Source organism: Microbacterium sp. OR21 (genome assembly GCF_047306785.1).
Taxonomy (GTDB): Bacteria; Actinomycetota; Actinomycetes; order Actinomycetales; family Microbacteriaceae; genus Microbacterium; species Microbacterium esteraromaticum_E.
In genome coordinates this window covers 564,393-620,487 of the sequence record NZ_JAZEXJ010000001.1, presented here as the reverse complement: position 1 = coordinate 620,487, position 56,095 = coordinate 564,393, and the positions used below count along the sequence as shown (strand labels likewise).

53 protein-coding genes and 1 pseudogene (2 of these 54 only partly in view) are annotated in these 56,095 nt (G+C 70.4%); 27 read left to right on the top strand and 27 right to left on the bottom strand.

Going from position 1 to position 56,095, the window contains the following annotated elements; all coding sequences use genetic code 11:
- Positions 1–566, bottom strand: the beginning of a protein-coding gene (glp, locus tag V2S04_RS02920) for a gephyrin-like molybdotransferase Glp (protein ID WP_413637012.1). Its footprint begins 658 nt before the window's first position; only the first 566 of its 1,224 coding nucleotides appear in the window; the start codon lies at positions 564–566; its stop codon lies beyond the left edge, outside the window.
- Positions 567–594: 28 nt separating this feature from the next.
- On the bottom strand, positions 595–1,692 hold the full coding sequence (locus tag V2S04_RS02915; RefSeq protein ID WP_413637011.1) for a ThiF family adenylyltransferase: 1,098 nt from the start codon (positions 1,690–1,692) through the stop codon (positions 595–597).
- 134 nt (positions 1,693–1,826) lie between these two features.
- Here V2S04_RS02915 and V2S04_RS02910 point away from each other — a divergent pair, with 134 nt between their 5' ends.
- Genes V2S04_RS02910 through V2S04_RS02895 form a run of 4 tightly spaced genes read left to right on the top strand, consistent with a single transcriptional unit; the run spans position 1,827 to position 4,532 of the window.
- Positions 1,827–2,228 carry a TOBE domain-containing protein gene (locus V2S04_RS02910; protein ID WP_413637010.1) on the top strand — a complete coding sequence of 134 codons (402 nt, stop codon included), beginning with the start codon at positions 1,827–1,829 and terminating at the stop codon, positions 2,226–2,228.
- On the top strand, positions 2,225–3,019 hold the full coding sequence (gene modA / locus V2S04_RS02905; protein WP_413637009.1) for a molybdate ABC transporter substrate-binding protein: 795 nt from the start codon (positions 2,225–2,227) through the stop codon (positions 3,017–3,019). The genes V2S04_RS02910 and modA overlap by 4 nt, the downstream gene beginning before the upstream one ends.
- Positions 3,016–3,825, top strand: a complete 810-nt coding sequence (locus V2S04_RS02900; protein ID WP_413637008.1) for an ABC transporter permease — start codon at positions 3,016–3,018, stop codon at positions 3,823–3,825. Before modA ends, V2S04_RS02900 begins: the two co-directional genes overlap by 4 nt.
- Positions 3,822–4,532: an ATP-binding cassette domain-containing protein gene (locus V2S04_RS02895; RefSeq protein WP_413637007.1), complete on the top strand. Its 711-nt coding sequence runs from the start codon at positions 3,822–3,824 to the stop codon at positions 4,530–4,532. Before V2S04_RS02900 ends, V2S04_RS02895 begins: the two co-directional genes overlap by 4 nt.
- A 161-nt stretch (positions 4,533–4,693) precedes the next feature.
- Here V2S04_RS02895 and narI read toward each other — a convergent pair whose 3' ends face one another.
- Genes narI through V2S04_RS02875 form a run of 4 tightly spaced genes read right to left on the bottom strand, consistent with a single transcriptional unit; the run spans position 4,694 to position 11,539 of the window.
- Positions 4,694–5,452, bottom strand: a complete 759-nt coding sequence (gene narI / locus V2S04_RS02890) for a respiratory nitrate reductase subunit gamma (RefSeq protein WP_413637006.1) — start codon at positions 5,450–5,452, stop codon at positions 4,694–4,696.
- Between the two features lie 2 nt (positions 5,453–5,454).
- The gene (gene narJ, locus V2S04_RS02885; RefSeq protein WP_413637005.1) at positions 5,455–6,144 is read right to left on the bottom strand and encodes a nitrate reductase molybdenum cofactor assembly chaperone; all 690 of its coding nucleotides are present in this window, start codon (positions 6,142–6,144) and stop codon (positions 5,455–5,457) included.
- Positions 6,141–7,820, bottom strand: a complete 1,680-nt coding sequence (narH, locus tag V2S04_RS02880) for a nitrate reductase subunit beta (RefSeq protein ID WP_413637004.1) — start codon at positions 7,818–7,820, stop codon at positions 6,141–6,143. Before narH ends, narJ begins: the two co-directional genes overlap by 4 nt.
- Positions 7,817–11,539 carry a nitrate reductase subunit alpha gene (locus tag V2S04_RS02875; protein WP_413637003.1) on the bottom strand — a complete coding sequence of 1,241 codons (3,723 nt, stop codon included), beginning with the start codon at positions 11,537–11,539 and terminating at the stop codon, positions 7,817–7,819. The genes narH and V2S04_RS02875 overlap by 4 nt, the downstream gene beginning before the upstream one ends.
- 191 nt (positions 11,540–11,730) lie before the next feature.
- On the opposite strand from V2S04_RS02875, the gene V2S04_RS02870 reads away from it, so the two are divergent.
- Positions 11,731–12,954, top strand: coding sequence for an MFS transporter (locus V2S04_RS02870; protein WP_413637002.1), 1,224 nt, complete (start codon positions 11,731–11,733; stop codon positions 12,952–12,954).
- A 13-nt stretch (positions 12,955–12,967) separates the two neighbouring features.
- Here V2S04_RS02870 and V2S04_RS02865 read toward each other — a convergent pair whose 3' ends face one another.
- The gene (locus tag V2S04_RS02865; RefSeq protein WP_413637001.1) at positions 12,968–14,032 is read right to left on the bottom strand and encodes a cytochrome P450; all 1,065 of its coding nucleotides are present in this window, start codon (positions 14,030–14,032) and stop codon (positions 12,968–12,970) included.
- Positions 14,033–14,177: 145 nt separating this feature from the next.
- Here V2S04_RS02865 and radA point away from each other — a divergent pair, with 145 nt between their 5' ends.
- A complete protein-coding gene (gene radA, locus V2S04_RS02860; RefSeq protein WP_413637000.1) occupies positions 14,178–15,545 on the top strand; it encodes a DNA repair protein RadA in 1,368 nt (455 codons plus the stop codon).
- A 6-nt stretch (positions 15,546–15,551) separates the two neighbouring features.
- Here the strand turns inward: radA and V2S04_RS02855 are convergent, their stop codons facing one another.
- From V2S04_RS02855 to V2S04_RS02845, 3 genes are all read right to left on the bottom strand, one after another.
- Positions 15,552–15,962, bottom strand: a complete 411-nt coding sequence (locus V2S04_RS02855) for a dehydrogenase (protein WP_413636999.1) — start codon at positions 15,960–15,962, stop codon at positions 15,552–15,554.
- Between the two features lie 227 nt (positions 15,963–16,189).
- Entirely contained in the window at positions 16,190–16,837 is a 648-nt protein-coding gene (locus V2S04_RS02850; protein WP_413636998.1) for a hypothetical protein, read from the bottom strand.
- A 9-nt stretch (positions 16,838–16,846) separates the two neighbouring features.
- A complete protein-coding gene (locus V2S04_RS02845; RefSeq protein ID WP_413636997.1) occupies positions 16,847–17,350 on the bottom strand; it encodes an amino-acid N-acetyltransferase in 504 nt (167 codons plus the stop codon).
- Between the two features lie 102 nt (positions 17,351–17,452).
- Here V2S04_RS02845 and V2S04_RS02840 point away from each other — a divergent pair, with 102 nt between their 5' ends.
- Complete coding sequence (locus tag V2S04_RS02840) at positions 17,453–17,977, top strand: MarR family winged helix-turn-helix transcriptional regulator (protein WP_413636996.1); 525 nt, start codon at positions 17,453–17,455, stop codon at positions 17,975–17,977.
- Positions 17,974–18,774, top strand: a complete 801-nt coding sequence (locus tag V2S04_RS02835) for an SDR family oxidoreductase (RefSeq protein WP_413636995.1) — start codon at positions 17,974–17,976, stop codon at positions 18,772–18,774. The genes V2S04_RS02840 and V2S04_RS02835 overlap by 4 nt, the downstream gene beginning before the upstream one ends.
- Before the next feature lie 59 nt (positions 18,775–18,833).
- Here V2S04_RS02835 and V2S04_RS02830 read toward each other — a convergent pair whose 3' ends face one another.
- Positions 18,834–21,353, bottom strand: a complete 2,520-nt coding sequence (locus V2S04_RS02830) for an ATP-dependent Clp protease ATP-binding subunit (RefSeq protein WP_413636994.1) — start codon at positions 21,351–21,353, stop codon at positions 18,834–18,836.
- 217 nt (positions 21,354–21,570) lie between these two features.
- Between V2S04_RS02830 and V2S04_RS02825 the strand changes: the two genes are divergently transcribed.
- Genes V2S04_RS02825 through V2S04_RS02815 form a run of 3 tightly spaced genes read left to right on the top strand, consistent with a single transcriptional unit; the run spans position 21,571 to position 23,176 of the window.
- Positions 21,571–22,194, top strand: coding sequence for a hypothetical protein (locus V2S04_RS02825; protein ID WP_413636993.1), 624 nt, complete (start codon positions 21,571–21,573; stop codon positions 22,192–22,194).
- Entirely contained in the window at positions 22,194–22,940 is a 747-nt protein-coding gene (locus V2S04_RS02820; protein ID WP_413636992.1) for a hypothetical protein, read from the top strand. Before V2S04_RS02825 ends, V2S04_RS02820 begins: the two co-directional genes overlap by 1 nt.
- Positions 22,937–23,176: a helix-turn-helix transcriptional regulator gene (locus tag V2S04_RS02815; protein WP_340086089.1), complete on the top strand. Its 240-nt coding sequence runs from the start codon at positions 22,937–22,939 to the stop codon at positions 23,174–23,176. The genes V2S04_RS02820 and V2S04_RS02815 overlap by 4 nt, the downstream gene beginning before the upstream one ends.
- Before the next feature lie 27 nt (positions 23,177–23,203).
- Here V2S04_RS02815 and V2S04_RS02810 read toward each other — a convergent pair whose 3' ends face one another.
- Positions 23,204–23,806: a hypothetical protein gene (locus tag V2S04_RS02810; protein ID WP_413636991.1), complete on the bottom strand. Its 603-nt coding sequence runs from the start codon at positions 23,804–23,806 to the stop codon at positions 23,204–23,206.
- A 124-nt stretch (positions 23,807–23,930) separates the two neighbouring features.
- Here V2S04_RS02810 and V2S04_RS02805 point away from each other — a divergent pair, with 124 nt between their 5' ends.
- Positions 23,931–25,358, top strand: a complete 1,428-nt coding sequence (locus tag V2S04_RS02805) for a dicarboxylate/amino acid:cation symporter (protein WP_413636990.1) — start codon at positions 23,931–23,933, stop codon at positions 25,356–25,358.
- 82 nt (positions 25,359–25,440) lie between these two features.
- Here V2S04_RS02805 and V2S04_RS02800 read toward each other — a convergent pair whose 3' ends face one another.
- On the bottom strand, positions 25,441–25,731 hold the full coding sequence (locus V2S04_RS02800) for a MerR family transcriptional regulator (protein ID WP_413636989.1): 291 nt from the start codon (positions 25,729–25,731) through the stop codon (positions 25,441–25,443).
- 126 nt (positions 25,732–25,857) lie between these two features.
- On the opposite strand from V2S04_RS02800, the gene V2S04_RS02795 reads away from it, so the two are divergent.
- Both V2S04_RS02795 and V2S04_RS02790 read left to right on the top strand, forming a co-directional pair.
- A complete protein-coding gene (locus tag V2S04_RS02795; RefSeq protein ID WP_099196854.1) occupies positions 25,858–26,280 on the top strand; it encodes an Hsp20/alpha crystallin family protein in 423 nt (140 codons plus the stop codon).
- A gap of 77 nt (positions 26,281–26,357) precedes the next feature.
- On the top strand, positions 26,358–26,567 hold the full coding sequence (locus tag V2S04_RS02790; RefSeq protein WP_340086077.1) for a DUF2795 domain-containing protein: 210 nt from the start codon (positions 26,358–26,360) through the stop codon (positions 26,565–26,567).
- Between the two features lie 21 nt (positions 26,568–26,588).
- Here the strand turns inward: V2S04_RS02790 and V2S04_RS02785 are convergent, their stop codons facing one another.
- A complete protein-coding gene (locus tag V2S04_RS02785; protein ID WP_413636988.1) occupies positions 26,589–28,280 on the bottom strand; it encodes a cation:proton antiporter in 1,692 nt (563 codons plus the stop codon).
- A 101-nt stretch (positions 28,281–28,381) separates the two neighbouring features.
- Here V2S04_RS02785 and V2S04_RS02780 point away from each other — a divergent pair, with 101 nt between their 5' ends.
- Entirely contained in the window at positions 28,382–29,416 is a 1,035-nt protein-coding gene (locus tag V2S04_RS02780) for an LLM class flavin-dependent oxidoreductase (protein WP_413637279.1), read from the top strand.
- Between the two features lie 547 nt (positions 29,417–29,963).
- Positions 29,964–30,557: an endonuclease domain-containing protein gene (locus V2S04_RS02775; protein ID WP_413636987.1), complete on the top strand. Its 594-nt coding sequence runs from the start codon at positions 29,964–29,966 to the stop codon at positions 30,555–30,557.
- Positions 30,558–30,788: 231 nt separating this feature from the next.
- Here the strand turns inward: V2S04_RS02775 and pheA are convergent, their stop codons facing one another.
- Entirely contained in the window at positions 30,789–31,730 is a 942-nt protein-coding gene (pheA, locus tag V2S04_RS02770) for a prephenate dehydratase (RefSeq protein ID WP_099196126.1), read from the bottom strand.
- A gap of 124 nt (positions 31,731–31,854) precedes the next feature.
- Here pheA and pgm point away from each other — a divergent pair, with 124 nt between their 5' ends.
- On the top strand, positions 31,855–33,498 hold the full coding sequence (gene pgm, locus V2S04_RS02765; RefSeq protein ID WP_413636986.1) for a phosphoglucomutase (alpha-D-glucose-1,6-bisphosphate-dependent): 1,644 nt from the start codon (positions 31,855–31,857) through the stop codon (positions 33,496–33,498).
- Between the two features lie 3 nt (positions 33,499–33,501).
- On the opposite strand, the gene V2S04_RS02760 is transcribed toward pgm, so the two are convergent.
- From V2S04_RS02760 to V2S04_RS02725, 8 genes are all read right to left on the bottom strand, one after another.
- Positions 33,502–34,524: a LacI family DNA-binding transcriptional regulator gene (locus tag V2S04_RS02760; RefSeq protein ID WP_413636985.1), complete on the bottom strand. Its 1,023-nt coding sequence runs from the start codon at positions 34,522–34,524 to the stop codon at positions 33,502–33,504.
- A 74-nt stretch (positions 34,525–34,598) separates the two neighbouring features.
- Complete coding sequence (locus V2S04_RS02755) at positions 34,599–35,354, bottom strand: sugar phosphate isomerase/epimerase family protein (protein ID WP_413636984.1); 756 nt, start codon at positions 35,352–35,354, stop codon at positions 34,599–34,601.
- Positions 35,355–35,376: 22 nt separating this feature from the next.
- Complete coding sequence (locus tag V2S04_RS02750) at positions 35,377–36,237, bottom strand: sugar phosphate isomerase/epimerase family protein (protein ID WP_413636983.1); 861 nt, start codon at positions 36,235–36,237, stop codon at positions 35,377–35,379.
- Between the two features lie 92 nt (positions 36,238–36,329).
- On the bottom strand, positions 36,330–37,523 hold the full coding sequence (locus V2S04_RS02745; protein WP_413636982.1) for a dihydrodipicolinate synthase family protein: 1,194 nt from the start codon (positions 37,521–37,523) through the stop codon (positions 36,330–36,332).
- Positions 37,523–38,677, bottom strand: coding sequence for a Gfo/Idh/MocA family protein (locus V2S04_RS02740; protein WP_413636981.1), 1,155 nt, complete (start codon positions 38,675–38,677; stop codon positions 37,523–37,525). The genes V2S04_RS02745 and V2S04_RS02740 overlap by 1 nt, the downstream gene beginning before the upstream one ends.
- An 80-nt stretch (positions 38,678–38,757) precedes the next feature.
- A complete protein-coding gene (locus V2S04_RS02735; RefSeq protein ID WP_413636980.1) occupies positions 38,758–39,225 on the bottom strand; it encodes a MarR family winged helix-turn-helix transcriptional regulator in 468 nt (155 codons plus the stop codon).
- A gap of 123 nt (positions 39,226–39,348) precedes the next feature.
- A complete protein-coding gene (locus V2S04_RS02730) occupies positions 39,349–39,786 on the bottom strand; it encodes a MarR family winged helix-turn-helix transcriptional regulator (protein WP_099196132.1) in 438 nt (145 codons plus the stop codon).
- A 1-nt stretch (position 39,787) separates the two neighbouring features.
- Positions 39,788–41,455 carry an MDR family MFS transporter gene (locus V2S04_RS02725; protein WP_413636979.1) on the bottom strand — a complete coding sequence of 556 codons (1,668 nt, stop codon included), beginning with the start codon at positions 41,453–41,455 and terminating at the stop codon, positions 39,788–39,790.
- A gap of 185 nt (positions 41,456–41,640) precedes the next feature.
- Here V2S04_RS02725 and V2S04_RS02720 point away from each other — a divergent pair, with 185 nt between their 5' ends.
- From V2S04_RS02720 to V2S04_RS02710, 3 genes are all read left to right on the top strand, one after another.
- Entirely contained in the window at positions 41,641–42,648 is a 1,008-nt protein-coding gene (locus tag V2S04_RS02720) for a hydroxyacid dehydrogenase (RefSeq protein WP_413636978.1), read from the top strand.
- Positions 42,645–44,591 (top strand): DUF2264 domain-containing protein, encoded by a 1,947-nt coding sequence (locus V2S04_RS02715; protein WP_413636977.1) that lies wholly within the window; start codon positions 42,645–42,647, stop codon positions 44,589–44,591. The genes V2S04_RS02720 and V2S04_RS02715 overlap by 4 nt, the downstream gene beginning before the upstream one ends.
- A 186-nt stretch (positions 44,592–44,777) precedes the next feature.
- Positions 44,778–45,608, top strand: coding sequence for a formylglycine-generating enzyme family protein (locus tag V2S04_RS02710; protein ID WP_413637278.1), 831 nt, complete (start codon positions 44,778–44,780; stop codon positions 45,606–45,608).
- Between the two features lie 7 nt (positions 45,609–45,615).
- On the opposite strand, the gene V2S04_RS02705 is transcribed toward V2S04_RS02710, so the two are convergent.
- Positions 45,616–45,969, bottom strand: a complete 354-nt coding sequence (locus V2S04_RS02705; protein WP_413636976.1) for a DUF202 domain-containing protein — start codon at positions 45,967–45,969, stop codon at positions 45,616–45,618.
- 7 nt (positions 45,970–45,976) lie between these two features.
- On the bottom strand, positions 45,977–46,345 hold the full coding sequence (locus V2S04_RS02700) for a YidH family protein (RefSeq protein ID WP_413636975.1): 369 nt from the start codon (positions 46,343–46,345) through the stop codon (positions 45,977–45,979).
- Positions 46,346–46,407: 62 nt separating this feature from the next.
- Between V2S04_RS02700 and V2S04_RS02695 the strand changes: the two genes are divergently transcribed.
- A complete protein-coding gene (locus tag V2S04_RS02695) occupies positions 46,408–47,430 on the top strand; it encodes a zinc-dependent alcohol dehydrogenase family protein (protein ID WP_413636974.1) in 1,023 nt (340 codons plus the stop codon).
- A 25-nt stretch (positions 47,431–47,455) separates the two neighbouring features.
- Here the strand turns inward: V2S04_RS02695 and V2S04_RS02690 are convergent, their stop codons facing one another.
- A complete protein-coding gene (locus V2S04_RS02690; protein WP_413636973.1) occupies positions 47,456–48,430 on the bottom strand; it encodes a LacI family DNA-binding transcriptional regulator in 975 nt (324 codons plus the stop codon).
- 73 nt (positions 48,431–48,503) lie between these two features.
- Between V2S04_RS02690 and galT the strand changes: the two genes are divergently transcribed.
- From galT to V2S04_RS02670, 4 genes are read left to right on the top strand one after another with little or no spacing between them, the layout of a single operon-like run.
- The gene (gene galT / locus V2S04_RS02685) at positions 48,504–49,688 is read left to right on the top strand and encodes a galactose-1-phosphate uridylyltransferase (RefSeq protein WP_413636972.1); all 1,185 of its coding nucleotides are present in this window, start codon (positions 48,504–48,506) and stop codon (positions 49,686–49,688) included.
- Positions 49,685–50,866, top strand: coding sequence for a galactokinase (galK, locus tag V2S04_RS02680; RefSeq protein ID WP_413636971.1), 1,182 nt, complete (start codon positions 49,685–49,687; stop codon positions 50,864–50,866). Before galT ends, galK begins: the two co-directional genes overlap by 4 nt.
- Positions 50,867–50,924: 58 nt before the next feature.
- Positions 50,925–51,902: a UDP-glucose 4-epimerase GalE gene (gene galE / locus V2S04_RS02675; RefSeq protein WP_340086053.1), complete on the top strand. Its 978-nt coding sequence runs from the start codon at positions 50,925–50,927 to the stop codon at positions 51,900–51,902.
- A 57-nt stretch (positions 51,903–51,959) separates the two neighbouring features.
- A complete protein-coding gene (locus V2S04_RS02670) occupies positions 51,960–52,469 on the top strand; it encodes an N-acetyltransferase family protein (protein WP_413636970.1) in 510 nt (169 codons plus the stop codon).
- A 1-nt stretch (position 52,470) separates the two neighbouring features.
- Here V2S04_RS02670 and V2S04_RS02665 read toward each other — a convergent pair.
- Positions 52,471–53,091, bottom strand: a pseudogene (locus tag V2S04_RS02665) (aldehyde dehydrogenase family protein); the annotation flags it as partial.
- Between the two features lie 34 nt (positions 53,092–53,125).
- Here V2S04_RS02665 and V2S04_RS02660 point away from each other — a divergent pair.
- Together V2S04_RS02660 and V2S04_RS02655 are read left to right on the top strand one after the other, a co-directional pair.
- Complete coding sequence (locus V2S04_RS02660) at positions 53,126–54,577, top strand: carboxylesterase/lipase family protein (protein ID WP_413636969.1); 1,452 nt, start codon at positions 53,126–53,128, stop codon at positions 54,575–54,577.
- A gap of 87 nt (positions 54,578–54,664) precedes the next feature.
- A protein-coding gene (locus tag V2S04_RS02655) for a polysaccharide lyase 8 family protein (RefSeq protein ID WP_413636968.1) crosses the window boundary here: on the top strand, positions 54,665–56,095 show its 5' portion. It continues 984 nt past the right edge of the window; only the first 1,431 of its 2,415 coding nucleotides appear in the window; it begins with the start codon at positions 54,665–54,667; the stop codon falls past the right edge of the window.

Here is a 56,095-nt window from a genome sequence, read left to right as displayed (position 1 = left end):
CCGGTCGAGACGATCGCGATCCGCGGTCGCGGTGCGACCTCGACGCGGCAGATGCCCGCGGATGCCAGTGCCGACAGCTGCCGCGGGCCGAGCAGCGCACCGGCGGACAGCACCACCGCCCCGGCCGTCGTGTCGACGCCGGCGCGGCGGATGTGCGCGCCGGGCGCCTTGGGGGCATGCCGGACGATCGCCGTGTCGAGCGAGTCGCCCAGCCCGCCGGCGGTGTCTTCGAACGGCACGATGGTGTCGGCGTCGGCGGGCACCGGCGACCCGGTCATGATGCGGGCGGCCTCGCCCGCGGCGAGGCCGGGATCGGCCGCGCTGCCGGCCGGGATGTCGCCGACCACGCGCAGCGTCACCGGATGCTCGAGGCTCGCGCCCTCGACATCCGCCCACCGCACGGCGAAGCCGTCCATCGCGGAGTTGTCGAACGCGGGCACCGCGCTCACCGCACGGGCATCGGATGCCAGAGTCAGCCCCCTCGCCTCATCGAGCGCCACGGTGATGGGCGGCCGCTGCCGCACCTCGGCGAGCACGATCTCGAGCTGCTGTTCCACAGTCCTCATGCGTCCTCCTCACTCCCACCGGGGGCGGTCATCGGGCGGGCTCCTGTGCGTTCCAGGCGTCCATTCCGCCGGAGAGCACGACGGCGTCGGCTCCGGCGGCGCGCAGCGCCTCGGCGGCGCGGCGCGCGCGGGCGCCGACCTGGCAGATCACCACCATGCGATCCGCGCCGAGCGCTGCCGGGTCGGCGAGCACCTGCGCGAGCGGGAGGTGCTGCGCGCCGGAGATCATGCCCGACGCGACCTCGGCATCCTCCCGCACGTCGAGCAGCCGCGCTCCTGCGGCGACCTCCGCGGCGACCTCCGCCACCGAGACGTGCGGCACCACGGGCTGATCGACCGGCCGCGGGGGCGCCGTCGCGCGGGCCGAGCGCAGCGGAACCTCGGCGGTCTTCGCCCGCAGCGCGTCGATGACGAGCACGCGGCCTAGCAGCGGATCGCCGATGCCGGTGATGAGTTTGATGGCCTCCATCGCGAGGATCGACCCGGCCTGCAGGCACAGCGCCCCGAACACGCCGACGGCGGCACAGGTGGGCAGCTCGCCCACGCTGCCCTCCGGGTACAGATCGCTGAGCACCACGGCATCCGACCCCTCCGGCGGAGCCGACCAGAACACGGTGATCTGCGCGGCGAACTCCTGGATCACTCCCCACACGAGCGGAATGCCCAGTCGCTCGGCCGCCGCGGCGACCTCGAGACGGGTCTCGAAGGTGTCCGTACCGTCGATCACCAGGTCGGCGCCGGCGAGCAGGTCTGCGGCGTTCGCGGATGCCAGCCGCACGCGGTGCGCATGCACGACCGTCTCGGGCGACAGGTCGGCCGCGACGCGCACGGCGCTGTCGACCTTCGGCCGCCCGACATCGCTGTGGCGGTGCATGATCTGGCGCTGCAGATTCGACAGCTCGACGTCGTCGTCGTCGATGATCGTGATCTCGCCGACGCCGGCCGCGGCGAGCGCGAGCACGACGGGAGCTCCGAGTCCGCCGGCACCGACGACCGCGACGTGCGCGGCACGCAGGCGGCGCTGGCCGGGCTCGCCGAGGCCGGCGAGCACCTGATGGCGGGCCGTGCGGGCGCTCTCGGCGTCGCTGAGGGCTGCGACGGGCTCGACGAGCGGAGGAAGGGGCATGATCCGAGCGTACGGTCCCGGAGAGCACCGAGCCAGCACCGCGCGCCGTGGAAAGTGGCAACCACATCCGCAGATGCGGAACTTCTCGGACTGTTCATCTGGATCTGCGGAAGCGCGCGCTCTAAGCTCGGGCCATGACCTCGTATCGCATCGCTGAGGCCGCCCGCCTGCTCGGTGTCAGCGATGACACCGTGCGCCGCTGGATCGACCAGGGCACCCTCCCGGTGACCGGCGACTCGCCGGCCCGCATCCCCGGCACGGCTCTGGCCGAGCACGCGCAGCGCCTCGCCGACGCTCCCGGCGACGACGCCGATCTGCTCTCCAGCGCCCGCAATCGCTTCACCGGGCTGGTGACCCGAGTGCAGATCGACGGGGTGATGGCCCAGGTCGACATCCAGGCAGGACCTCACCGGGTCGTCTCGCTGCTCTCCGCCGAGGCAGCGCGCCAGCTCGACCTGCATCCGGGCTCCCTCGCCTCGGCCGTGATCAAGGCGACGAACGTGATCGTCGAGACGCCGAAGGAGTCGGCGCGGTGAGGCGCAGGCACACGGCGATCGCGGCGCTGTTCGGGATGCTCATGCTCTCCGGCTGCGCGGGAGCACCATCCAGCGACAGCCTCGATCCGAACGGGGAGAGCGCTGGTCCCGGCACCGCCCGACCGGGTCTGTCCGGCGAGGTCACCGTCTTCGCCGCGGCATCGCTGCGCACCGCGTTCGACGACATCGCCGAGCTGTTCGAGCAGCAGCATCCGCAGGTCGATGTGAAGCCGATCGTCTACGACGGCTCGAGCACGCTCGTCACCCAGCTGCAGGAGGGCGCGCGAGCCGATGTGCTCGCCACCGCCGACGAGCGCAGCATGCAGCTGCTCGTCGACGCGGGTCTGGCATCGGATGCGCAGTTGTTCGCCACCAACACGCTCGTCGTCGCCGTCCCCGCCGGAAACCCCGGTGGTGTCGACTCGCTCGACGACCTGGCCAATGCGGTCACCGTGCTGTGCGCTCCGGAGGTGCCGTGCGGCGTCGCGTCGACGACGCTGCTCGATGCGGCGGGAGTGCAGGTCACCGCCGCCAGCCTCGAACAGAACGTCACCGCGGTGCTCGAGAAGGTCGCCGCCGGCGAGGCGGATGCGGGTCTGGTCTACGCCACCGACGTCATCGGCGACGCGGCCGTCGACAGCTTCGTTCCCGAGGGCGCGGCCGACGCCGTCAATCGCTATCCGATCGTGGCGCTGGATGACGCCGACGCGGCCGGAATCGCCTTCGCGGAGTTCGTGCGCCGAGCCGAGGGGCAGCGCGTGCTGCACGACCTGGGGTTCGGGGCGCCGTGAGGCGCCACGACCTCGGCACCGGCACGCCGTTCACGCTCGTCGCTCCCGCCGTGCTCGGGGTGGCGCTGCTGATCCTGCCGCTGATCGCCCTGGTCGGCCGCGCCTCCTGGGCGACGCTGTGGCAGGACGTGACCTCGCCGGTCGCGCTCGACGCGCTGCGACTCTCGGTGCTGAGCGGCGTGGCCGCCACCGCGCTGTGCCTCGCACTGGGCCTGCCTCTGGCTCTGCTGATGGCGCGGTCCGGGCCGCGGGTGTCGGCGCTGCTGCGGGCGGTGGTCGCGGTTCCGCTGGTGCTGCCGCCGATGGTCGGCGGGGTCGCGCTGCTGTTCCTGTTCGGGCGCACCAGCCCGGTGGGCCGGTTGCTGTCGGATGCCTTCGACCTGACGCTGCCGTTCACGCCGGCGGCGGTGGTGCTCGCGCAGGCGTTCGTCGCCCTGCCGTTCCTCGTGCTGGCGGTGGAGGGCGCGATCCGCAGCGTCGGCGGCCGCTACGAGCGCACCGCGGCGACTCTCGGGGCCCGCCCCTGGCGCGTGCTGTGGCGGGTGACGCTGCCGTTGGCGACGCCGGGAATCGTCGTCGGGGTGATCCTGTGCTTCGCCCGGGCGATCGGCGAGTTCGGGGCGACGGCGCTGTTCGCCGGCAACGCTCCCGGTGTGACGCAGACGATGCCGCTGGCGATCTACACGGCGTTCAACGGTGCGGGCACCGGGCGTGAGACGGCGGTCGCGCTGTCGATCCTGCTGCTCGCGACCGCCGTGGTGGTGCTGCTGCTGGTGCGCGCCTGGCGGCCGGGGGCGTTGAAGTGACCGGCGCGCTCGACGCGCACGTGGTCGTCGACCACGCCGGCCTGGATGTGCGACTGTCGCTCGCGCCGGGCAGCGTGCTGGCGGTGATGGGTCCGAGTGGAGCGGGCAAGACGACCCTGCTGGATGCTCTGGCCGGACTCACCCGTCTGGATGCCGGACACGTGTCGATCGACGGCGGGGTGCTGGCGGATGCTCGGCGCCACACCGCCCCCTCACGGCGTGCGATCGGCCTGCTCGGACAGGATCCGCTGCTGTTCCCGCACATGACGGCGGTGGGGAACATCGCCTTCGCCGCCCGGTCGGCCGGCTCGTCGCGCGCCGCGGCGGTCGCGATGGCCGAGGAGTGGATGCCGCGCATCGGCCTGCCGGGACTCGGCGATCGTCGCCCCGATCAGCTCTCCGGCGGTCAGCGTCAGCGCGTCGCGCTGGCCCGTGCCCTGGCGGCGCGCCCGCGGCTGCTGCTGCTCGACGAGCCGTTCAGCTCTCTTGACGTGCTGGCCGCCGCGCAGCAGCGTCAGATCGTCCGCGATCACCTGCACGGCACCACGACGATCGTCGTCTCGCACACGGTCGCCGACGCCCATGCCCTCGCCGACCGCCTGCTCATCCTCGAGCACGGCCACGCGACCCACGAAGGTCCCCTGAACGAGGTGCTTGCCTCCCCGAGCACGCCGTTCGCCCACGCCGTCGCCGCCTCACAGCAGTGAGCATCACTTCTCCTCTCTCCCCCGCCCCCATCCCGGCCGCCGCACCGCACTCGAAGAGGGCGCAGGGACGTTCCCGGAGTGAGCATTGGGGAGGAGCGAAGCGGAGGGGCCCCACTCTGCGAACGAAGGGAACGTCCCGGAGCCCGGCCCAACCAGCGACGTCAGGGACGCCGCAGCCGCGCCGGATCCGGGGTCGACACCGGGTCCCATCCCCGCTTCGGGGCCCGCGATCCGCGCTGCTCGTCACGCGAGCGGTACACGATGTACGGCCGGAACAGGTAGCCGACCGGCGCCGAGAACACGTGCACGAGCCGTGTGAACGGCCACAGTGCGAACAGCAGGCAGGCGGTGATCACGTGCAGCTGGAACAGCAGCGGCACCTCGAGCATCAGCTCGGGCCGGGGCCGGAAGATCATCAGCTCGCGCATCCACGGCGAGATCGTCTCGCGGTAGTGGAAGCCCGATCCGAACACCTGATACACGAAGGTGGCCAGGGTGCCGAACAGCAGCGTCGCGCCGAGGAAGACGAACATGACCTTGTCCATCACGGTGGTCGCGAGGAACACGGCCGGAACGGTGCGGCGGCGGAAGACGAGGATGGCGAGCCCGGCGAGGGTGAGCACGGCGGCGAACGAGCCGAGCACGGTGGCGCCGATGTGGTAGATCTCCTCGCTGATCCCGATGGCGTACAGCCATTCGCGCGGGATGAGCAGCCCGACGACGTGACCGGCGATGACCATCAGGATCCCCAGGTGGAACATCGGCGACCCCCAGCGCAGCATCCGGTTCTCGTAGCTCTGCGACGAGCGCGTCGTCCACCCGAACTTGTCGTACCGGTAGCGCCAGATGTGCCCGAAGATGAAGACGGCTGCGCACACGTAGGGCAGCGCGACCCAAAGCAGGAACGGCATCGTGTTCATGATCACTCCCCTGTACGGCGGAAGGCGGGCATGGGCAGGCTCATCCCGACGGTCTCGGTGGGCGGGCCCTCGTTGACCAGCGCGAGCACACGCTCACGGGTGCGCTGGTCGACCTTCGGCAGCGACAGGGTGACCGCGCGCACGACGTCGGCCCACGGGCTGTCCATGCCCTCGAGCGCCGCCCGCAGCACCTCGATGCCCTCGCGGTGCGCGGCGAGCACGGCATCGGCCACATCCGACTGCGACCGCGCCGAGAACTCCAGCACGGCGGGCAGGTAGTCGGGCAGCTCGGCGGCGTCGAACTCCCAGCCCGCCGCGCGGTAGGCGTCGAGGAAGGTGACCAGCGCCGTGCCGCGGCGGCGGGTGTCGCCGGTCGCGTAGTAGCTGAGGTACAGCGAGCACTTGCGCTTGAGGTCGAAGGTGGTCACGTACCGCTGCTGCCAGTCGGATGCCCCCGCTTCGCGCGCGCGAAGCAGGAACCGCTGCAGCGGCTCGGCGACCGCCGCAGGCAGGGTGGCGGTGTGCGCCTCGAACACGTCGACCCGCTCGAACCACTGCCCATCGGGGTAGTCGAGCAGCAGGGACGCGAGCATGTGCACCGTCTGCCGCTGCGCGGCGGTGAGGGGCGCCGGGGCCAGGGCATCCGGAAGCCGACGGCGCGGGGTGATCCGCGGAGGCAGGACGGTGCTCACGACGCACCCGCCGATTCGTCGTCGTGGTGCTGCGGCTCCGCCCGATCAGACGGCGGGAACAGGCCGTGCGGGCGGCCGTTCCCATCCCAGTTGAGCAGGTTGATGCGCCCACCCGTCGAGGGCCGGTCGGCGGTCTGCCGGTCGGCGAGCGCATGGAAGTTCTCCACCGCCACCGGCACCGACGTGCCGCTCGCCGCGCCGAACGGGCCACCGGCGCCGCCCATTCCGGGCCCGCCGTCGTAGTCGAGCGAGCAGGCCAGCTCCTCGAGCTCGTGCGCGCGCTCGGAGTGCGCGGCGGGGATGACGTAGCGCTCCTCGTACTTGGCGATGGCGAGCAGCCGGTACATCTCCTCGATCTGCGCGCCGGTCATGCCCACCGCGTTCGCGATCCGCTCGTCGCGCTCGTCGTCGATGCTCACGCCGCGCATGTATGAGCGCATCGCGGCGAGCTTGCGAAGCGTTGCATCCACCGGTGCGATGTCACCCGCGGTGAACAGCTCGGCGAGATACCCGATCGGGATGCGCAGCTTGTCGATCGCCGCGAACAGCGTCCTGGCATCCTCCCCGTCGTTGCCCGAGCCGGTGACCACGTCGACGACCGGCGAGAGCGGCGGGATGTACCAGACCATCGGCATGGTGCGGTACTCGGGGTGCAGCGGCAGCGCGACCTCGTAGTCGTGGATGAGTCTCCAGACAGGGCTGCGCTGGGCGGCCTCGATCCAGTCCTCGGGGATGCCATCGCGCCGGGCCGCCTCGATGATGTCGGGGTCGTGCGGGTCGAGGAACACCGACCGCTGCGCGGCCAGCAGCTCGTGCTCGTCCTCGACCGATGCGGCCTCGGCGACGCGGTCGGCGTCGTAGAGCACCAGGCCGAGGTAGCGCAGCCGGCCGACGCAGGTCTCGGAGCACACGGTCGGCAGGCCGACCTCGATGCGCGGATAGCACATGGTGCACTTCTCGGCCTTGCCGGTCTTGTGGTTGAAGTAGACCTTCTTGTACGGGCATCCGGAAACGCACATCCGCCAGCCGCGGCAGGCGTCCTGGTCGACGAGCACGATGCCGTCCTCGGCGCGCTTGTACATCGCGCCCGACGGGCACGAGGCCACGCAAGACGGGTTCAGGCAGTGCTCGCAGATGCGCGGCAGGTAGAACATGAAGGCCTTCTCGAACTCGGCCTGCACCTCTTCGCTCATCTTCTGCAGGATCGGGTCGTCCTGCATGGTCTCGATCGAGCCGCCGAGGTCGTCGTCCCAGTTGGCCGACCACTCGACCTTCATGTCCTTGCCGGTGATCAGGCTCTTCGGGCGGGCGACCGGGGTGTGCGCGCCGCTGGGCGCGTTGACGAGCATGTCGTAGTCGTAGGTCCACGGCTCGTAGTAGTCGTCGATCTCGGGCAGCTTCGGGTTCGAGAAGATGCGCGCCAGCTTCGCCAGGCGGCCCCCGGCGCGCAGTCGCAGCCGACCGCGCTTGTCGCGCACCCAGCCGCCCTGCCACTTCTCCTGGTCTTCGTAGCCGCGCGGATAGCCGACGCCCGGTCGCGTCTCGACGTTGTTGAACCAGACGTATTCCACGCCCGTGCGGTTCGTCCACGCCTGCTTGCACGTGACCGAGCACGTGTGACATCCGATGCACTTGTCGAGGTTCATCACCATCGACATCTGCGCCATCACCTTCATCGGTACTGCACCTCCTGGTTGCGACGGCGGATCGTGGTGACCTCGTCGCGCTGGTTGCCGGTGGGGCCGAGGTAGTTGAACGCCCACGCCAGCTGCGCGTAGCCGCCGATCAGGTGGCTCGGCTTGAGCAGGATGCGGGTGAGGGAGTTGTGGATGCCGCCGCGCTGCCCGCTCATCTCGCTGAGCGGCACATCGACCGTGCGATCCTTCGCGTGGTACATGTACACCGTGCCCTCGGGCATCCGGTGCGAGACGTTCGCCCGCGCGACGACGACGCCGTTGCGGTTGTACGACTCGATCCAGTCGTTGTCGCGCACCCCGATCTTCGCCGCATCCTTCGGGCTCATCCAGATCGTGGGGCCGCCGCGCGAGAGCGAGAGCATGAACAGGTTGTCCTGGTACTCCGAGTGGATCGACCACTTCGAGTGCGGTGTCAGGTAACGCACGTGCACCTCGGTGTGCGTGCTCTTTCCGGGGATGACGTCGCCGAACAGCCGGTGCATGTCGAGGGGCGGCCGGTAGATCGGCAGCGCCTCGCCCAGCTCGTCCATCCAGTCGTGGTCGAGGTAGAAGTGCTGGCGCCCGGTGAGGGTGTGCCAGGGCTTGAGGTGCTCGACGTTGATCGCGAACGCCGTGTACCGGCGCCCGCCGTGCTCGGATCCCGACCACTCGGGCGAGGTGATCACGCTGCGCGGCTGCACCGAGACGTCGTGGAAACTGAGGTGCGTGCCCTCGTGCTCGTCGGCGAGGAAGGTCATCTTCTGCCCGGTGTGCTTCTCGAGCTTCTCGAAGCCCTGCACCGCGAGGCGCCCGTTGCTCGTGCCCGACATCGCGAGGATCATCTCGCAGGCGCGCTTGTCGGTGTCGAGGCGCACGCTGCCGGCGTACGGGCCGGTGGTGACGGTGCCGTTCAGGTGCGCGAGTCGCTCGATCTCGGGTTCGGCACGGTAGGTGATGCCCTTGGTGGTGAGCCCGAGCTTGCCGGTCAGCGGCCCGAGCGCCTTCCACCGCTCGGCGAGGTTCGGGTAGTCGCGCTCGACGACCGTCAGCTTCGGCATCGTCACCCCTGGCACGCGCGGCAGGTCCTGCACGCGGCCGTGCGGGGTGGCCATCACGTCGGGGGTGTCGTGCTGCAGCGGGGTCGCGACGACGTCGCGGCGCACGCCGAGGTGGGTGCGCGCCATGGCGCTGAACTTCTCGGCGAGGATGCGGAACGTGTCGAAGTCGGTCTTCGTCTGCCAGGGCGGCGCGATGGCCGGGTTGAAGGCGTGGATGAACGGGTGCATGTCGGTCGACGACAGGTCGTGCTTCTCGTACCAGGTCGCCGCGGGCAGCACGATGTCGCTGAACAGCGTGGTGCTGGTCATGCGGAAGTCGGCGGTCATGAGCAGGTCGAGCTTGCCCTCGGGAGCCTTGTCGTGCCACGTCATCGACACCGGGCGGGAACCCTCCGGCGCCTCGTGCGCGCGCACCGATGCGTCGGTGCCGAGCAGGTGCTTCAGGAAGTACTCGTTGCCCTTGCCCGATGAGCCCAGAACGTTCGCGCGCCAGATGTTCATGATCCGCGGGAAGTTCTCGGGGGCGTCGGGATCCTCCACGGCGAAGCGCATCGAGCCGTCGTCGAGACTGTCCACGACGTGCTGGGCGGGGTCCTTGCCGAGCGCCTCGGCCTCATCGACGAGGTCGAGCGGGTTGCGGTCGAAGGTCGGGTAGCTGGGCATCCAGCCGCGCTGCACCGACTCGACCAGGCAGTCGGCGGTGGTGCGGCCCTCGAATCTGCCGAGCCCCAGCGGGGATGCCAGCTGGTCGGCCGGCAGCCCGTCGTAGCGCCACTGGTCGGTGGCGAGGTAGAAGAACGCGGTGCCGATCGTGTGCCGCGGCGGGCGGCCCCAGTCGGCGGCGGCCGCATACTGCTGGTACCCGGTGATCGGACGCACCTTCTCCTGCCCGACGTAGTGCGCCCATCCCCCGCCGTTCACGCCCTGGCATCCGGTCATCGTCGTCAGAGCGAGGAAGGTGCGGTAGATGGTGTCGGAGTGGAACCAGTGGTTGGTGCCGGCGCCCATGAGGATCATCGAGCGCCCGCCCGAGCGGTCGGCGTTGTCGGCGAACTCGCGGGCGATGCGGATGGCCTGCGGCGCCGGCACCGAGGTGTGCTCCTCCTGCCAGGCCGGAGTGCCCGGGCTGGACGCATCGTCGTAGCCGCTCGGCCACTGGCCCGGCAGGCCGTCGCGGCCGACGCCGTACTGGGCGAGCATCAGGTCGAACACCGTGGTGACCGTCCTGCCCGCGACGGTTCGCACCGGCACGCCGCGGGTGATCGCGCCCGATCCGCCGGCGTGCTCCTGCCCCGGCTCAGGGTCGAGGTCGAAGCGCGGCAGGCGCACCTCGGCCGCCTGGCCCGTCCAGTCGGCCAGGTCGGCGACCGACAGCGGCGGCACGACATCGCCGAGGTCGAGGTTCCAGCGCCCCTCGTCCTCCGGAGTGAAGCGGTGCCCCAGCGAGCCGTTCGGCACGACGGGAGTGCCGTCGGCGTCCATCAGCACCGGCTTGAAGTCGGCGCGCGGCTGCGCGGCGTCGGCACCGTCGAGGTCGGAAGCGGTGACGAACTTGCCCGGCACCAGGCCGCCGTCGCGCTGCTCGAGCTCGACGAGGAACGGCGCGTCGGTGTACCGGCGTATGTAGTCCTCGAAGCGCGCGGTGCGCTTCTCGACGAAGTGCTCGCGCAGGATGACGTGCCCCATCGACAGCGCCAGCGCGGCATCCGTGCCGGGGTGCGGGGCGACCCATTCGTCGGCGAACTTCGTGTTGTCGGTGTAGTCGGGCGAGACGGTGATGACCTTCTGCCCGCGGTAGCGGGCCTCGGCCATGAAGTGCGCGTCGGGGGTGCGGGTGACCGGGACGTTCGAGCCCCACATGATCAGGTAGCCCGCGTTGAACCAGTCGGCGGATTCGGGCACGTCGGTCTGGTCGCCGAACACCTGCGGGCTGGCCACGGGCAGGTCGGCGTACCAGTCGTAGAACGACAGCATGGTGCCGCCGATAAGGTTCATGAACCGGGAGCCCGCGCCGTGCGAGACCATCGACATCGCCGGGATGGGCGAGAAGCCGGCGACACGGTCGGGGCCGTATACCTTCACGGTGTGCACGTGGGCTGCGGCGGCGATCTCCATCACCTCGTCCCACGTGGTGCGCACCAGACCGCCCTTGCCGCGCACCCGCTTGTACGACCGGGCCTTCTCCGGGTCTTCGACGATCGACGCCCAGGCGTCGACCGGATCCGGATGCTGGGCCTTGGCCTCGCGGTAGAGCCGGGCGAGCGTGTCGCGGATGTACGGGTAGCGCACCCGCGTGGGCGAGTAGGTGTACCAGCTGAACGCGGCGCCGCGCGGGCAGCCGCGGGGCTCATACTCGGGTGAGTCGGGCCCGACGCTGGGATAGTCGGTCTGCTGGGCCTCCCAGGTGATGATGCCGTCCTTGACGTACACCTTCCACGAGCACGACCCGGTGCAGTTCACGCCGTGCGTCGAGCGCACCACCTTGTCGTGCGACCAGCGGTCGCGGTAGAACGAATCGCCCGATCGGCCGCCTTGGAGGAACACCGCCCGCAGGTCGTCAGAGGTCTCGCCGGGCCGCACGAAGCGGCCCATGTTCAGCAGTGCGTCGGCGAGCGGACCGTCGGTCGCTGCGTCGCGGTGAGTACTTGTTCCGGGGGTCATCTCTGTTCCTTCCGGAGGACGGCTGGTACTCCAGCATCCTGCCTGGGGGCACGGCCGCGTTCAAGGGTTCGCCGTTTTTATTCATGCCGTCGCGGATGCCGTCCTCCGCATCCAGATCGATAGAACCGGTCGAAAAGGGTGGCCGTCGAGCGGCGGTGTCAGTACTGTCACCGGTATCGAAGGGAGCTCCGATGACTGCGACGACCACCACCGCCGAGACGTCGACCGAGCTGCGCGGCGGTCTCGCGCAGGTGCTGCTCGCCACGCTCGCGTCGACCATCGCGTTCTGGGCATGGATGTCGATCTCGCCGCTGCAGAAGACATACGCCACCGAGATGGGGCTGGACGAGGGGCAGATATCGCTGATGCTGGCGACCCCGGTGCTCGTCGGCGCGCTGGGCCGGATCGTCGTCGGCGCGATGACCGACCGCTTCGGCGGGCGGAAGATGTTCACCGTGGTGCTGCTGCTCTCGGCGCCGGCGGTGCTGCTCGTGGCTCTCGCCGGCAGCATCCGCAGCTTCCCGCTGCTGATGCTCGCCGGTTTCTACCTCGGCGTCGCCGGCACGATCTTCGCGGCGGGGGTGCCCTTCTCCGGTGCCTGGTTCCCGCCGGAGCGGCGCGGCTTCGCCACCGGCGTGTTCGGCATGGGGATGATCGGCACCGCCGTGTCGGCGATGTTCACGCCCCGGCTCGCGCAGGACATCGGCTACCTTCCCACGCACATGCTGATCGCCGCCGCGCTGGTCGTGATGGCGGTGCTGGTGTGGTTCTTCATGCGCGAGTCGCCGCAGTGGCAGCCCAACAACGAGAAGCTCGTGCCCAAGGTGATCGGGGCCCTCAAGCTGCCGGTGACCTGGGAGATGGCGTTCCTCTACGGCATCGTCTTCGGCGGCTTCGTGGCGTTCTCGACCTTCCTGCCGAAGTACCTCACGACGATCTACCCCGACCAGGTCGACGCGCTCGGCGCCGGCATGCGTACCGCCCTGTTCGCCGCGGCGGCCGTGCTGGCGCGGCCGATCGGCGGTGTTCTGGCCGACCGGTTCGGGCCGAAGGTGATCTCGCTGATCTCGCTGGGCGGCATCGTCACCCTCGCGTACATCGTCGGGCAGCAGCCCGCCGAAGGGATCGTCACCGGAGTCACCTTCATCCTGATGGCGTCGGCGATGGGACTCGGCATGGGCGCCGTGTTCGCGTGGATCGGGCCGTCGACGCCGAAGGAGAAAGTGGGCGCGGTCAGCGGCGTGGTCGCCGCGGCCGGCGGCCTCGGCGGATACTTCCCGCCTCTCGTGATGGGCGCGACCTACGACGCATCGACGAATTCGTACCACCTGGGCCTGTGGCTGCTGGTGCTGGTCGGCGCGTTCGCTCTGGTGGTGGCCGGCATGCTGCGGGATGTGGGGCGCAAGGGCGCCTGATCCCGGCATCGGCTCAGCGCAGGACGACCGGAAGGGTCGCCCACCCGGCGAGCGGCGGCAGATGTCGGGTGGGCTGCCGGTCGTGCACGAGCGCGATATCGTCGGTGCCCTGCAGCAGGGCGACGGCGAGGGCGCGGAGCTCGGCGTACGAGAGGTCTCGACCGGGACACACGTGCGGACCGGCCCCGAAGACCACATTGTGCTCGGCGTGCGCGTGGGGGTCGAAGCGCGCAGTGAACACCTCCGGGTCGCGGTTCGCCGCCGTCCAGTCGAGCAGCACCGGTGAGCCAGCCTCGAGGGCGAGTCCCGACGGGGTGGTCACGGGGCACGTGGTGACCCGTCTGTTCGCGACGAAGGGGTCGTCGAGTCGCAGGCACTCACCGAGGATCGCGTCGAGCTCGGCCGAAGCTCCGGTCGCATCGTGCGCCAGCGCGCGCACGCGCTGCTGCCAGCGCGGGTGCTCGGCCAGACGGTGCACCACGACCCCCACGCAGCGGGCGAGGGAGCCCAGATCGCCGGCCGTCCAGTTGCGCAGGATCGAGACGATCTCATCTTCGGTCAAGGGTCGATCGTGCACGCGCTCGGCGAGCAGTCGATGCGTGGCGTCGTCGGCGGCGCCCTCATCGGCCTCGCGATGCGCGGCCACCTGCCGGCCGACGATCTCGTCGAACCACGCGGCCACGACCGCGTTGCGGGAGCTGTCCGCAGCACGCGCGGCCGCATAGTTCTCCGCCATCCATTCCCGCAGCTCGGTCTCGAGCGAGGCCGGCCACCCCAGCCAGCGGCACTGGGCCCGCACCGCGAACACCTCGCCGAGGTCGGCGACCGCGTCGATCGGCTCGTCCCTCGGCAGCGCTGCGACGACCTCGCGTGCGGTCGCCTGCAGCATCGGCTCGAGGGAGGCGACGATCGCCGGCGTCATCTGCCGCTCGACGATGTCGCGGAAGGCGCGATGCTCTGCCCCGTCCATGCCGTTCGGCACGTGCAGGTGGCGCGAGGTGCGGCTCGAGAACCGCGCGGGGTCGTGCGCCGCGGCGATCACGTCGCGGTGGCGGGTCAGTGCGACGGGCTCGGTCATCATGTCTCCTTCGGCCGTTCCCAGGCTAACGGCGCGGCTTGCCCGCGCGACCGTGAGAAAGACCGGCGGCGCGGCCAGCTGCGCCGGGTGCCGGATGCTGTGGTGTCGGATCCCGTGTGTCGGATGCCGCGGATAGCCTTGCTGCATGGCCACTCGCAGACCCGCTCCCCCCGCTTTCGTATGCACGGAGTGCGGCTGGACGACGGCGAAGTGGGTGGGCCGGTGCGGCGAGTGCCAGCAGTGGGGCACGGTGCAGGAGCAGGGCGCGCAGAGCGGTCTGGTGAAGCAGACCGTGGCGGTCGCTCCACTCGCCGGTCGCGGCGCACGGCCGATCACGCACATCACGACAGCCGACGCCCCGCGGCGCAGCAGCGGCGTCGGCGAGTTCGACCGCGTGCTGGGCGGCGGCATCGTGCCGGGTGCGGCCATCCTGCTCAGCGGCGAGCCTGGCGTCGGCAAGTCGACGCTGCTGCTCGAGGTCGCCGCGTCGACCGCTCGGTCGGGTCGCCGTGTGCTGTACGCGAGCGCCGAGGAGTCGCCCGCACAGGTGCGGCTGCGCGCCGAGCGCACGAACGCGCTGCACGACGAGCTGTACCTCGCCAGTGAGACAGACCTCGCCACCATCCTCGGGCACATCGACGAGGTGCAGCCCGACCTCGTGATCGTCGACTCGGTGCAGACGGTGGCCTCCGGGCTCATCGACGGCGCGGCGGGGCAGCCCAGCCAGGTGCGCGAGGTCGCGGCGACCCTCATCAGGATCGCGAAGGACCGCGGCCTGCCGGTGATCATCGTCGGCCACGTCACCAAAGACGGGCAGGTCGCAGGGCCCCGCGTGCTCGAGCACCTGGTCGACGTCGTGTGCCACTTCGAGGGCGACCGGCAGACGGCGCTGCGGTTCATCCGCGCGCTGAAGAACCGCTTCGGACCGACGGACGAGGTCGGATGCTTCGAGATGACCGGTGCGGGGATCGCCGAGGTGCCCGACCCCAGCGGGCTGTTCCTGTCTCAGGGCGCCGCCGAGCCCGGCACGTGCGTGGCCATCGCGATGGAGGGCCGTCGGGCCCTGCCCGTGGAGGTGCAGGCGCTGACCATCGAGTCGAATGCGCCGAACCCGCGCCGTGTCGTGCACGGACTCGACTCGTCGCGGGTGGCGATGGTGCTGGCGATCCTCGAGCGCCGTGCCGGCATCGCGACCTCCAAGCTCGACGTGTACGTGTCGACGGTGGGCGGGGTGCGCTTCACCGAGCCGGCGGCGGATCTCGCGATCGCGGTGGCGGTGGCGGGGTCGATCCGTCAGGTGTCGGTGCCGCGCACGGTGGCGGCCGTCGGCGAGCTGTCGCTGGCGGGTGAGATCCGACCCGTCACGCAGGCGGCTCAGCGGCGTGGCGAGGCCGCGCGGCTGGGGTATCAGCAGGTGGTCGACGACAGATCGAAGACGCTGCGCTCTGCGCTGAGTGACATCCGCTCACGCGCCACGTCCCGGCGGCCGGAAGAGGCCATCCCGCCGTTCTGATCTGTCCTACGCCTCGAGTGCCTTCAGCAGCTCGACAGGCGCCGCCTGCATCGGGTGCGGGCCGGCGATGTCGAGGAAGACGGTGGTGATGGTGTCGCGGTGCGTGGTCAGGAACGACTTCAGCCACACCGGCGAGTAGATGCCGACGCCGGGCGGGAGGTTGGCGGGCTTGTGCTTCGCGTCGCTGAACAGCAGCAGTGCGACATCGCCGGTGTTCGCATCGCGGTACGTCCACACCTCGCCGCTGTCGAGCGGGTTGTCGCGCGCGCCGGGCTTGATCAGCGGGACGACCGTGTTGCCGTTGCGCAGCGCGAGGGCGACGGCCGCCATGTCCTGCTTCTCGAGGGCTTGAGCCAGAGCCTCGGAGCGGAAGTCCTCGGGTGCGGGGCGGCGGCTGCCTGACTTCTTCTTCGCCATGACACCAGCCTATGAGTGGGGCCCTCTCGAATCCTCCATTGGGGACTGGGGAACTCGAGAGGGCCCTCCGGTTCTCGGACGCGGTAACTGTCGAAGCGCTGGGGACGCTGGTATCGACACCACTGGGGATGGCTTCACCGCATCAGATCTGAGAACCTGACTTTCATGGTATCCCAAAATATCGGTGCTGTCAGCCCCTGATCGAGAATCCGGCGATATCTTTTCGCTCAGCGGAGGATGATCTGCTTGGCCTTCTCGCTCTCGAAGCCGCCGATCGACACAGCGATGTGGTAGGACGCGCCACCCCCGGGAGCCCGCGGGCGGTTCTTCTCGTCGCATGTCTTCGGCGTCGAGCGGGTGCGGTCCCAGACCACCGGCGTGGCACTGGTCACCGACTTCCCCGCCTCGAGGGTCACGATCATGTCGCTGGCTTCGGACTGGCAGTCGGTCGAGCGCCACCACACGTCCGTGCCGCTGGTCACGGTGAGCTTCTGAGTCTTGGAGCCGACGTTCATCGTGCAGTCCTTCGCGCTCGTGTTGGTGAGCGAGATCGACAGCTGCGGCAGCACGCCGGCCGGATAGGTATCGGCATCGGTCACCGCAGCGACCGCGACGTCGGCCGCCGTGCACGCGACGATGCCCGGAGTCTCGGACGGATCCGGGCTGGCGTCCGCGGTCGGCTCGGCGGAGGGAGTCGGGGTGCCGGCATCCGAGGTCGGCGTCGGATCACTCGATGTCGCTGCCGGAGCGGGATCGGCCCACGGCTGGGCGATCGCGAGCCACACCCCACCGCCGACGGCGGCGAGCACGAGGACGAGCAGCAGGGTCACCGCCAGCCGGCGACGACGGTAGACGGCGGCGGACTGACGGGGCATGAGTCCAGGCTAATTGAGGTGCTTGATCATCCTCGTGTTGCCGAGCGTGTTGGGCTTCACGTGGGCGAGATCGAGGAACTCCTCCACACCGGCGTCACCGCTGCGCAGCAGCTGCGAGTACACGTCGGCGTCGACGACCTGCTCGCCGATCGGCTCGAATCCACGACGGGAGAAGAAGTCGGTCTCGAAGGTCAGGCAGAACAGGCGTGTCAGGCCCAGCTGGCGCGCTCGGTGCTCGAGGTCGGTCACGATCGCTCGCCCCACGCCGTGGCGCAGGTAGTCGTCGCGCACGAGCAGGGTGCGCACCTCCCCGAGGTCCTCCCACATGACGTGCAGGGCGCCGCAGCCGATCAGCTGCCCGTCGGCTTCGGCGATGACGAACTCCTGCACTGCTCCGTAGAGCACGGCGAGGTCCTTGCCGAGCAGGATGCGCTTGTCGACGAGCGGCTCGAGCAGGGCGTGGATGCCGAGGACGTCGGTGCTGCGCGCGGGGCGGACGAGGAAGTCGGTCACGGATCCACCCTAGATCGACGGCCCCACGGCGAATCCGCACGACCGCTGAGAGTCGGTCCGTCGATGGTTGCCTCAGGCAACCACTCGGCGTAGGGTGAGGGCATGGCCACCAAGGCTCCATCAGCTGAAAGCACGCTGCTGCAGGCGCTCACCCTTCTCGTCGCGCGATGGTCGTCGCCGAGCGTCCAGCGCTCGGTCGCGCAGAGCGCCGGAGTCGCCGTGGATGCGGCCGACGTGTCGACGCTGTACGTGCTCGGCATGCATGGGCCGCTGCGCGCCGGCGACCTCGCGGAGCGGATGCACATCAGCCGACCGACCGCCAGCAAGCAACTCGCCAGGCTCGAGCGCGCCGGACTGATCGACCGGGAGTCCGATCCGGACGACGGCCGGGCGAGCATCGTGAGCCTGTCCGCCGAGGGCGACGCCGCCCACCGCCGGCTGCTCGAGCAGGGCATCCGGATGATGCGACACGCGCTGCGCGACTACGCGCCGGGCGACGCCACCGCCTTCGCCTCTCAGGTCGCCGACCTCGTCGCGCGACTGGGCATCACCGACGCTTCCGGCGACCAGACCGGGAACCCGCCGCGCTCCGACCCGGAGCGCAGATCTGAGGAGGATCAGTCATGAACCGCACCTATGTCGTCACCGGATCGGCATCCGGAATCGGCGAGACGACCGCGCGACTGCTGCGCGAGCGCGGCGCCAGGGTGATCGGCATCGATCTGCGCGACGCCGACGTCGAGGCCGACCTGAGCAGCACGGAGGGCCGCCAGAACGCGGCCGCCGCCGCGATCGATCTCGCGGGCGGCACGGTCGACGCCGTCATCGCCTGCGCCGGCATCTCCGCGCCGATCCCGAAGACGCTCTCGGTGAACTACTTCGGCGTCGTCGAGCTGCTCGAGGCGCTGCGCCCGGCACTGGCCCGCTCGTCGGCCCCACGCGCCGCCGTGGTGTCGTCGATGGCGTCCCTGCAGCCGAGCCCGCCCGAGCTCGTCGAGGCGGCGCTGTCGGGCGACGAGGCGGCCACGCTCGCGATCGCCGAGCAGCTGACCGCGCAGGGTCCGCGCGAGGCGTACCAGGTGTACCCCGCGTCGAAGCGCGCCCTGTCGCGCTGGGTGCGTCGCCGCTCGATCTCGCCCGAGTGGGCAGGTGCCGGCATCCCGCTGAACGCGGTGGCGCCCGGCACGGTGCTCACCCCGATGACCGAGCAGCTGCTGGCCACCGAAGAGGGACGCGCGATGGTCGACGCGGCGGTGCCGATGCCGCTGAACAGCCACCAGCCGCCGGAGTCGATCGCGAACCTGCTGATCTGGCTCACCGGCGTCGAGAACACCCACCTGGCCGGTCAGGTCATCTACGACGACGGCGGGGCGGATGCCACGCTGCGCGGCGACGACATCTGGTCGTGGAACGACCGGCGCTGATCACGCGAAAGAGCGGGCGGATGCCGATGGCATCCGCCCGCTCTTTCGTCTGCGTCTGATCAGCCGGCCGCGAGGTCGGGCGTGGTCGAGATCCCGCCGCCCGTGTTGACGCCGACCGAGACCTTCTCCCCGCGCGGTGCGTGCTCGAAGGCGAACTTGCCGTCGACGACGTCGACCTTCACGTGGTCGCCGGTGTTCAGCTGTCCGTGCAGGATGCGCTCGGAGAGCTGGTCCTCGATCTCGCGCTGCATGGCGCGACGCAGCGGACGCGCACCGAGAGCGGGGTCGAACCCGATGTCGATGAGCTTGTCCTTCGCGGCATCCGACAGCTCGACGGTCATGTCGCGGTCGAGCAGACGGTCGCCCAGCTGCTTCGTGAACAGGCCGACGATCTGGCGCAGCTCGTCCTTGTTCAGCTGCGGGAAGACGATGATGTCGTCGAGGCGGTTGAGGAACTCGGGCTTGAAGTGGCGCTTGAGCTCTTCGTCGACCTTGCCCTTCATCCGCTCGTACGTCGTCTGCGAGTTGCCCTCGAGCTGGAAGCCGACCGGGCCACCGGCGATCGCCGACGAGCCGAGGTTCGTCGTCATGATGATCACAGTGTTCTTGAAGTCGACGATGCGGCCCTGACCGTCGGTCAGGCGACCCTCTTCGAGGATCTGCAGCAGCGAGTTGAAGATGTCGGGGTGCGCCTTCTCGATCTCGTCGAACAGCACGACCGAGAACGGCTTGCGGCGCACCTTCTCGGTGAGCTGACCGCCCTCTTCGAATCCGACGAATCCGGGAGGGGCACCGAACAGACGCGACACGGTGTGCTTCTCGCCGAACTCCGACATGTCGAGGGAGATGAGCGCGGCCTCGTCGTCGAACAGGAACTCGGCGAGAGCCTTGGCGAGCTCGGTCTTTCCGACGCCGGTGGGCCCGGCGAAGATGAACGAGCCGCTGGGGCGCTTCGGGTCCTTGAGGCCGGCGCGCTGGCGGCGGATCGTGCGGCTGAGGGCGGCGATCGCCTCCTCCTGGCCGATGACGCGCTGGTGCAGCGCCTTCTCCATGAAGACGAGTCGGCTCGACTCCTCCTCGGTGAGCTTGAACACCGGGATGCCGGTCGCCTGGGCGAGCACCTCGGCGATCAGGCCTTCGTCGACGACCGCCTGGGTCGCGACGTCACCCGAGCGCCACTGCTTCTCGAGGCGCAGACGCTCGCCGAGCAGCTCCTTCTCCTGGTCGCGCAGGGCTGCGGCCTTCTCGAAGTCCTGCTCCTCGGAGGCTGCCTCCTTGTCCTGACGGACCTTCGCGATCTTCTCGTCGAACTCGCGCAGCTCGGGCGGCGACGACAGGATGCTCAGGCGCAGGCGCGCGCCCGCCTCGTCGATCAGGTCGATCGCCTTGTCGGGCAGGAACCGGTCGGAGACGTAGCGGTCGGCGAGGTTCGCCGCGGCGACGATGGCGCCGTCGGTGATCTGCACCTTGTGGTGCGCCTCGTAGCGGTCACGCAGTCCCTTGAGGATGTTGATCGCGTGCGGGAGGGTCGGCTCGTTCACCTGGACGGGCTGGAAGCGACGCTCGAGGGCGGCATCCTTCTCGAAGTACTTGCGGTACTCGTCGAGGGTGGTGGCGCCGATGGTCTGCAGCTCGCCCCGGGCGAGCAGCGGCTTCAGGATGCTGGCGGCGTCGATCGCTCCCTCGGCGGCGCCCGCGCCGACGAGGGTGTGGATCTCGTCGATGAAGACGATGATGTCGCCGCGGGTGCGGATCTCCTTCGTGACCTTCTTCAGGCGCTCCTCGAAGTCTCCGCGGTAGCGGGAGCCGGCGATGAGCGAGCCGAGGTCGAGCGAGTAGAGCTGCTTGTCCTTCAGCGTCTCGGGCACGTTGCCCTTGACGATCGCCTGGGCGAGGCCCTCGACGACGGCGGTCTTGCCGACGCCGGGCTCGCCGATGAGGACGGGGTTGTTCTTCGAGCGGCGCGAGAGGATCTGCATGACCCGCTCGGCCTCCTTCTCGCGGCCGATGACCGGGTCGAGCTTGCCGTCGCGCGCAGCCTGGGTGAGGTTGCGGCCGAACTGGTCGAGCACCTGCGAGCCGCCCTGGGCGGCCTGCTGGTTCTCGTTGGTGGTGGCGCCGACGGAGGCGGTCTCGCGTCCGGGTGCTCCGGAGAGCAGCTGGATGACCTGCTGGCGGACCTTGTTGAGGTCGGCGCCGAGCTTGACGAGCACCTGCGCGGCGACGCCCTCACCCTCGCGGATGAGGCCGAGCAGGATGTGCTCGGTGCCGATGTAGTTGTGGCCGAGCTGCAGGGCTTCGCGCAGGCTCAGCTCGAGGACCTTCTTGGCGCGAGGCGTGAAGGGGATGTGGCCGGTCGGCTGCTGCTGACCCTGGCCGATGATGTCCTGCACCTGCTCGCGGACGGCGTCGAGGGAGATGCCGAGGCTCTCGAGGGCCTTGGCGGCGACGCCTTCGCCCTCGTGGATGAGGCCGAGCAGGATGTGCTCGGTGCCGATGTAGTTGTGGTTGAGCATCTTCGCCTCTTCTTGGGCGAGGACGACGACTCGGCGGGCTCGGTCGGTGAATCTCTCGAACATGCTGTGACTCCTTTTCGCGCGGGGCGAAGCGGCGGTGGCGCCGTGTACATCGAGAGTAACGACCGCGACGGGGCGGAACGGCCGTGTTCGCCGTCGGCATACGCTCCCCCATTCGCCGGGAAGGGAGCGGGATGCCCTTCCGTTCTTGACATGCTTATCGACTGTCATTAAGTTATCGAAAGCCGATAACAACGACTATCGATATGTGGGGGTAGACATGAAGATCACCGACGGCGCTCCGGCGGAGCGCACGCTGAGCAGGGGCGATACGGTCAGCCTCGCGCTGTTCGTCATCGCGGGGGTGGCGATCGCAGCGTGGACGGTGTGGAACGTCGGCGTGCGCATCGCCGAGCTCGTGGGCGGCGGTGCCATCGACGTCCTGGTGCAGTTCCTCGACACGACGGCGGATGCCCGCATCGGCGACACGACCCTTCCGGTCGAGCTGGATCAGGCCGTCATCGCTGTCGAAGGGCTCGGCGCGATCGGTGTGGTTCCCGGCGTCCTGGGCCAGGTCGCGTTCGGCACGACGGTGGTCGTCGTCGTAGCCTGCCTGATCGCGCTGAGCCGCAACATCCTGCGCGGGCGCGTGTTCGGCAGGGCCAACACGCGGCTGGCCGCCATAGGCGGCGGGGTCGGGTTGATCGGAGCCGCGGCGTCGCACTTCTTCGACAACATGCTCGCGAACGCCGCGATGGCTCACGCGATCGATGGCCCGTTCGATACGGCGGTGATCTCTGTCGAGCCGTTCACCTTCGTGCTCGCCGCGTTCGCTCTGGCTGTGGTCGGTTCGGTGTTCGTCGTCGGTGACCGGCTGCAGCGCGAGACCGAGGGGCTGGTCTGATGGGCGTCGCACTGTGGATGCTGGCGGCGGGGCTCGTCGTCGTGCTGGGCGTCGCCGTCGTCGCCTTCGCCCGCGCCGGCGTGCGTGGGCGCGGTGAGTCTTCGGTCATTCGCGTGACCTTCTGGGTCGCACTGCTGTGGGCAGGTATCGCGATCATCGGCGCGCTCGTGACCGCCGTCTCGACGCTGGTGCAGAGCGTCGTGCAGATCACCGTACCCACGGCCGCGTACTGGCCGACGCTGCCGGAGGGGGCCTTCGTCGAGGGCGCGAGCGCGACGCGAACCGGCGGCGGCTTCACCGCTGCCGACGTGGTGGTCGAGGGCCTGAGCGTGGGTGCGCGGGTGTGCTGGGCGATCGGTCAGGCGCTGTGGTGGCTGGTGCCGGGCGCCGTCGCGGCCATGGTCGCTCTGTCGTGTCTTCAGCTTCTGCGCGGCAGGGCTTTCGCGCCCGTGCTGTCGCGGATGTCGATGGTGACCGCGGTGGTGGTGTGCGCCGGCGGCATCGGGGCGCAGGTGCTGTCGGACATCGCGGGAAGCATGGCGTCGACCGAGCTTCTCTCGTACTCCGGTGGCGGCTTCGAAGAGGTCGCCGGTATCGACGACGTACTGAAAGCCTGGTGGCCCGACCCGATGTTCAGCGTCACCGTGCCGTTCTGGCCGATCGCGGCCGGCCTGGCCTTCGCCGCCCTCGCGGTGATCCTGCGCCACGGGACGCGGCTGCAGCGAGACACGGAGGGGTTGGTATGACGCCGGCGGAGGCGGATGACGAGTTCACGGGCATCCACTGCCGCCTGGATGAGCTGCTCGCCGAGCGCGGGATGACGCTGACCGAGCTGAGCGCTCGGGTGGGCGTGAGCATCGTGAACCTGTCGGTGCTGAAGAACGATCGGGCGCGGGCGATCAGGTACTCGACGCTGCGCGCCGTGTGCGACGCACTCGAGTGCGAGGTGGGTGACCTGCTGGTGCTCGCGCCGCGCGGGTGAGTCGCGCGCAGCGTTCAGGTGTCACGCTCAGGCGCAGGGCCTACGCGACCATCGGCCGGAACCGCTTCGGTGGCGGATCGACGTCGCCCCACGCATACGAGAGCACTCCTCGTGGGCGCACCGCGCGCACTCCTCCCCCGGGGTCGTGAAGTTCGAAGTCGGCTTTTCCGGCCCGGGTGATGCGCCAGCCGCCGTGATGCAGTTCCATGTGGTGGAAGCGGCAGAGCAGGATCCCTCGATCGATGTCGGTTCGGCCGCTGTCGCGGTGCCATTCGTCGATGTGGTGGGACTCGCAGTACGAGGCCGGGCGGTCGCATCCGCCCATCGGCAGCCGCCGTCGCCCAACGCGAGGGCGATGCGCTGCCGCGGCGTGAAGAGGCGCTGTTCACGGCCGACGTCGAGCGGATTGCCGCACGCATCGACGCGGACGGGGACGGCGCCGGAGTCGCAGATGTGCTGGTCGACCATCGCACCCGGAACGGACCCGAGCCGCAGCTGCTCGGCGTGCTGCAGCGCTTCGTTCGCTTCACGCAGGACGGCGACGACCTCGGCATCCGTCATGGCGGTCACCGCGTTCTGCACCTGAAGAAGTCCGCCCGCCTCCTGTGGAGCGACATCAGCGCTGGTCACCGCTCGCCGAGAGCGTACCTGATCCAACCCGTCATCCTTCGTCACACATACTCATGGGAATACGTCGATTCGCTTAACGTTTACTCCACACGACGCGCACTCCGCGCAGACAATTGGAGTCCCTTTGAGCACCTCTTCTTCCACCGCGCGCGCCCAGAAGGCGCCAGACACCCGAGGCCCGGTCCGCAAGCTGCTGACATCCTTCGGGTTCCAGATCATCGCCGCCCTCATCCTGGGCATCGGCGTCGGCCTGATCGCCGTCTCGACGGGCGCCGGCCCCGAGACGCCGACCGTGCTGTCCGACACGCTCGATCGCATCGGCAGCTCGTACGTCACGCTGCTGAAGGCGGCCGTGGTGCCGCTGATCTTCACGGCGATCGTCGCGAGCATCTCCAACCTGCGCCGCGTGCAGAACGCCGCCCGCCTCGCGGGTCAGACGATCCTCTGGTTCGGCATCACCGCGTTCATCGCTGTGATCATCGGCATCACCCTCGGCCTGGTCATCCAGCCCGGCGCGAAGGCCGGCGCGGGCCTCGAGACGGGCGACCCGTACACGGTCGGCACCTGGTGGAACTTCCTGCTCGGCCTGATCCCGCAGAACTTCCTCGGCCTGTCCGTGTCGACGGGCCCCGGCCCCGTCGAGGGCACGCTCGTCTCGAGCGTGAACTTCAACATCCTGCAGGTCATCGTCGTGGCCGCGGTGGTCGGCATCGCCGCCCTCAAGGCCGGCCGCAAGGCAGAGCCGTTCCTCGCCTTCACCGAGTCGCTGCTCAAGGTCATCCAGCGCGTGCTGTGGTGGATCATCCGCATCGCCCCGATCGGCACCTTCGGCCTCATCGGCTCGGCCGTCGTCAAGTACGGCTGGGACAAGCTGACCTCGCTCGCTTGGTTCGCCGCCGCGATCTACATCGGCCTCGCCCTGGTGATCTTCGTGGTCTACCCGATCCTCGTGAAGACCCACGGCCTGTCGATCAAGCAGTACTTCTCCGGCGTATGGCCCGCCGTGCAGCTCGCGTTCGTCAGCCGCTCGTCGATCGGCACCCTGCCCCTCACCGAGCGCGTCACCGAGCGCAACCTCGGCGTGCCCCGCGGCTACGCGTCGTTCGCCGTGCCGCTCGGCGCGACCACCAAGATGGACGGATGCGCCGCGATCTACCCGGCCATCTCCGCGATCTTCGTCGCGCAGTTCTTCGACATCCAGCTGAGCTTCATCCAGTACCTGCTGATTGTCATCGTCTCGGTCGTCGGCTCGGCCGCGACCGCAGGCACCACGGGAGCGATCGTGATGCTCACGCTCACCCTGTCGACCCTGGGCCTGCCGCTCGAGGGCGTCGGACTGCTGCTGGCCATCGACCCGATCCTCGACATGGGCCGCACCGCGGTCAACGTCGCGGGCCAGGCGCTGGTCCCGACGATCGTCGCCAAGCGCGAGGGCATCCTCGACGAGGAGCTCTACAACGCTCCCCGCAACGGACTGCCGTTCGCCGAGGACATCGACGACGCGGATGCCGCTGAGCCGGATGCCACCAAGGAGCCGGCCGGCGCACGCTGACCGCTCCCCGATGCGCTGAAAGCGCCTCGCCCCTTCTCGGGGCGGGGCGCTTTCCGCATCCGGATGCCGTGAGTCGGCGCGCTCAGCGCGACCGGCGCTCGCGGTCGAGCTCTCGTCGCAGATCGCCGTTCTCGTCCTCGAGCTCGAGAACGCGCCCGATGCCGGCGAGGTTCACCCCGGCATCCCGCAGCTCAGCCACCCGGCGCAGCCGGTCGATGTCGTCGTCGCTGTAGCGCCTCGTCCCGCCGTCACTGCGGAACGGCGTGAGGATACCCCGCCGCTCGTAGAGCCGCAGCGTCGCCTCGGGGACGTCGGCGAGATCGGCAGCGACGGCGATCCCGTACAGGGGTTTTGCGGCGTCTCGCTGGGTCATCGGGCATCCGTTCGGGTACTTGAAATCTGTGGAACTCAGGGCTATAAATATACATCAATAGATGCAGATTTCCTGCATTGCAGATCCGAGCCGCGAAGCCGCGGCCCATAGTGAGAGGAGAACACCATGGCCATGACCCTCGACCCGATCAGTCAGCTCGATCGTTTCGCCGCGAGCGTGCTGGACTCCGTACGCGCACCGCGCGTGATGCCCGTCGACCTCTGCCGCGACGGCGACCGCTATGTCCTGCACGCCGACATCCCCGGAGCTGACCCGGGCTCGATCGACGTCGACCTCGACGGCTCGCAGCTGTCGATCCGCGCGCAGCGCACCGCCGACACCGGCGAGGGAATGCGCTGGATCGCCCGCGAGCGGGGCACCGGCAGCTACTTCCGCCAGTTCACGCTCGGCGACGGCGTGGACCTCGAGCGCATCAGCGCCTCGTACGACAGCGGCGTGCTCACGGTGATCATCCCCGTCAGCGAGCGTGCGAAGCCGCGCCGGATCCGGGTCGAATCGACCGATACGCCCGAGGCGATCAGCGCCTGACCCACCCGGGGGGGAGCGTCCTCAGCGGGCGCTCCCCCGCACACTCTCCCCCTCCGCCGACACGGAAAGGAGCCGACATGTCCCCGTCACCCGCACTCTCGCGATTCCTCGCCGAGATGGAGTTCCCCGCCACGAAGGACGACCTGCTGCGCGAAGCCGCCCGCGACGGCCTCGACCGCGACGACGTCCTCGCTCTCGAGCAGCTCGGCGGATACACCTTCAGCGCGCGGTGGCAGATCGTCCGGGCACTCCGCCAGACGCCTGCTCGCGAGCTCATCACCGCCTGAGACGCACCCGCCGCCGATCGGTCAGATACGCAGCGCGATCCTCGTGTCGAGGGCGAGCTCTTCGGCGTCCATCGCGGTGATGAGCTCACGCATCACCTCTTCACTGAGGTTGCCCGCGCGCCGCTCCTCGAGCAGCATGTCGCGGCGCACCGCGAGCCACCCCTTCGCGAGAGCGGTGAACTGCTCAGCGGTCGGACGAGCCTTCGCCTCCGCCTGCTCGGCATCCGCCTCCACGCGCACCAGGCGCTTCGCGAACGCGTCGAAGGCCGGCAGCTGATCCGCTCCATGCCGATCCGCCCACGTGCGGCGCATCTCTCGCAGGTACGCCTTCCCGGCATCCCGATTGCGCTCGCGAACGGCGAGCAGTTCGCGCGCGTCCTCCTCGCGCTCGGTGTCGTCGACGACTCCGAGCGCGCGGATCAGCCAGGGCAGCGTCAGCCCCTGCAGCAGCAGCGTGCCGACGGTGACGACGAAGGCGACCACGACGATCGCGTCGGCCGCCCGCGCGTCGAGCCCGGCGAGATCGGCGGCGGCCAGCGCGGTCGCGAGCGTGACCACGCCGCGCATGCCGGCCCACGAGATCACCGCATTGTCGCGCCACGACAGTCGCGTCTCGGTGAGCCGGCGGCGCAGCTGGTCTTCGCTGATCGGCCGCCTGCCGCGCAGCCGCACCTGCGCGGCTGCCACCCCCGGCGCCGACGCGAGCCGCTCCCACTTGCGCAGCCGCATGCGCGTCCACCACCGGCCCCACGCGCCTGCCGGGTAGACGAACAGGGGTCGCACGACGAGCACGGCCACCAGCACCACGACCGACAGCGACACGATCGGTCCACCCTCGCCCTCGGTGAGATCGGCGACCACGCGCGGCAGCTGCAGACCGATGTACGCGAACACGAACGACTCGAGCAGGAAGTCGGCCGACAGCCACAGCGGGGCCTCCTGCTGTCGGGTCGCGTAGCTGGTCTTCGGCGCGTTGAATCCCACGAACAGCCCCATCGCGACCACCGCGATGACGCCCGAACCCAGCAGCTCCTCGGCGATCGCGTACGCACCGAACGGAGCGAGCAGACCGAACGTGCCGTTCACCACCGCATCGTCGACGCGGGTGCGCAGCTGATGCAGCGCCACGCCGAAGACCAGTCCCACGAGCATCCCGACCCCCACGGCCAGGAGGAACTGCCCCACGCCACCCCACACCGTCACCGTCGCACCCGCGAGGATCGCCGCGAACACCCGGAACATGGTCAGCGAGGTCGCGTCGTTGATCAGGCTCTCCCCCGACAGCACGGTCATCACGCGCCGCGGCAGGCCGAGCCGGCGTCCGATCGAGGCGGCCGACACGGCATCCGGCGGGGCGACGATCGCGCCCAGCAGCAGCGCGCCCGGCAGCGTCAGGGACGGCATCACCCACCAGGCGAGCAGCCCGACCACGGCGGCGGTGACGACGACGAGCCACACGCCCAGGCGCCGGATCTGCGGCAGAGCACGGTGGAAGCCCACGAACGACACGTCGAGGGCCGCCGAGTACAGCAGCGGCGGCAGCACGATGTTCAGCAGCACGTGCCCGTCGATCGAGATGTTCGGCACGAAGGGCACGAAGGATGCCGCGAGCGCGACCACCGTCACCAGCAGCGGGGCCGGCCATCCGCGCCATCGTGCCACCGCTGCGACGGCGACGGCTCCGACGATGACGAAGAAGATGCTCGCTTCCATCACGGAATCGTAACGCCGCGAGGCGGCGAGTCCGATGCGCCGCCCCGGGGCCGATCCGCGGTCGCGGAATGCGGAGGCGGTCGTCGCGGTTGACATCGATGATGTCTGCTCTCGCTCTTTCGGTCCTCGATCTCATCCCCGTCCGCACCGGCCAGACCACGGCGCAGGCCGTCGCCTCGTCGATGACTCTCGCCCAGCACGCCGACGCGCTCGGACTCACCAGGTACTGGTTCGCCGAGCACCACAACATGCCGTCGGTGGCATCCACGACGCCGCCCGTGCTGATCGCCGCGGCCGCCGCACGCACGCAGCGCATCCGCGTCGGTTCGGGCGGCGTCATGCTGCCGAATCACGCGCCGCTGATCGTCGCCGAGCAGTTCGCCGCGCTCGAGGCCATCGCTCCCGGCCGGGTGGATCTCGGCATCGGCCGCGCCCCGGGCAGCGACCCCGTGATCACCCAGCTGCTGCGTCAGTCCGGCAGCGCCGGCGACGTCGAGCGCTTCCCCTCGCACGTGCAGGACATCGCGCTGATGCTGCAGCCCGACGGCGCGACGGTGCAGTTCACGAGCGGCGGCGAGTACACCGTGAAGGCCACGCCCGTGGCATCCGGCTCCCCCACGATCTGGCTGCTCGGCTCGAGCGACTACTCCGCGCAGCTCGCCGCCGCGCACGGCCTGCCGTACGTGTTCGCGAACCACTTCGCGGGCGTCGGGCTTGAGCGCGCTCTCGACCTGTACCGCTCGCAGTTCCGTCCTTCGGACTCGCTGGCCGAGCCGCGCACCTTCCTCACGGCGAACGTGGTCGCCGCACCCACGGCCGACGAGGCCGAGGCCCGCGCCCTGCCGCAGCTGCGGGCGATGGCGCGTCTGCGCGGCAACAAGCCGATGCGCGTGCTCGAGACGGTCGAGGAGGCGCTGGCCGCGGCTCCGGATGCCATGGAGCAGACCCTCATCGACGCGATGCGTCAGCGATGGTTCATCGGCTCGGGTGCTGACGTGCGTTCGGCGCTGGCGTCGTTCGCGGCGCAGCACGGCGTCGACGAGATCATGCTCTCCCCGGTGGCCGGCGCGTACGCGTCCGAGCCGCTCGATGCCACGCCCGGCCGCACGCAGACGCTGGACCTGCTGGTCGCCTGACCTCCCCGCTGCGCGGGACCTTCCCCTCACTCGCGTCACCCTCAGCAGACGGGAAACGCCGGTACGGAGTCCGCGCCACTGGCGTTTCCCATCTGCCCGCTGCGTGCCGGGGACCCGCCTGAGTCCCACTGCACAATCGTGCCTGCAGCGGTGTTGTCCCCTGATCGTGGGAAGCGCGACATTCGGGATGCCTCTCACCAGCGAGCATGGCCGGATGCGCCACAGGACAGCACTGCCGCCTCAGCTCGGACCGACGTTCGCGGTCAGCAGTGCTGCGGCGGCCGGAGTCACCAGGTGGCGCCGCGACACCCCGGATCTGCATCGCCCCTTCTGCGGCGTGCGATCAGCAGCGGTCCCCGAGACTTTGCTCGCACGCCTCGAGTGCTACCAGCCGCGAATGAAACCCGGGCACCGTTTCGTCGGGCGCACGGCCCTACGGCTCTGGGGCCTGCCGCATCCGAAGAAGTGGTCGGTTGACGAGAAGGTCGATGTGGCGGTTCCGCTCGACGGCACCCCACCACGAACACGGGGCGTGAGAGGGCGCCGGTTGTCATCGCATCTCGCTGGAACCTTCACGATCGGCCGGCTCCGCGTCGTCGACCCGCTCGCCGCGGTGTTCAGCTGCGCTGACGATCTCTCGTTCGACGATGCGGTGGTCGTGCTCGACGCGCTTCTCACACGCTCAGACAGCTATCCCGGGCTGCGCCCCGGGCGCCCCGTGTTCACGGTCGAGGAGATCGAGGACCGGCTCTCGCTCTGGCGTCGGTTCCCTGGCCGGAACACGATCCGGGCGGCGCTGCGGAGCGCACGTCCGGGAGTCGAGTCGCCGAAGGAGACCGAGACGCGCCTCCTCCTCGTCCGGGCCGGGCTCCCCGAACCGGTCGTGCAGCACGAGATCATCGACGGCGGTCGTCTCATCGCCCGCGCCGACCTCGCCTACCCTGAGCTCAAGATCGCGATCGAATACGAAGGCGATGGACATCGCACCAGCAAAGACCAGTGGCGCCGTGATATCCGACGGCAACGCGATCTCGAGGATCGGGGCTGGCTCGTCATCCGGCTCACCGAGCTGGATCTCGCAGACCGCGCGTCGTCTGTGATCTCACGCATCCGTCGCGCATTGCTCGCGCGCGACGCCTGACGGATTCGCCACGACCGCAACCCTGGCAGATGGGAAACGCTGGTGATCGGATGCGCCCACCGGCGTTTCCCATCCGGCGCCGGAGCGAGCAGATGGGAAACGCTGGTGTGAGGGCACGCCCACCGGCGTTTCCCATCCGCCACGGGCACGAAGCGCGCGGCGGGGCGGGCGCGGCGGGGGCGCGGCGGGCGCGCGGCGGGCGCGCGGCGGGCGCGCGGCGGGGGCGGCGGGCTAGGCCTCGGGCTCGCCGTGCAGCAGGGCGCGCAGCCAGTCGCGGGCCTCGACGAAGACGCCGTCGGCGTACCGCTCGGGGTAGTGCACGATCTTGCGGTCGGCGCGCGGGTACGAGCCGAGGAACACCACGCGCGGGCTGAATCGACGGATGCCCAGCAGCGCGTCGGCCATCCGCTCGTCGTACGCGTGCCCGTCGGCATCCACCACGAAGCGGTACCTGCCCAGCGCATCGCCGACCGGACGCGACTGCAGCAGCGACAGGTTGATGCCGCGCGTCGAGAACTGCTCGAGCATGTCGAGCAGCGCACCGGGGCGGTCGTCGGGCAGCTCGACGATCAGCGACGTCTTGTCGGCCCCGGTCGGCTGTCCGGGCGCGACGGGCTTGGAGACGAGCACGAAGCGGGTCACGGCGTTGTCGTTGTCGCCGATGTTCTCGGCCAGCACCTCGACGTCGTGGTGCTGGATGATGCCGGGCGCGGCGATGGCGGCCTGGGCGGGCGACGTGCCGTCGAGGACGCCGAGGATGGATGCCACATTGCTCGCCGCCGGAACATGAGCGTGCCGGGGCAGGTGCTCGCCGAGCCAGCTGTGGCACTGCGCGTACGCGACCGGATGCGCGGCGATGACCTCGACGTCCTCCAGCCGCACGCCGGGCTTGCCGACGAGCACGAAGTTCACCTTGACCAGGTACTCGCCGATGATGCGCAGCCCCGGCAGGGTCGCCAGCGCGTCGAGTGTGGTCGATACCCCGCCCTCGACGGAGTTCTCGATCGCGATCATCGCGGCGTGCGACACCCCCGACAGCACATCCGCGAGCGCCTCGCCGACATTGTGCACCGGCTTCCACTCGTGCCCCCTGGCCTCAGGCACCTGGTCGAGCGCGGCCTCGGTGAAGGTCCCGGCGGGGCCCAGATAGCTGTAGGTGCGGCGTTCGGTCACCCCGTCAGCCTAGCCGCGCCGATCCGGGGCATCCGGAGCCGTTTCCGTATCACGAACAGCCCCGTCGCGTCATCCGCGCAGGCCCGAGGTGCGCGACCGACCCGAGGAGGGGCAGACTATCCCCATGACGAGCCGAGCTGGCCTCCCCGCGGAGGAAAAGGACCTCATCGACGTCGACGAGCTGATCGCCGCCTATTACGACCGCGTTCCCGACCCGTCGATCGCGGCGCAGCGCGTGGCGTTCGGCACCAGCGGCCACCGCGGCTCGTCGCTCACGACGAGCTTCAACGAGCAGCACATCGTGGCCACCACGCAGGCCATCGTCGACTATCGCCGGGAGCAGGGCATCCGGGGCCCGCTGTTCCTCGGCCGCGACACGCATGCGCTGTCGCTGCCGGCCGAGCGCACCGCGATCGAAGTCCTGATCGGCAACGGCGTCGACGTGCGCGTCGACTCGCGCGACTCGTGGGTGCCCACCCCCGCGCTCAGCCACGCCATCCTCGCCCACAACCGCGGGCGCGCGCTCGATGACCCCGACCGCGCCGACGGCATCGTCGTCACCCCGAGTCACAACCCGCCTCGCGACGGAGGCTTCAAGTACAACCCGCCGCACGGCGGCCCCGCCGACACCGACGCGACCGGCTGGATCGCCGAGCGCGCCAACGCGCTGATCGAAGCCGGTCTGGAGGGTGTCGAGCGCATTCCGCACGCCGACATCGACGACGATTCGATCGGCCAGTACGACTTCCGCGACGCGTACGTGCGCGACCTGCCCTCGATCATCGACCTCGACGCGATCCAGCGCGCGGGCGTGCGCATCGGCGCAGATCCGATGGGCGGCGCGTCGGTCGAGTACTGGCAGCTGATCAAGGACATGCATGGCATCGATCTGACCGTCGTGAACCCCGAGGTCGACCCGACCTGGCGCTTCATGACCCTCGACTGGGACGAGAAGATCCGCATGGATCCCTCGTCGCCGAGCGCCATGGCATCCCTGGTCGCCAAGCGAGGCGACTACGACGTGCTCACCGGCAACGACGCCGACGCCGATCGGCACGGCATCGTCACGCCGGATGCCGGGCTGATGAATCCGAACCACTACCTCGCGGTCGCGATCGACTACCTCTTCTCGCACCGCGCCGAGTGGCCGCGCGACGCGGCGATCGGCAAGACGCTCGTGTCGTCGATGATCATCGACCGCGTCGCCGAGTCGCTGGGCCGTCGTCTGCTCGAGGTTCCCGTCGGATTCAAGTGGTTCGTGCCGGGTCTGCTCGACGGCTCGGTCGCGTTCGGCGGTGAGGAGTCGGCCGGTGCGTCGTTCCTGCGCATGGACGGCACCGTCTGGTCGACCGATAAGGACGGCATCCTGCTCTGCCTGCTCGCAGCCGAGATCATCGCCGTCACCGGCAAGACCCCGTCGGAGCGCTACCGCGAGCTTGAGGAGGCCTTCGGCTCGTCCGCCTACCAGCGGGTGGACGCTCCGGCGACGCCCGAGCAGAAGGCGACGCTGGGCAAGCTGACGCCGGATGCCGTGAGCGCGACCGACCTGGCCGGCGAGACCATCACCGCGAAGCTGTCGCACGCGCCGGGCAACGGGGCGGCGATCGGCGGGCTGAAGGTGCAGACCGAGCACGCCTGGTTCGCGGCGCGTCCGTCCGGCACGGAGGACGTCTACAAGCTGTACGCCGAGAGCTTGAAGGGTCCCGAGCACCTCGCGCAGGTGCAGGAGGAGGCGCGAGCGGTCGTCAGCGCGGCGCTCGGCGGCTGATCGTCAGAGCCCGGGCGTGCTCTCGCGCACCACGACCTCGAGGTCGAGCGCGGGCTGCTGCCACTCGGCATCCACCGTCGCCCGGAAGGCCTCGAAGCCCAGGTCGCTGAGCGGCACCCGCACCGTGGTCAGGCGCGGCGTCACGTCGCGGCTGACCGGCACGTCGTCGAAACCGCACACGGCGATGTCGTCGCCGACCGTGCGTCCGCCGTCTCGGATCGCGGTCATCGCCCCGACGGCGACCACGTCGCTCAGCGCGAAGACGAGGGTGTCGGCATCCACGCCGTCGGCGAGCGCCTCGGTCATCGACGCCGCTCCCGACTCGCGCTCGAACGAGCCGCGGTAGACGCGCTCGAGCTCCCCGCCACCTGCGGTGAAGCCCGCGGTGAAGCCGGCGAGACGGTCGTCCGAGGTGCGCACCCCCTCTGCCGCCGCGATGGCGATCGCCCGGCGATAGCCGCGCTGCGCCATCTCGCGCCCCAGCCGTTCGGCTCCGCCGCGGTTGTCGATCAGGATGCTGCGATCGCCACCCTCGCCGAAGGTGACGGTGCGTCCGCCGAGCGGGCCGAAGGCGGCGAGCTCGGCGACCGTGCGGGCATCCGGCGTTTCGGTGCGGGACGCGGCGAGGATCACCCCGCGCGGACGCTGGCCGCGCAGCGCGCGGAGGATCTTCGCCTCGCGATCGGCGTCGCGCGCGGTGATCGCGACGGTGACGATCAAGCCCTCTGCGTCGGCGCCTCGGGCGACCCCGGCGGCGATCAGACCGAAGTAGGGGTCGGCGATGTCGGCGACGAGCAGGGCGATCGCCGCGGACGTGCCGCGAGCGGTGGCCTGAGCCGATGCGTTGGCCGTGTAGCCGAGCTCGTCGGCCGCCTTCTCGACGCGCTCGCGGAACGACTCCGCGACCTTGCGCTCAGACCCGTTCAGCACCCGCGACGCCGTCGCGAGCGAGACCCCGGCCGCGCGGGCCACGTCGTGCAGCGTCGGGGACGAGGCGCGCCCCGCGCGCCGTGCCGCATCAGTCATGTGCCGAGCCTATCCATCCGAGTCCTTCCGCTCCGACCCGCGACCGCCAGTAGTGGGGCGGTGAAGGGGCGAGGTCACGGGATGGCCGAGGTGAGCCAGCGCCGCAGGGTCGCCGCCTCCGGGGCGAGCAGGGCGGGGTCGTCATCAGGCACGAACTCGATCAGCGCGTCGCGCGGTGGCGCCGGCTGGGCGGCAGCCGAGGCGAAGAGCGGATGCCAGAGGCTCTCCCGCTCGTCGAGACGCAGGCGCCGGTCGAACGGCCACCAGGAGAAGACGTGCACGGCGGTGGTGTGCGCCGCGAGCGCCTCGTACTCGGCGAGCGCGACCGCGTCCGGAGCGTCGACCGTGGGCTGCCAGTAGGTCGTCAGACCCGGCACATCGGCGATCAGACGCAACGTGGCCGCGGGGGTGTCGGCGAGCGTGCGGCGGTGGAACTCGAGCGCGAGGACGATCCCCCGCTCGGCCGCCTCGGCCACGGCATCCCGCAGCCGCGCCGCGATCCGCGCGTACTCCGCCGGCGCGGCGTCTGCCGAGTCGACGCGGCCCGCCCAGATCCGCACCCGCCCGGCGCCCAGTGCGGCGGCGCTGTCGAGGATCGGCGCGATCTGCTCGTCGGCACCGCTGCGGAAGTACGACCCGTACGAGCAGACCGCGAGGCCGGCATCCGCCGTCGTCTGCGCGACCTCGACGGCGCGCTCGGGGTCGCCGGGCGGGACGTGCACGTCCCCGCCCCACTCGATCACCTCGAGTCCCGCGGCGGCCGACAGCTCGACCACCCGCTCGGGTGCGAGCTGACGGAACGTTACCGAGCACAGGCCTGGTCTGATCATCTGCGCCTCCCCCACCAGCACATCACAGGTGCGGCGAGACGGTCTCTCCGAACGCGGCGGCGGTGCGCGCGAGGACCGCGTCGGGCGCATCCGACCAGATGTCGGCGTTGAAGATCTCGACCTCGATGTCGCGGTCGTAGCCGGTGTCGACCACGGCGCGGGTGAGCGACGCGAAGTCGATGATCCCGTCGCCCATGTAGTGCCGCGAGAGCAGCACGTCGGCGGGGAACGGCGTCTTCCAGTCGCACACCTGGTAGGTCGAGATACGGCCCTCGCGCCCGGCGCGGGCGATCTGCTCGTGCACCTGCGGGTCCCACCAGATGTGGAACGTGTCGACGGCGGCGCCGACGACCTCGGGCGCGAAGTCCGCGGCGATGTCGAGCGCCTGCCCGAGGGTCGAGACGACGCACCGGTCGGAGCCGAACATCGGGTGCAGCGGCTCGATCGCCAGCGTCACTCCCGCGCTCTGCGCATACGGAGCGAGGGTGCCGATGGCATCCCGCACCCGCTCGCGCGCACCGACGAGATCCCGCGACCCCTCCGGCAGCCCGCCCGCGACGAGCACGAGCACGGCGGTGGAGCCCTCGGCGCCGGCCGCGGCGAGCGCCGCCGTCTCGTCGATCGCCCGGCGGTTGTCGTCGAGCGCGGCGTCGCGCTCCGCGCCGGCTGGCAGGGTGAAGAACCCTCCGCGGCAGTGCGTCGAGAAGCGCAGCCCCGAGTCGGCGAGCATCCTGGCGGCGGTGTCGAGTCCGACCTCGTTCACCGGTTCCCGCCAGAGTCCGATGGCCTGGATGCCCGCGTCCGCCGTCGTCTGCAGGGCGGTGGCGAGGTCGGCGTACTTGATGGTCGCCTGGTTGATCGACAGGCGCGGGTCGACGGACACTTGTCGGCGGGAAAGACGGATGTCGGCGGAAACCAGGGCATCCGCGCCGCCATCCGTACTCCGCGCCGACATCCGTGCGGATTCTGTCGCGCTCACAGCTCGACTCCGTTCAGCTGCAGCATGCCGTGCCAGCGCTGGCGGGCGAGCTGCGGGTTCTCGAGCGCGAGCGACGCGTTGGCCAGCTCGACGATGCGCGACAGGTGCGGCAGGCTGCGCGCGGAGTGCAGCCCCCCGACCATCTGGAACGCGGGCTGATGGCCGTTCAGCCACGAGAGGAACGCGACGCCGGTCTTGTAGTAGAACGTCGGCGCGGCGAACACCTGACGGCTGAGCTCTTCGGTCGGGCCGAGGATGCGGCGGTACTCGTCGTGGTCGCCGGCGTCCAGCGCCTGGATCGCCGCGGAGGCGACCGGGGTGATGGCGGCGAACGCCCCCAGCAGCGCATCGGAATACGGCCGCTCCCCCACACCGGAATCGCCGATCAGCGAGACGTAGTTGAAGTCGTCGCCGGTGAACATGCGCACGCCTTCCGGCAGGCGCTCGCGCACCGAGATCTCGCTCTCGGCGTCCAGCAGGCTCATCTTCACGCCGGCGACCTTCGACGGGTTCTCGTCGATGATGTCGAGCAGCACTTCCGACGCGGCGGCCCACCAAGTCGAGCCGCTTGTACTGAGCGAAGTCGAAGTGAAGTAGCCCTCGAGCTCCGGATCGAAGGCGGTGCCGAGCCAGTGCAGCACGACCGGGGTGGTGGCCCTCGAGAGCACCTCGCGGTAGACGCGACGGTAGTCGTCGGGCGAGGTGGCGACACGGGCGAGGTGGCGCGACGCCATGAGAACGGGCCCCGCACCCTGCTCTTCGGTGAACTCGAGCTGCGACACGTACGCGTCGATGACCTGCTCGAGTGAGATGTGCGTCTCGGCGACGTGGTCGGTGTTGACGCCGACGACGACCGAGCCGCCCTCCTCGCGTGCGACCTCGGCGCTGCGCGCGATCAGCTCCCGCGTCGCGGCCGCGTCGAGGCCCATGTTGCGCTGGGCGGTGTCCATGGCATCCGCCACCCCCAGCCCCCACGAGTAGACGTTGCGGCGGAATGCGAGGGTCGCATCCCAGTCGATGTCGGCAGGTCGGCCGGGGGTGTTGTCGGCGTGCACCTTCGGCACGACGTGCGCGGCGGCGTAGGCGACCCGCGAGCGCAGCGGCGAGGTCGGGCGCGTGTACGCCCCCGAGTCGTTCAGCGCGACATCGGAGAGATCTCCGGATGCCGAGAGCAGGCGAAGCGTGCTCATCAGAGCGACAGCTTCTCGATGGCGATCTTGCGGCCTTCGGCGCTCGAGGTCAGGCCTGCCTCGGCGAACTGCACTCCGCGGGCACCGGCGAGCAGGTCGAAGGCGTAGTCGGTGCCGAGCACGTACGACTCCAGGTACTCCTCCCACTGCTGGCGGAAGCCGCTCAGGAAGACGTCGTTCGTGGGCACGTTCTGCCAGTCGCCGTCGTAGTCGTGCGTGTCCTCGAGGTCGGGGTTCCACACCGGCTTGGGCGTGGCGTTGCGCGGCTGGATCTTGCAGCCGAACAGGCCGACCACGGCCGAGCCGTGGGTGCCGTCGACCTGGAACTCGACGAGCTCGTCGCGGTTCACGCGCACCGTCCACGACGAGTTGATCTCGGCGATCACGCCGCCCTCGAGCTCGAAGATGCCATAGGCGGCGTCTTCGGCGGTGGCGGTGTAGTGCTCGCCCTTCTCGTCCCAGCGGTCGGCGATGTGCACGGCTGCCTGCGCGTAGACGCTCGTGACCTCGCCGAAGAGATTCTCGAGCACGTAGTTCCAGTGCGGGAACATGTCGCTGATGATGCCGCCGCCGTCTTCGGTGCGGTAGTTCCAGCTGGGGCGCTGCGCGGGCTGCCAGTCGCCCTCGAAGACCCAGTAGCCGAACTCGCCGCGCACCGAGAGGATGCGACCGAAGAAGCCAGAGTCGATCAGGCGCTTGAGCTTCTGCAGGCCGGGCAGGTAGAGCTTGTCGTGCACGACGCCGGTCTTGACCCCCGCCGTCTTCGCCAGCTGGGCGAGCTCGAGCGCCTCTTCGAGCGACTCGGCCGTGGGCTTCTCGGTGTAGATGGCCTTGCCGGCGGCGATGGCCTTGCGGATCGCGGTGGCGCGCGCCTTGGTGACGAGGAAGTCCGCATAGATCTCCCATCGGGGGTCGGCGAGAGCGGCGTCGAGGTCGGTGGTGTAGTCGTCGATGCCGTGCTTCGCGGCGAGCTCGGCGAGCTTCTCCTCGCTGCGGCCGACGAGCAGCGGCTTGACGGTGACCTTCGAGCCGTCGAAGAGCTCGATGCCGCCCTGGTCGCGGATCGCGAGGATCGAGCGCACCAGGTGCTGCCGGTAGCCCATGCGTCCGGAGACGCCGTTCATGATGATGCCGATCTCGCGCACGTCGGTCATGGTGGTCCGTCCTTCAAGAATGTGGGTAAACGCTTTCCGCGAGTGTAGCCACAAAGGTCGACGATGCGCAAGCGCACCGGTCAGCGACCGAGTTCGTCGAGCAGCCCTGCCACGCGATCCAGGTCGTCAGCCGACCACCGCCGAAGCCGCTCGCCGAGTCGGGCCTCGTACACGGCGCGCGCGGCGGTCACCCGCTCGACCGCGAGATCGGTGGCGACCAGACGACGCGCGCGATGATCGTCGGGGTCGCGGATGCTGTCGACCAGGCCCAGCTCGGTCAGCTGACGCACCTGGCGGCTGACCGCCGACTTGTCGGTCTGCAGACGCTCGATCAGCGCGCCGGCGGTGTTCGCATGGCCGCTGACGATCGCGGCGAGCATCTGGTAGCCGAGCGGCTGCAGATCGGGGTGCACGGTCGCGGCCGCTTCCCGCCAGCCGACGCGGATGCGAGCGAAGAGCCGCCCCAGCTCCCGCTCCACCCGATGCACGGCGTCATCGAGAGCCGCGCCCTCGAGGGCGTCATCGTTCGTGGTCGGGGCGTCGCTCATTCCGTCAGCCTAACGAGGCGGGCAAGGCGACGAGCCGGACACCGCGATGCGGGGTCGATCGCGTACGCCCACAGGCGTGGAAGCGTGCACGATCGACCCCGCATGGCGGGCGGATGCCCTGGGTCAGACCTCGGCGAGCAGCCGGAAAGCCTTCGAGGCCGCCTGCACCTCGTCGGGCGTGAGCTCGGCGAGCACGGCCCGCATGCGCTCGGCGTTCTCGGCGCGCAGTGTCGCGAGCGTGTGCTGGGCGTGGGGCGTCGCGGTGAGCACCCGCAGCCGTCCGTCGCGCTCGTCGGGGCGCGACTCGAGCAGACCGAACTCCTCGAGCGAGCGGATCTGCCTGCTGACCATCGACTTGTCGATGTCGAACAGCTCGGCGAGCTGGTGCGCGTTGGCATCGCCCGTGCGCGCGACGTACGCCAGCAGCTTGTAGCCCGACGGCTGCAGCTCGGGATGCACGCGCGCGGCCGACTCCTTCCAGAGCGTCTTGGCACGGGCGAAGATCAGGTTCAGATGCCCCTGGAAGTCGGCGAGCGCGTCGTCGACGGTCTGCGCCTCCACCTCAGCGCACCCGCTCCCGCAGACGCTCGTCGGTCTCGACCACGCGGATGCCACCGGTCGCGGCGCCGACCTCGGCACCGGCCACCTCGATGGCCGACCCCTCGGCCTGCTCGCGCAGCTGCTCGGCGGAGTTCTTGGTCGACAGCGGCTTGTTGCGGATGAACGCGATCGCGATCACGCCGATCACGGCCAGCGGGATGGCGATGATGAACGCGTCCGCGATGCCGTGGCCGTACGCCGACTCGACGATGCTGCGCACGGCCTCGGGCAGGTCGCCGATCTTGGGCACGTTGCCCGAGCCGAGCTCCTTCAGCGCCTCGATCTCGGCCGGAGTGCTGGGCTTGAAGCCCGCGAACCCGCTCTTGATGTACTCGCTCACGTTGGTGGCGAGGATCGAGCCCATGATGGTCACGCCGATGGTGCCGGCGATGGTGCGGAAGAAGTTGACACCGGACGATGCCGCGCCGAGCTGCTGCGGCGGGGTGTCGTTCTGCACGATCAGGGTGAGGTTCTGCATGACCATGCCGAGCCCGGCGCCGAGCACGAACATGTAGGTCGCGACGAGCGGGAACGCGGTGTCGTAGCGCAGCGTCGACATCAGGCTCACGCCGACCAGCGTGAGCACCGAGCCCAGCTGCATCCAGCCCTTCCACTTGCCGAACCGGCTGACCAGCTGGCCGATGATGATCGACGCGCCCATCTGGCCGACGATCATCGGGATGGTCATCAGACCCGACTCGGTGGGCGTGGCGCCACGCGCCAGCTGGAAGTACTGCGCGAGGAAGACGGAGGTGGCGAACATCGAGACGCCGATAGCGATGGAGGCGATCACCGAGAGCGTGAACGTGCGGTTCAGGAAGAGCGTAAGCGGGATGATCGGCTCCTTGACCAGCAGCTCGACCACGACGAAGGCGATGAGCACCACGGCCGACCCGATGGCGAGCGCGTAGCTGGTCATCGAATCCCAGTCGAACTGCTGTCCGCCCATCGACACCCAGATCAGCAGACCCGAGACGCCCACCGCCAGCAGGACGATGCCCGCATAGTCGATCGACACGCGTTTGGCCTGCGGCTTGGGAAGGTGCAGCGTCAGCTGCAGCAGCACGAGTGCGAGCACCGCGAACGGCACGCCCACGAAGAAGTTCGCTCGCCACCCCCACACGTCGGTGATGAACCCGCCCAGCAGCGGGCCGCCGATGGTGGCGAGCGCCATGATGCCGCCGACGACGCCCATGTACTTGCCGCGCTCACGCGGCGAGATGATCAGGGCCACCGCGACCATCACCAGCGACATCAGACCGCCGACGCCGAGCCCCTGCACCACGCGCATGCCGATGAGCATGTCGATGTCGTGCGCGAATCCGGCAGCCACCGTTCCCGCGGTGAACAGCACCAGCGAGAGCTGCACGAGCACCTTGCGGTCGAGCAGGTCGGCGAGCTTGCCCCAGATCGGGGTCGACACGGCGGTCGCGAGCAGGCTGGCCGTAATCACCCAGGTGTACTGCGCCTGGGTGCCGCCGAGATCGGCGACGATCACGGGAAGCGAGGTCGAGACGACGGTGCCCGAGAGCACGGCGACGAACATGCCGACGATGAGGCCGGAGATGGCGGTGAAGACCTCGCGCGCGGAGCGCGCGGTCTCAGCGGACGGTGCTGACGTGGAATTCAAAGGGGAGACGCTCCTGGAAAATGGTTGATCTTCGTCAACGATACACGAATAGTTGACGTTCAGCAACCATTGCGCAAGTGCAACCATTCCTCTCGTCGGCTTGCGCCGGCCCCTGCTGAAGGCTTCACTGGACGCAGAACCCAGCAAGCGGTTTCCCGCCGCCCGGCCCGTACAGAGAGCACGCCATGAACCCCTCTCGCCCCCGCGCGCACGCCGCCATGGACGCCGATGTCTTCGCGCTGCTGTTCGACCACGCGCGCCGCGAACGGTTCGGTCGGCTGGCGGACGTCGCCGGACGGATGCTGATCACCGACCTCGATTCGGCCGAGCAGGACGACCTGCTGACCGACGTCGAGGTGCTCATCACCTCGTGGGGTGCCCCGCAGCTCGACGCGGCCCGCCTCGAGCACATGCCGCGACTGCGCGCCGTGCTGCACGCGGCCGGCAGCGTGCAGCATCTCGTGTCGGACGAGTTCTGGGCACGCGGCATCCGCCTCACCTCCGCCGCGGAGGCGAACGCCGTGCCGGTCGCCGAATTCACCCTCGGCGCCATCCTGCTCGCCGGCAAGCGCACCTTCACTCACCTGCGCTCGGAGCACGACGACGCCTGGAACGCGTGGAACGAGCGCCGGATCGGCAACGTCGACCGCACAGTGGGCATCGTCGGCTTCTCGCGCATCGGACGACGCGTGGTCGAGCTGCTGCGCCCGTTCGACGGCATCCGCACCCTGGTCGCCGATCCGTTCGCCGACGCCGAGACGGTCGCCGCCGCGGGCGGCCGGCTGGTCGCGCTCGACGAGCTGCTGCCTCAGGTCGACGTGCTCTCGCTGCACGCGCCCGCGCTGCCGGAGACGCGGCATCTCATCGCCGCAGCGCAGCTGGCCGCCCTGCCCGACGGCGCCACGGTGATCAACACCGCCCGGGGTGCGCTGATCGACCATGCCGCCCTGCTCGCCGAGTGCCGCTCGGGAAGGCTCGACGCCGTGCTCGACGTCACCGATCCCGAGCCTCTGCCGGCGGATGCCGAGCTGCGGCGGCTGCCCAACGTCGCGATCACCCCCCACATCGCCGGCTCCCTCGGAACCGAGGCGCGCCGCCTGGCGGACGCCGCCCTCGACGAGCTGCAGGCGTACGTCGTGGGGGCGGCGCCCCGGCATCCGGTGACGCGGGCCGAGCTGGTATTCAGCGCATGATCGCCCTGCCCGCCGACGACCGCGCACTCTCGCCCTACACGGGCTGGACTCGCAGCCACTGGCTCACCGTCGCCGACACCATCCTCGACGGCGCCGCCCGGCACGCCAGCCCGTCGCTCTCGCTCATCCGCTATCCCGGCGTCCCCGGCGGTCTCGGCCGCGACATCGACCACCTCGAGGGGTTCACCCGCACGTTCATGCTCGCCGCGTTCCGCATCGCGGGCGATCTGCACGGCACGACCGACCTCGCCGAGCGATACGCGCGCGGCATCGCGGCCGGCGTCGACCCCGCGCACCCCGAGCGCTGGGTGCGCGTCGACGAGCACCCGCAGGCCAAGGTCGAGGCGGCGGCGCTCGCGGTCGGCCTGCATCTGACCCGCGAAACGGTCTGGTCGCGGCTCGACGAGCGCGCCCGGCGCCAGACGATCGAGTACCTGTCGGCCTTCATCGGCGGCACCTACCCGCAGAACAACTGGGCCTGGTTCCGCCTCATGGTCTCGTTCTTCCTGCAGAGCGTGGGCGGACCGTACTCCGAGGCCGACCGCGAGCAGGACTTCGCGCTGCTCGACTCGTTCGACCTGCCCGGCGGGTGGATCGCAGACGGCGTCGGCCGCAACTTCGATCACTACTGCGGCTGGGCGCTGCCGTTCTACCCGATGATCTGGGCGCAGATGGTCGCCGACGAACCTCGTCATGCCGCTCGCGTCGAGCGGTACCGCACCCGCCTCGACGACTATCTCGACGACGCGCTGCACCTGATCGGCGCCGACGGCGCTCCGCTGCTGCAGGGCCGCAGTCTGACCTACCGCTTCGCGACCGCAGCTCCCGCCTGGGCGGCGGCGCTGCACGGCCGGTCGCGGCACGAACCAGGGCTGCTGCGGCGCGCGGCGAGTGGGCAGGCGCGTCATTTCGTCGAGCGAGGGGCGCCGGATGCCGACGGGATCCTCACTCTCGGCTGGCACCGCCCCTGGCGTCCGATCGCGCAGAACTACTCGGGACTCGGCTCGCCGTACTGGGCGGCGAAGGGCATGCTGGGGCTCGCGCTGCCCGCCGATCACGCCGTGTGGTCGGCTGTCGAGCGTCCTCTGCCGATCGATCGGGGGCCGTTCGCGCGCGTGATCGGTGCGCCGGGCTGGCTGGCATCCGGGACCCGCGACGGCGTGGTGCGCATCGTGAACCACGGCACCGATCACCGCGTCGAGGGTTCGCTGGAGCCGGACGCCCCGCTCTACGCGAAGTTCGGCTACTCGACGGCGACGGCACCGGTGCTCGATGGCTCAGGCGTGACCGCGCCGGTCGACGGCGCCGTCGCCGTGATGCGCGACGGGCTGCCCAGTCACCGCTCCGGCTTCCTGCGCGGCGATGTGCGCGCGCTCGACCCGACGACGCTCATCGGCTCGTCCCGCTCGCTCGCGCACTGGCCGATCGGGTTCGCGCTCGCCTCCGATCACGGCGTGAGCCACCACGACGGGCGCACCGAGACGGGGCCGTGGATCGACACGGTGTCGGTGCTGCGCGGCGCGTGGGAGGTGCGGTTCGTGCGCGTTCGGGACGCATCGGATGACGCCCATGCGCTGCGATCCGGCGACGCGCTGCGCGTCGGAGGCTGGGCGCTGACCGCACCCGACCTCGAGACCCGCGGCCCCTCCTGGGCGACCGGTGCGCGTCTGGCCACCCGGGTGATGACCCTCGATGCGACTGCCGAGGCGAGCGCCGGCGTCCTCGAGCAGGACGACGTGACGCCGCTCGACGGACGCACTGCCGTGCCGTGGGTGCAGGTCATCCCGGTCGCGGGAGCCTGGCATCCGTTCGCGATCGCGCTCGGCGCCGCCGAGGAGGTCGCCGAAGCGCCGCAGCTCGATGCCGACGGCATCCGCTGGCCAGACGGAGCCACCACCGCCCTGCCAAATCTCGACCGGGTCGTCGCACGCGACAGGCCCTGATCGGCCGCGAGTAGGCTCGATGACAGAACGCCGCGGCGCCCGGCGCGGCCGGAAGGACGTCTCGTGGAAGCTGAGTGCTCGTGCGGTTGCGGCACGCCGTCACGATCGGTCTTCGGCACGGTGAGCGTGCGGCCGGGAGCCGCGCGCGCCGACAGCCCGTCGCAGCACACGATCCCGCAGGCGCTGATCCCCGCCGGATCCTTCGTGATGGGAGACTCCTCTGGCGACCGGAACGCCGCCGACGGCGAGGTGCCGCTGCACCGGGTGACGCTGGCGGCCTTCTCGATCGACACCACCAGCGTGACCAACGACGACTTCGCCCGCTTCGTCGACGCCACCGGCTACCGCACCGAGGCCGAGCAGTTCGGCTTCTCGGCGGTGTTCCACCTCGCCCTCGCCGCCGACGAGCAGGACGTCGTCGGCCGTCCGCCGCAGACCCCGTGGTGGCTCGGCGTGAAGGGAGCCGATTGGCGGCATCCGGGTGGAGGCCGCTCGGACATCGACGGGCTCGGCGACCACCCCGTGGTGCACATCAGCTGGAACGACGCGCAGGCCTACTGCGACTGGGCAGGACGCCGCCTGCCGACCGAGGCCGAGTGGGAGTACGCCGCGCGCGGCGGGCTCGAGCAGAAGAAGTACCCGTGGGGTGACGAGAAGATCGACGAGGGGGGCTGGCGCACCAACATCTGGCAGGGCGAGTTCCCCCGCGTGAACACCCTCGACGACGGCTGGCTGACGACCGCGCCGGTGCGCTCGTTCGAGCCCAACGGCTACGGACTCTGGCAGATGGTCGGCAACGTCTGGGAGTGGGCATCCGACTGGTTCTCGCCGCGGTACTACGGCGACTCGCCGCTGCAGGATCCCGCCGGGCCGGCGAGCGGGCAGTCGCGCGTGCTGCGCGGCGGCAGCTACCTGTGCCACTCGTCGTACTGCAACCGCTACCGCAACTCGGCGCGCTCGCAGAACACGCCGGATTCGTCGATGGGCAACGCCGGGTTCCGCACGGTCGCTCGCTGAGCCCGCGTCAGAAGGCCACGCTGAGCGTGGCGGCGAGCCCCAGCATCCCGGCCGTCGCCACTCCTGCCGCGATCAGCCCCAGCGCGACCGCCCCGCCGATGCGCGGCTCGCGACCGCCCTGCACCTGGACCATGAAGGCGCGGTGACGGCGGCGCGAGGTCAGCCACAGGGCGGATGCCGCGATCAGTCCGATCATCCCCGGCACGATCCACACGACTCCGTCGAGCCACACCGGAAGCAGACGCAGCGAGACGAGCGAGCCGAGCGCGAGAGACAGCGCCGTGCGCCGCCACGACAGCGACGTGCGCTCGAGCTGCAGTCCCGCGTCGAACGGCCCGCGCCGCGACTCGGGGCCGGTCATCGACCGCTCATCGCAACACGGCCAGCAGCACGAGCACACCCGAGGCGACGACGGCGAGGGCCAGCACGATGCCGGTGGGCGGGTGCGGCAGCGGGCGCCCGAGGCGCATCGCGCGCTCGACCCGCGACCACTCGAACCAGGCGATCACGGGCAGCACGATGCCGGTGACGATCAGCACGAGCGATGCGGCCAGGCGCAGCGGTGCGTACATGTCGAGCGCGAGCGCCTCCAGCGCCACACCACCGGCGATGAGGGCGAGCGCCGTGCGCGTCCAGGCGAGGAAGGTGCGCTCGTTCGCGAGCGAGAAGCGCACATCGGGCTCGCTGCCGTGGCGGAAGACCGAGCGCGGGAATCTGCGGTCAGGGCTCGAGTTCACCCGCCCATCCTAATCGCGCGGAATCGCTCGCAATCCGCGTCGCGGAGTGGTGAAGTGGATGCATGCGCGCAGTCATCATGCACTCCCCCGGCGATGTCCGGGTCGAGGACGTCCCGGTCCCGCAGCTCGTTGAGCCGACGGACGCCATCATCCGTGTCGACGCAGCCTGCATCTGCGGCTCCGATCTCTGGCCGTACCGCGGCATCTCGCCGGTGAAGCGCCCCACCCGGATGGGGCACGAGTACATCGGCATCGTCGAGCAGATCGGCTCCGAGGTGCGCGACATCCAGGTCGGCGACTTCGTGGTCGGCTCGTTCATGGCATCCGACAACACGTGTGAGATCTGCCGCGCGGGGTACCAGTCGCGGTGCATCCACGTCGTCGGGATGGGCTCGATCGGAACGCAGGCCGAGTACGCCCGCATCCCATGGGCCGACGGCACGCTGGTCAAGGTGACCGGCGAGATCACCCCGCAGCGGCGACGCAGCCTGCTCGCCGCCTCCGACGTGCTCGGCACCGGCTGGTTCGCGGCCGTGGCCGCCGAGGCCGGGCCCGGGAAGACGGTCGCCGTGGTCGGCGACGGCGCGGTCGGCCTGCTCGGCATCCTCGCCGCCTCGCAGCTGGGTGCCGAGCGGATCATCGCCATGTCGCGGCACGAGGATCGCCAGGCCCTCGCCCGCCGCTTCGGCGCGACCGACATCGTCGAGGAGCGCGGGGATGCCGGCGTCGCGGCGATCAAGAAGATGACCTCCGGCTACGGGGCGCACTCCACGATCGAGGCCGTCGGCACTCAGGAGGCGATGGAGCAGGCCATCCGCTCCACCCGCGCCGGCGGGCACGTCGGCTTCGTCGGCGTCTCGCACGGCGTGAGCCTGGACGGGCAGGAGCTGTTCCTCTCGGGCATCCATCTGCACGGCGGCCCGGCACCGGTGCGCCGCTTCCTGCCCGAGTTGATCGACGCGATCATGAACGACGAGATCGACCCGGGCGCGGTGTTCGACCGGACCCTGCCGTTCGACGCGGCAGCCGAGGGCTACCGGGCGATGGACGAGCGTCGCGCCATCAAGGTGATGCTCGAGTTCTGACGCCCGTCACCGCTCCGGGTTCAGATCAGGAGCTCGCCCGGCGGACGAGCGTCGTGGCGAGCATCAGGTCGGCGGGGTGCTCCCCCTCGATCCACGACACCAGGCGGCCCACGGCCTGCTCGCCGAGCACGTCGAAGTCCTGGCGCACGGTCGTCAGCGGGGGCTGGAACTGCGCGGCGTCGGCGATGTCGTCGAATCCGATCACGGCGACGTCGTCGGGCACGCGGCGGCCGGACTCGGCGAGCGCCCGCAGCGCACCGAGCGCCATCTGGTCGTTCGCGGCGAAGATCGCGGTGACGCCGGATGCCGGCATCCGGCGCACCAGGTCGTGTCCGGATGCCGCGCTCCAGTCGCCCCGCGCGACCTCGGGCGGCTCGATGCCTGCGGCGGCGAGCGCCTCCCGCCAGCCGCGCTCGCGTTCCGCGGCCGCGAACGATCCGGCGGGGCCTGCGAGGTGATGCACCGCGGCGTGCCCGCTGGCCAGCAGATGCTCGGTCGCGGCTCGCGCCCCTGCGGCGTGGTCGGTGCCGACGACTGTGAAGCGCTCATCCGGCGGGGAGTCGATGACGACCAGGCGGAGGCCGGCGGATGCCGCGTCGCGGGCCAGCGCGGTGGCCTCGTTCAGCACGATGGCGCCGTCGACGCCCTGATCGCGCAGTCGGTCGAAGGCGTCGTCGATGTCGGCGTCCGCGCCCAGGGTGAGCACGGTGAGCGCGTAGCCGCGGGATGCGGCGGCCTCTGCCACCGCCTGCAGCATGCGGGAGTTGCCGACCGTGGCGAGGGTCTGCGCGACGAGACCGAGGGTCTGCGTCCGGCCGGTGCGCAGAGCGCGGGCCGCGCGATTGGGCCGGTAGCCGAGTTCGGCCATCGCCTTTTCGACCCGCGCCCTGGTCTGCGGGTCGACGCGGGGGCTGTCGTTCGCGACGCGTGACACGGTCTGACCCGAGACCCCGGCTCGCTGGGCGACCATCGACATCGACACGCGCGTGGGCTGCGGCATCCGCTCTCCTCCGACTCGCCGGCACAACTCCGGAGTGTTGACGTTACCACGGTCGGCGCGGTACCGTGTTGACGTGAACACAGCAGAATCTCCGGAGTCGCGGATCGACGAGCTCGGCGCGGGTGTCGTCAAGCGCAGCACCCGCCTGGCCGACGGCCGCGAGCTGTTCTATTACGACGACCCCGGCACGACGCTGAGCGCCGAGCGCGCCGTCGACGCCCGTACGCTCGACGCGCGTCCCGACACCGCCACTATGCGTCAGGACATCCTCACCGGCGACTGGATCACCTTCGCCACCAAGCGCCAGAACCGGGTCATGATGCCCGGCGCCGACGCCGACCCGCTGGCCCCGCAGACGCCGGCCAACCCGTCCGAGGTGCCGGCCCGCTACGACGTCGCGGTGTTCGAGAACCGCTCCCCCGCGTTCGGCCCTGCCCTGAACGAGGCCGTCGGCGGCGTGCCGGCCGCGAAGAACCCCACCCGCGGGCTGGATGATCTCTCCGTGCTCGGAATCGGTCGCACCCGCACGAGCATCGGCCGCTGCGAGGTCGTCTGCTTCAGCCCCGACCACGAGGGCTCCTTCGGCACGCAGAGCGTCACCCGCGCACGCACGGTGATCGAGGCGTGGGCCGACCGCACCGCGGCGCTGTCGGCGCTGCCGGGCATCCAGCAGGTCTTCCCGTTCGAGAACCGCGGCGAGGCGATCGGCGTGACCCTGCCCCACCCGCACGGCCAGATCTATTCCTACCCCTACGTGACCCCGCGCACCCAGCGGCTGCTCGACAGCATCGACCGCACCGCGCCCGACCTGATGGCCAGGGTGCTCGAGTCCGAGCGAGACTCCGACCGGGTCGTGCTGCAGGGCGAGCACTGGACGGCCTTCGTGCCGTTCGCCGCCCGCTGGCCGCTCGAGGTGCAGCTGATGCCGCACCGTCACGCGCCCGACTTCGCCGCGCTGACCGACGCCGAGCGCGACGAGCTCGCGCCGCTCTACCTCCGTCTGCTGCGCGGGGTGGATGCCCTCTACTCCACGCCCACGCCGTACATCGCCGCCTGGCACCAGGCCCCCGTGCAGACCGGTCGCGACACGGTGCGCATGCGACTCGAGCTGACCAGCCCGCGCCGCGCGGAGGACAAGCTGAAGTTCCTCGCCGGCTCCGAGGCGGCGATGGGCGCATGGACCGCCGAGATCCTTCCCGAGGTGGCCGCCGAGCGCCTCCGCACCGCCATCGAATCCGTACCTGAGGTCACCGCATGAGCGCTCTTGACGCCGCCCGCACGCTGTTCGTCGAACTCACCGGCAGCGCACCGGAGGGCGTCTGGTCCGCCCCCGGGCGGGTGAACCTCATCGGCGAGCACACCGACTACAACGAGGGCTTCGTGCTGCCGTTCGCGATCCCTCAGCGCACCTTCGCCGCGGCGGGGCTGCGCGACGACGACCGCATCAGGATCGCCTCGACCTTCGCCGACGAGCCGGTGGAGGTCGCGCTGGCCGATCTCGGGACGCTCTTCCCGACGCCCTCGGGCGCCGAGCCCGGGGTGCCGGAGTGGTCGGCGTACGCACTCGGCGTGGCGTGGGCGATCGGGCTGGCGGGCGCCGCGGCTCCGAGCCGCGGCGTCGACATCGCGATCGCCTCCGACGTGCCGGTCGGCGCCGGGCTGTCGTCGTCCGCCGCGATCGAGGGAGCCGTGGCATCCGCTCTCGACGACCTGTGGGATCTCGGGCTCGACCGGGTGACCCTGGCGCAGGTCGGCCGTCGTGCCGAGAACGAGGCGGTCGGGGCCCCCACCGGGATCATGGATCAGATGGCCTCGATGCTCGGCCGCCCGGATGCGGCGACCTTCATCGACTGCCGCACGCTCGCCACCGAATCGGTGCCCACGGGCTTCACCGCAGAGGGCCTCGAGGTGCTGATCATCGACACGCAGGTGAAGCACTCGCACTCCACCGGCGGGTACCGCGAGCGTCGCGACGCCTGCGAACGAGGCGCCGCACTGCTCGGCTTCGGCTCGTTGCGCGACGCCGACGCCTCCGATCTGGCGCGCGCCGCGGAGCTGATGGACGACGTCACGTTCCGGCGGGTGCGCCACGTGATCACCGAGAACCAGCGAGTGCTCGACACGGTGCGCGTGCTCGCCGCAGACGGGCCGCGTGCGATCGGCGAGCTGCTGGTCGCCTCGCACGCCTCGATGCGCGACGACTTCGAGATCTCGGTCGCCGAGCTCGACCTCGCGGTCGAGACGGCGCTGGCCCAGGGCGCCGTCGGCGCGCGCATGACCGGCGGCGGCTTCGGCGGCGCGGCGATCGCGCTGGTCGAGCGCGAGGCCGTCGCGCAGATCGCGGATGCCGTGACGCGGGCGTTCGCGGATGCCGGTTTCGCGGCGCCGCACGTGTTCACGGTGCACCCGGCGGACGGTCCGCACCGCGACGCCTGACCGAATGTTGAGCACATCCTCGACCCGGCCCGCGCCCGCGGGACCCGAAAGGAGACCCATGTCCTGGCTCGTCACCGGCGGTGCCGGCTACATCGGATCGCACGTCGTGCGCGCTCTGTCGACAGCCGGCCTCACGCCGGTCGTGCTCGACGACCTCTCCAGCGGACGCCCGTCGTTCGTTCCCGAGGGCGTCGCCCTGGTCGAGGGCAGCATCCTCGACCGCGACCTCGTCGAGCGCGCGCTGCGCGAGCACGCGGTGCAGGGTGTCATCCACGTGGCCGGGTTCAAGTACGCCGGCGTCTCGGTCGAGCGCCCGCTGCACACCTACGCGCAGAACGTCGAGGGCACCCGGGTGATCCTTGAGGCCATGGCCGCCGCCGGGGTTGCGAACATCGTGTTCTCGTCGAGCGCCGCGGTGTTCGGCACACCCGACGTCGACCTCGTCGTCGAAGACACCCCGAAGCGCCCCGCGAGCCCGTACGGCGAGTCGAAGCTGATCGGCGAGTGGCTGCTGCGCGATCAGGCGATCGCGACCGCGGCATCCGCGACGCCCCTCCGGCACACCTCGCTGCGCTACTTCAACGTCGTCGGATCGGCCGATCCCGGCGTCTACGACGTGAGCCCGCACAACCTGTTCCCGATCGTGTTCGAGGCGCTGCTCGACGGGCGCACCCCCGCGATCTTCGGCGACGACTACAGCACCCCCGACGGCACCAATGTGCGCGACTACGTGCACGTCGGCGACATCGCCGCGGCGCACGTCGTGGCCGCCCAGCGGCTGGCGAACGGCGACACGATCGAGCCGGCGTACAACCTCGGCTCGGGCGACGGCCTCAGCGTGAAGCAGATCATGGATGCCATGGTGCGCGTCACCGGCATCGAGTTCGAGCCCGCCGTCGGCCCTCGTCGCCCCGGCGATCCCGACCGCATCGTCGCCACCGGAGAGCTGGCGGCCCGCGACCTGGACTGGCGGATGCGCTACACGGTCGACGAGATGGTGCGCACCGGCTGGGAGGCCCGTCGCGCCGCCGGCTGACCCCACCCACCCCTCGCGGTGCGTCGGTTCGGGGGTGTCGGCTGACAGGATGGATGGATGCTGATCCGCCCTGCGACGGTCGACGACGCGCACGACCTCGCCGTCGTGCACGTGCGCTCCTGGCAGCAGGCCTACCTCGGGCTGATGCCCCAGGCGGTGCTCGACCGCCTGTCGATCGCCGAGCGCGAGGCCGGGTGGGCGCGACTGCTGACCGAGACCCCGCGCGCCTCGCAGACGATCGTCGCCGAGCACGACAGCGCGATCGCCGGATGGGCGAGCTACGGCGCCGCTCGGGACGAGCATGCGTCCGGGTCGGGTGAGCTGTGGGGCATCTACGCGCATCCGGACGCCTGGTCGACCGGCGTCGGGCACGCGCTGCTCACCGCCGTGGAGCAGGCGCTGCGCGCCGACGGCCACGAGACGGCGTACCTCTGGGTGCTCGAGGGCAACGAACGGGCGGCGCGGTTCTACGAACGACACCGCTGGGCATCCGACGGCGCGCACAAGGTCGACACCCGCCCGGGTCTCGTGCTGCACGAGCGGCGCCACGTGAAGCGTCTCTCCTGAATCAGTCGAGGGCGGTCATCACGTGCTTGATGCGCGTGTAGTCGTCGAACCCGTACTGCGAGAGGTCCTTGCCGTAGCCGGAGTGCTTGAAGCCCCCGTGCGGCATGTCCGAGATGAAGGGGATGTGCGTGTTCACCCACACGCATCCGAAGTCGAGGTCGCGGGTGAAGCGCATCGCGCGGGTGTGGTCGCGGGTGAAGACCGAGGCGGCGAGCGCGTAGCGGACGCCGTTCGCCATCTCGAGCGCCTCGTCGTCAGTGTCGAACGACTGCACGGTGAGCACCGGGCCGAAGATCTCGTTCTGCACGGCCTCGTCGTCCTGCCGCGTGCCTGAGACGATGGTCGGCTCGAAGAACCAGCCCTTCTCGCCCTGCCGTCGACCGCCGGTCTCGATCGTCGCGTGAGCCGGCAGCCGGTCGATGAAGCCCTGCACCTGGGCGAGCTGCGCAGCGCTCGAGAGCGGGCCGAACAGCACGCCCTCCTCGCGCGGCCCACCGGTGCGGGCGTGCGTGCGCGTGCGCTCGACCAGTGCACGCACCAGCTCGTCGTGCACCGATGCGTGAGCGATCACGCGGGTCGCTGCTGTGCAGTCCTGTCCGGCGTTGAAGAACGCGGCGGTGACCGCTGGACCAGGCGCCGGTCGATACGCTGATGCCGTGGAGCACGAGTCGCAGGCAGAGACGGCACAGACAGCGGAGGGGCCGGTGCGGGGCATCCGGCGCCCCGACGGGTCGCTCGCGTTCCTCGGCATCCCGTACGCGGCACCGCCCACCGGCCGTCGGCGCTTCCTGCCGCCGCAGCCGGTCACCCCGTGGACCGAGCCGCTGGATGCCACCCAGTACGGTGCGACGCCGCAGCGCCGCGAGGAGCCGAATGCGATCATCCCCGAGCCGAGCATCCCCGGCACGGCGACACTGAACCTCAACGTCTTCACCCCGTCGCTCACCGGCTCCCGCCCGGTGCTCGTGTGGATCCACGGCGGAGGCTACTCGTCGGGATCGTCTGCCAGCCCCTGGTACGACGGTCGCGCGTTCGTCCGCGACGGCGTCGTCGTGGTGGCGATCTCGTACCGCCTCGGCTTCGACGGCTTCGGTGTCATCGACGGCGCGCCCGACAACCGCGGGGTGCGCGACTGGATCGCCGCTCTCGAGTGGGTGCAGCGCAGCGTCGCCGGCTTCGGCGGCGACCCGTCGCGCGTGACGATCGCCGGGCAGTCCGCCGGCGGCGGGGCCGTGCTCACGCTGATCGGGATGCCCGGGGCGCAGCACCTGTTCCGCGCGGGCTTCTCGATCAGCGGCGCACTCGGCGACCTGCCCCGCGAGCTCGCTCGGCGGCGCAGTGAGCGGCTGGCGTCGATGGTCGGATGCCAGCCGACCCTGCAGGGTTTCCGCGGCGTGAAGGAACGCGAGCTCACCAGGCGCCAGTACGAGGCATCCCTGCTCGGCAGGACCGGCCTCGCCGCGACCACCGCCACCCTCGCCGACGGACTGCCGTGGGGACCGGTGATCGACGGCGACCTGATCGCCCGCGGGACGGTCGAGTCGTACGCCGCCGGCGTCGGCGCCGACAAGCCGCTGCTGCTCGGCGCGACCGACGACGAGTTCACGATGGTCTTCGACAGCGCCCCGCGCTTCCTGCGGTGGGTGCCGGTGCCGCTCGCGCTGCTGATCGTCGAGAAGACCCATGCGCTGCGCCGCCGCTGGCGCCGCGCTAATCGCGGCCGGCGCGGAGCCGGTGCGGCGCTGGGCCGCTTCGTCACCGATCGCGTGTTCCGCTCGCTCGTCGTGCGGGTGGCCGAGACGCGGCGGGATGCCCGCACCTGGACCTATCGCTTCGCCTGGGCGTCGCCGACGAACGGCTGGTCGTACCACTGCCTCGACGTGCCGTTCTGGTTCGACTGCCTCGACGACCCGCATGTCGCGCGCATCGCGGGCGGGGCCCCGCCGCAGCGGCTCGCCGATGAGATGCACGCCGCCGCCGTCGCGTTCGTGAAGAACACGGATCCGGGATGGCCGGCCTGGCGCACCGAACCCGGGATGACGAGGGTGTTCGGCGACCAACCGGCACTGTCGCGCTCGGCCTACGACGACGCTCTCCCGCTGGTCTGATTCACGGCGCCGTGAAGATGCGCAATCACCATTGATTCCTCTTCATCGCGACTCCTAACGTCGCTGCCAACGACCGAAGGAGTTCGCATGTTCACCCCCTCTCGCCGCAATGTCCTGCAGCTGGGCGGCTTCGCGCTGGCCTCAGCTGTGCTGTGGGATGCCGGCCGTCCGCTGACGGCATCGGCGTCGCTGAAGCCGCTGAGCGTCGGCGTTCCCGAGATCGAGGCGCTGCGCATCCGTTGGGTCGAGACGCTGACCGGCCGCGGCATCATCAGCGGCTCTCCCGCCACCTTCGCCTCGGCGATCGCCCGACAGGATCGGGGCACCGACGCCCTGCTCGCGAAGATCAGCCCGACCGCCACCCGCTACTTCTCGGATCAGGACTGGTCGATCGGCGCCACCGAGATCGCGAAGTCCAACGCCATGCGCATGAACTACTCGGGCATCCAGAGTCTCGCCGTCTCCTGGTCGACCCCTGGTTCGAAGCACGAGGGATCGGCCGTCGTGCTCGACGCCGCGCTGCGCGGACTCGCCCACATGCACGAGCGGGTCTACAACCCCGACACGCAGTGGTGGGGCAACTGGTGGTCGTGGAACATCGGTGCCGCCCAACCCCTGGCGAACACGATGTCGCTGCTGCACGACGAGCTCGAGCAGGCCGAGATCGACGCGTACTGCGCATCCATCGACCACTTCATCCCTGGTCGCGACCCACGCATGCAGCTTCATCCGACGGGGCCGCAGGAGTCCGACGGCGCGAACCGCGTCGACATCTGCCAGGCGATCATCGTGCGGGCGATCGCACAGCCCGATCCCGACCTGCTGCGCGCCGCGGTGGCCGCGCTGAGCGACACCTGGCAGTACATCACCGAGGGCAACGGGTTCTTCCGGGACGGCTCGTTCGTGCAGCACTCCACGATCGGCTACACCGGCACCTACGGGCTGGTGCTGCTGGGCGGGCTGGCGAAGCTCTTCGCCCTGCTCGCCGGCACCCCGTTCGACGTCACCGACCCCAGCCGGTCCAACGTCAGCGGATTCGTGGAGAGCTCGTTCGCGCCGCTGATGTTCCGCGGCCAGATGATGGACGCCGTGCGCGGGCGAGCGGTCGCCCGGTATGCCGAGCGCAGCATCAGCAACGGAAACGACCTCATCGAGCACACGCTGCGCCTCGCCCAGTCCGCCGACGCTGCGACCGCGGCACGCTGGCGCGGGCTCTGCCGGCAGTGGATCGAGAGCAACTCCGCGGCGAACATCACCACGACCACGAGCATCGTGCGCCTGTCGCTGGTCACCGAACTGCTGAACTCGGATGCGGTGGCCGTCGCGGACCCGACCGGCCCCCGGCTGTTCCCGGCGATGGACCGGCTCGTGCACCGTGCCGCCGACGGCTCGTGGGCCCTCGCCGTCGCGATGTGCTCGAACCGGATCGCGTGGCACGAGGGCACCGAAGCCGAGAACTTCGAGGGCGTGAAGACCAGCCAGGGAATGACCTATCTGTACCTGCGCGGCGATGAGGAT

What these genes read in the sequence shown, in the direction of transcription:
- V2S04_RS02915 (WP_413637011.1), bottom strand. Translation starts at nt 1,692, where the DNA reads ATGCCCCTTCCTCCGCTCGTCGAGCCCGTCGCAGCCCTCAGCGACGCC.
- V2S04_RS02910 (WP_413637010.1), top strand. Translation starts at nt 1,827, where the DNA reads ATGACCTCGTATCGCATCGCTGAGGCCGCCCGCCTGCTCGGTGTCAGC.
- narI (WP_413637006.1), bottom strand. Translation starts at nt 5,452, where the DNA reads ATGAACACGATGCCGTTCCTGCTTTGGGTCGCGCTGCCCTACGTGTGC.
- narH (WP_413637004.1), bottom strand. Translation starts at nt 7,820, where the DNA reads ATGAAGGTGATGGCGCAGATGTCGATGGTGATGAACCTCGACAAGTGC.
- V2S04_RS02875 (WP_413637003.1), bottom strand. Translation starts at nt 11,539, where the DNA reads ATGACCCCCGGAACAAGTACTCACCGCGACGCAGCGACCGACGGTCCG.
- V2S04_RS02870 (WP_413637002.1), top strand. Translation starts at nt 11,731, where the DNA reads ATGACTGCGACGACCACCACCGCCGAGACGTCGACCGAGCTGCGCGGC.
- V2S04_RS02865 (WP_413637001.1), bottom strand. Translation starts at nt 14,032, where the DNA reads ATGACCGAGCCCGTCGCACTGACCCGCCACCGCGACGTGATCGCCGCG.
- radA (WP_413637000.1), top strand. Translation starts at nt 14,178, where the DNA reads ATGGCCACTCGCAGACCCGCTCCCCCCGCTTTCGTATGCACGGAGTGC.
- V2S04_RS02855 (WP_413636999.1), bottom strand. Translation starts at nt 15,962, where the DNA reads ATGGCGAAGAAGAAGTCAGGCAGCCGCCGCCCCGCACCCGAGGACTTC.
- V2S04_RS02850 (WP_413636998.1), bottom strand. Translation starts at nt 16,837, where the DNA reads ATGCCCCGTCAGTCCGCCGCCGTCTACCGTCGTCGCCGGCTGGCGGTG.
- V2S04_RS02840 (WP_413636996.1), top strand. Translation starts at nt 17,453, where the DNA reads ATGGCCACCAAGGCTCCATCAGCTGAAAGCACGCTGCTGCAGGCGCTC.
- V2S04_RS02835 (WP_413636995.1), top strand. Translation starts at nt 17,974, where the DNA reads ATGAACCGCACCTATGTCGTCACCGGATCGGCATCCGGAATCGGCGAG.
- V2S04_RS02830 (WP_413636994.1), bottom strand. Translation starts at nt 21,353, where the DNA reads ATGTTCGAGAGATTCACCGACCGAGCCCGCCGAGTCGTCGTCCTCGCC.
- V2S04_RS02825 (WP_413636993.1), top strand. Translation starts at nt 21,571, where the DNA reads ATGAAGATCACCGACGGCGCTCCGGCGGAGCGCACGCTGAGCAGGGGC.
- V2S04_RS02820 (WP_413636992.1), top strand. Translation starts at nt 22,194, where the DNA reads ATGGGCGTCGCACTGTGGATGCTGGCGGCGGGGCTCGTCGTCGTGCTG.
- V2S04_RS02815 (WP_340086089.1), top strand. Translation starts at nt 22,937, where the DNA reads ATGACGCCGGCGGAGGCGGATGACGAGTTCACGGGCATCCACTGCCGC.
- V2S04_RS02800 (WP_413636989.1), bottom strand. Translation starts at nt 25,731, where the DNA reads ATGACCCAGCGAGACGCCGCAAAACCCCTGTACGGGATCGCCGTCGCT.
- V2S04_RS02795 (WP_099196854.1), top strand. Translation starts at nt 25,858, where the DNA reads ATGGCCATGACCCTCGACCCGATCAGTCAGCTCGATCGTTTCGCCGCG.
- V2S04_RS02790 (WP_340086077.1), top strand. Translation starts at nt 26,358, where the DNA reads ATGTCCCCGTCACCCGCACTCTCGCGATTCCTCGCCGAGATGGAGTTC.
- V2S04_RS02785 (WP_413636988.1), bottom strand. Translation starts at nt 28,280, where the DNA reads ATGGAAGCGAGCATCTTCTTCGTCATCGTCGGAGCCGTCGCCGTCGCA.
- V2S04_RS02780 (WP_413637279.1), top strand. Translation starts at nt 28,382, where the DNA reads ATGTCTGCTCTCGCTCTTTCGGTCCTCGATCTCATCCCCGTCCGCACC.
- pgm (WP_413636986.1), top strand. Translation starts at nt 31,855, where the DNA reads ATGACGAGCCGAGCTGGCCTCCCCGCGGAGGAAAAGGACCTCATCGAC.
- V2S04_RS02760 (WP_413636985.1), bottom strand. Translation starts at nt 34,524, where the DNA reads ATGACTGATGCGGCACGGCGCGCGGGGCGCGCCTCGTCCCCGACGCTG.
- V2S04_RS02755 (WP_413636984.1), bottom strand. Translation starts at nt 35,354, where the DNA reads ATGATCAGACCAGGCCTGTGCTCGGTAACGTTCCGTCAGCTCGCACCC.
- V2S04_RS02745 (WP_413636982.1), bottom strand. Translation starts at nt 37,523, where the DNA reads ATGAGCACGCTTCGCCTGCTCTCGGCATCCGGAGATCTCTCCGATGTC.
- V2S04_RS02740 (WP_413636981.1), bottom strand. Translation starts at nt 38,677, where the DNA reads ATGACCGACGTGCGCGAGATCGGCATCATCATGAACGGCGTCTCCGGA.
- V2S04_RS02735 (WP_413636980.1), bottom strand. Translation starts at nt 39,225, where the DNA reads ATGAGCGACGCCCCGACCACGAACGATGACGCCCTCGAGGGCGCGGCT.
- V2S04_RS02720 (WP_413636978.1), top strand. Translation starts at nt 41,641, where the DNA reads ATGAACCCCTCTCGCCCCCGCGCGCACGCCGCCATGGACGCCGATGTC.
- V2S04_RS02715 (WP_413636977.1), top strand. Translation starts at nt 42,645, where the DNA reads ATGATCGCCCTGCCCGCCGACGACCGCGCACTCTCGCCCTACACGGGC.
- V2S04_RS02705 (WP_413636976.1), bottom strand. Translation starts at nt 45,969, where the DNA reads ATGACCGGCCCCGAGTCGCGGCGCGGGCCGTTCGACGCGGGACTGCAG.
- V2S04_RS02695 (WP_413636974.1), top strand. Translation starts at nt 46,408, where the DNA reads ATGCGCGCAGTCATCATGCACTCCCCCGGCGATGTCCGGGTCGAGGAC.
- V2S04_RS02690 (WP_413636973.1), bottom strand. Translation starts at nt 48,430, where the DNA reads ATGCCGCAGCCCACGCGCGTGTCGATGTCGATGGTCGCCCAGCGAGCC.
- galK (WP_413636971.1), top strand. Translation starts at nt 49,685, where the DNA reads ATGAGCGCTCTTGACGCCGCCCGCACGCTGTTCGTCGAACTCACCGGC.
- galE (WP_340086053.1), top strand. Translation starts at nt 50,925, where the DNA reads ATGTCCTGGCTCGTCACCGGCGGTGCCGGCTACATCGGATCGCACGTC.
- V2S04_RS02670 (WP_413636970.1), top strand. Translation starts at nt 51,960, where the DNA reads ATGCTGATCCGCCCTGCGACGGTCGACGACGCGCACGACCTCGCCGTC.